The organism is Ancylomarina sp. YFZ004 (assembly GCF_054254355.1).
This window is the reverse complement of the sequence record NZ_JBTCHQ010000001.1, coordinates 230,686-288,356: the sequence shown is the minus strand read 5'-3', so window position 1 is coordinate 288,356 and position 57,671 is coordinate 230,686. Positions and strand designations below refer to the sequence as shown.

Annotated in this window: 48 protein-coding genes and 1 pseudogene (2 of these 49 only partly in view); 14 read left to right on the top strand and 35 right to left on the bottom strand. The window is 35.6% G+C overall.

Annotated elements, in window-relative coordinates; genetic code table 11:
* From ACXR6G_RS01220 to ACXR6G_RS01180, 9 genes and pseudogenes are all read right to left on the bottom strand, one after another.
* A protein-coding gene (locus ACXR6G_RS01220) for an amidohydrolase (RefSeq protein WP_458359573.1) crosses the window boundary here: on the bottom strand, window positions 1–574 show its 5' portion. The gene continues 563 nt to the left of window position 1, outside the view; 574 of the gene's 1,137 nt are visible here — the first part of the coding sequence; the start codon lies at window positions 572–574; its stop codon lies beyond the left edge, outside the window.
* Between the two features lie 195 nt (window positions 575–769).
* Window positions 770–2,194, bottom strand: a complete 1,425-nt coding sequence (locus tag ACXR6G_RS01215; RefSeq protein WP_458359572.1) for a sodium:solute symporter family protein — start codon at window positions 2,192–2,194, stop codon at window positions 770–772.
* Between the two features lie 290 nt (window positions 2,195–2,484).
* The gene (locus ACXR6G_RS01210; RefSeq protein ID WP_458359571.1) at window positions 2,485–2,751 is read right to left on the bottom strand and encodes a transporter suffix domain-containing protein; all 267 of its coding nucleotides are present in this window, start codon (window positions 2,749–2,751) and stop codon (window positions 2,485–2,487) included.
* Between the two features lie 500 nt (window positions 2,752–3,251).
* Window positions 3,252–6,077, bottom strand: coding sequence for a cache domain-containing protein (locus tag ACXR6G_RS01205; RefSeq protein WP_458359570.1), 2,826 nt, complete (start codon window positions 6,075–6,077; stop codon window positions 3,252–3,254).
* A gap of 435 nt (window positions 6,078–6,512) precedes the next feature.
* On the bottom strand, window positions 6,513–7,007 hold the full coding sequence (locus ACXR6G_RS01200; RefSeq protein WP_458359569.1) for a hypothetical protein: 495 nt from the start codon (window positions 7,005–7,007) through the stop codon (window positions 6,513–6,515).
* A 345-nt stretch (window positions 7,008–7,352) separates the two neighbouring features.
* Window positions 7,353–7,928 (bottom strand): YdeI/OmpD-associated family protein, encoded by a 576-nt coding sequence (locus tag ACXR6G_RS01195; RefSeq protein WP_458359568.1) that lies wholly within the window; start codon window positions 7,926–7,928, stop codon window positions 7,353–7,355.
* 469 nt (window positions 7,929–8,397) lie between these two features.
* Window positions 8,398–8,880, bottom strand: a complete 483-nt coding sequence (locus ACXR6G_RS01190) for a DDE-type integrase/transposase/recombinase (RefSeq protein WP_458359957.1) — start codon at window positions 8,878–8,880, stop codon at window positions 8,398–8,400.
* Window positions 8,857–9,048: pseudogene (locus ACXR6G_RS01185) on the bottom strand (hypothetical protein); the annotation flags it as partial. The gene ACXR6G_RS01190 and the pseudogene ACXR6G_RS01185, both read right to left, overlap by 24 nt.
* 492 nt (window positions 9,049–9,540) lie before the next feature.
* Window positions 9,541–10,269, bottom strand: a complete 729-nt coding sequence (locus ACXR6G_RS01180) for a tRNA-uridine aminocarboxypropyltransferase (protein WP_458359567.1) — start codon at window positions 10,267–10,269, stop codon at window positions 9,541–9,543.
* A 335-nt stretch (window positions 10,270–10,604) separates the two neighbouring features.
* Between ACXR6G_RS01180 and ACXR6G_RS01175 the strand changes: the two genes are divergently transcribed.
* A complete protein-coding gene (locus ACXR6G_RS01175) occupies window positions 10,605–11,036 on the top strand; it encodes a hypothetical protein (protein WP_458359566.1) in 432 nt (143 codons plus the stop codon).
* A gap of 316 nt (window positions 11,037–11,352) precedes the next feature.
* On the opposite strand, the gene ACXR6G_RS01170 is transcribed toward ACXR6G_RS01175, so the two are convergent.
* On the bottom strand, window positions 11,353–12,045 hold the full coding sequence (locus tag ACXR6G_RS01170) for a phospholipase D family protein (protein WP_458359565.1): 693 nt from the start codon (window positions 12,043–12,045) through the stop codon (window positions 11,353–11,355).
* A gap of 281 nt (window positions 12,046–12,326) precedes the next feature.
* A complete protein-coding gene (locus ACXR6G_RS01165) occupies window positions 12,327–12,776 on the bottom strand; it encodes a hypothetical protein (protein WP_458359564.1) in 450 nt (149 codons plus the stop codon).
* A gap of 392 nt (window positions 12,777–13,168) precedes the next feature.
* On the opposite strand from ACXR6G_RS01165, the gene ACXR6G_RS01160 reads away from it, so the two are divergent.
* The 5 genes from ACXR6G_RS01160 (at window position 13,169) to ACXR6G_RS01140 (ending at window position 19,930) form a co-directional block, all read left to right on the top strand.
* Window positions 13,169–15,745, top strand: coding sequence for a sensor histidine kinase (locus ACXR6G_RS01160; RefSeq protein WP_458359563.1), 2,577 nt, complete (start codon window positions 13,169–13,171; stop codon window positions 15,743–15,745).
* Between the two features lie 30 nt (window positions 15,746–15,775).
* Window positions 15,776–16,417 (top strand): response regulator, encoded by a 642-nt coding sequence (locus ACXR6G_RS01155; protein ID WP_458359562.1) that lies wholly within the window; start codon window positions 15,776–15,778, stop codon window positions 16,415–16,417.
* Between the two features lie 318 nt (window positions 16,418–16,735).
* Window positions 16,736–18,187 carry a carbon starvation CstA family protein gene (locus ACXR6G_RS01150; RefSeq protein WP_458359561.1) on the top strand — a complete coding sequence of 484 codons (1,452 nt, stop codon included), beginning with the start codon at window positions 16,736–16,738 and terminating at the stop codon, window positions 18,185–18,187.
* Between the two features lie 32 nt (window positions 18,188–18,219).
* Window positions 18,220–19,464, top strand: a complete 1,245-nt coding sequence (locus ACXR6G_RS01145; RefSeq protein ID WP_458359560.1) for a hypothetical protein — start codon at window positions 18,220–18,222, stop codon at window positions 19,462–19,464.
* A 169-nt stretch (window positions 19,465–19,633) separates the two neighbouring features.
* Window positions 19,634–19,930 carry a hypothetical protein gene (locus ACXR6G_RS01140; protein WP_458359559.1) on the top strand — a complete coding sequence of 99 codons (297 nt, stop codon included), beginning with the start codon at window positions 19,634–19,636 and terminating at the stop codon, window positions 19,928–19,930.
* Window positions 19,931–20,599: 669 nt separating this feature from the next.
* On the opposite strand, the gene ACXR6G_RS01135 is transcribed toward ACXR6G_RS01140, so the two are convergent.
* The 10 genes from ACXR6G_RS01135 to rpsF form a co-directional block, all read right to left on the bottom strand.
* Entirely contained in the window at window positions 20,600–20,791 is a 192-nt protein-coding gene (locus ACXR6G_RS01135; RefSeq protein WP_458359558.1) for a hypothetical protein, read from the bottom strand.
* Window positions 20,792–20,981: 190 nt separating this feature from the next.
* Complete coding sequence (locus ACXR6G_RS01130) at window positions 20,982–22,694, bottom strand: dipeptidase (RefSeq protein ID WP_458359557.1); 1,713 nt, start codon at window positions 22,692–22,694, stop codon at window positions 20,982–20,984.
* 320 nt (window positions 22,695–23,014) lie between these two features.
* A complete protein-coding gene (locus ACXR6G_RS01125) occupies window positions 23,015–23,422 on the bottom strand; it encodes a DUF3244 domain-containing protein (RefSeq protein ID WP_458359556.1) in 408 nt (135 codons plus the stop codon).
* 443 nt (window positions 23,423–23,865) lie between these two features.
* The gene (locus tag ACXR6G_RS01120) at window positions 23,866–24,651 is read right to left on the bottom strand and encodes a LytR/AlgR family response regulator transcription factor (protein ID WP_458359555.1); all 786 of its coding nucleotides are present in this window, start codon (window positions 24,649–24,651) and stop codon (window positions 23,866–23,868) included.
* Window positions 24,652–24,680: 29 nt separating this feature from the next.
* Window positions 24,681–25,724: a histidine kinase gene (locus ACXR6G_RS01115; RefSeq protein ID WP_458359554.1), complete on the bottom strand. Its 1,044-nt coding sequence runs from the start codon at window positions 25,722–25,724 to the stop codon at window positions 24,681–24,683.
* Window positions 25,725–25,780: 56 nt separating this feature from the next.
* Complete coding sequence (locus ACXR6G_RS01110; protein ID WP_458359553.1) at window positions 25,781–26,830, bottom strand: sensor histidine kinase; 1,050 nt, start codon at window positions 26,828–26,830, stop codon at window positions 25,781–25,783.
* A gap of 144 nt (window positions 26,831–26,974) precedes the next feature.
* Complete coding sequence (locus tag ACXR6G_RS01105) at window positions 26,975–28,417, bottom strand: hypothetical protein (RefSeq protein ID WP_458359552.1); 1,443 nt, start codon at window positions 28,415–28,417, stop codon at window positions 26,975–26,977.
* 350 nt (window positions 28,418–28,767) lie between these two features.
* Window positions 28,768–29,211 carry a 50S ribosomal protein L9 gene (gene rplI, locus ACXR6G_RS01100; protein WP_458359551.1) on the bottom strand — a complete coding sequence of 148 codons (444 nt, stop codon included), beginning with the start codon at window positions 29,209–29,211 and terminating at the stop codon, window positions 28,768–28,770.
* Window positions 29,212–29,235: 24 nt separating this feature from the next.
* Window positions 29,236–29,505, bottom strand: coding sequence for a 30S ribosomal protein S18 (rpsR, locus tag ACXR6G_RS01095; protein WP_125030571.1), 270 nt, complete (start codon window positions 29,503–29,505; stop codon window positions 29,236–29,238).
* 2 nt (window positions 29,506–29,507) lie between these two features.
* Window positions 29,508–29,858, bottom strand: a complete 351-nt coding sequence (gene rpsF, locus ACXR6G_RS01090) for a 30S ribosomal protein S6 (protein ID WP_458359550.1) — start codon at window positions 29,856–29,858, stop codon at window positions 29,508–29,510.
* Window positions 29,859–30,188: 330 nt separating this feature from the next.
* Between rpsF and ACXR6G_RS01085 the strand changes: the two genes are divergently transcribed.
* Window positions 30,189–31,313, top strand: coding sequence for a universal stress protein (locus ACXR6G_RS01085; protein WP_458359549.1), 1,125 nt, complete (start codon window positions 30,189–30,191; stop codon window positions 31,311–31,313).
* A gap of 82 nt (window positions 31,314–31,395) precedes the next feature.
* Here the strand turns inward: ACXR6G_RS01085 and cysK are convergent, their stop codons facing one another.
* From cysK to modA, 5 genes are all read right to left on the bottom strand, one after another.
* A complete protein-coding gene (cysK, locus tag ACXR6G_RS01080) occupies window positions 31,396–32,307 on the bottom strand; it encodes a cysteine synthase A (protein ID WP_458359548.1) in 912 nt (303 codons plus the stop codon).
* Window positions 32,308–32,342: 35 nt separating this feature from the next.
* Window positions 32,343–33,182 carry a serine O-acetyltransferase EpsC gene (gene epsC, locus ACXR6G_RS01075; RefSeq protein ID WP_458359547.1) on the bottom strand — a complete coding sequence of 280 codons (840 nt, stop codon included), beginning with the start codon at window positions 33,180–33,182 and terminating at the stop codon, window positions 32,343–32,345.
* A gap of 378 nt (window positions 33,183–33,560) precedes the next feature.
* Complete coding sequence (gene modC, locus ACXR6G_RS01070) at window positions 33,561–34,649, bottom strand: molybdenum ABC transporter ATP-binding protein (protein WP_458359546.1); 1,089 nt, start codon at window positions 34,647–34,649, stop codon at window positions 33,561–33,563.
* On the bottom strand, window positions 34,646–35,350 hold the full coding sequence (gene modB, locus ACXR6G_RS01065; RefSeq protein WP_458359545.1) for a molybdate ABC transporter permease subunit: 705 nt from the start codon (window positions 35,348–35,350) through the stop codon (window positions 34,646–34,648). Before modB ends, modC begins: the two co-directional genes overlap by 4 nt.
* Window positions 35,343–36,029, bottom strand: coding sequence for a molybdate ABC transporter substrate-binding protein (gene modA / locus ACXR6G_RS01060; RefSeq protein WP_458359544.1), 687 nt, complete (start codon window positions 36,027–36,029; stop codon window positions 35,343–35,345). The genes modB and modA overlap by 8 nt, the downstream gene beginning before the upstream one ends.
* A 629-nt stretch (window positions 36,030–36,658) precedes the next feature.
* On the opposite strand from modA, the gene ACXR6G_RS01055 reads away from it, so the two are divergent.
* Window positions 36,659–37,327: a hypothetical protein gene (locus tag ACXR6G_RS01055; protein WP_458359543.1), complete on the top strand. Its 669-nt coding sequence runs from the start codon at window positions 36,659–36,661 to the stop codon at window positions 37,325–37,327.
* Between the two features lie 179 nt (window positions 37,328–37,506).
* Entirely contained in the window at window positions 37,507–38,148 is a 642-nt protein-coding gene (locus ACXR6G_RS01050) for a ferric reductase-like transmembrane domain-containing protein (RefSeq protein ID WP_458359542.1), read from the top strand.
* A gap of 67 nt (window positions 38,149–38,215) precedes the next feature.
* Here the strand turns inward: ACXR6G_RS01050 and ACXR6G_RS01045 are convergent, their stop codons facing one another.
* From ACXR6G_RS01045 to ACXR6G_RS01030, 4 genes are all read right to left on the bottom strand, one after another.
* Window positions 38,216–40,696, bottom strand: coding sequence for a TonB-dependent receptor domain-containing protein (locus tag ACXR6G_RS01045; RefSeq protein ID WP_458359541.1), 2,481 nt, complete (start codon window positions 40,694–40,696; stop codon window positions 38,216–38,218).
* Window positions 40,697–41,019: 323 nt separating this feature from the next.
* A complete protein-coding gene (locus ACXR6G_RS01040) occupies window positions 41,020–41,649 on the bottom strand; it encodes a LysE family translocator (protein WP_458359540.1) in 630 nt (209 codons plus the stop codon).
* Between the two features lie 34 nt (window positions 41,650–41,683).
* Window positions 41,684–42,232, bottom strand: a complete 549-nt coding sequence (locus tag ACXR6G_RS01035; RefSeq protein WP_458359539.1) for a PepSY-associated TM helix domain-containing protein — start codon at window positions 42,230–42,232, stop codon at window positions 41,684–41,686.
* 62 nt (window positions 42,233–42,294) lie between these two features.
* Complete coding sequence (locus ACXR6G_RS01030) at window positions 42,295–43,125, bottom strand: helix-turn-helix domain-containing protein (protein WP_458359956.1); 831 nt, start codon at window positions 43,123–43,125, stop codon at window positions 42,295–42,297.
* Between the two features lie 270 nt (window positions 43,126–43,395).
* On the opposite strand from ACXR6G_RS01030, the gene ovoA reads away from it, so the two are divergent.
* Window positions 43,396–45,534, top strand: coding sequence for a 5-histidylcysteine sulfoxide synthase (gene ovoA, locus ACXR6G_RS01025; protein ID WP_458359538.1), 2,139 nt, complete (start codon window positions 43,396–43,398; stop codon window positions 45,532–45,534).
* 42 nt (window positions 45,535–45,576) lie between these two features.
* Here ovoA and ACXR6G_RS01020 read toward each other — a convergent pair whose 3' ends face one another.
* On the bottom strand, window positions 45,577–46,935 hold the full coding sequence (locus ACXR6G_RS01020) for an MATE family efflux transporter (protein ID WP_458359537.1): 1,359 nt from the start codon (window positions 46,933–46,935) through the stop codon (window positions 45,577–45,579).
* A gap of 155 nt (window positions 46,936–47,090) precedes the next feature.
* Between ACXR6G_RS01020 and ACXR6G_RS01015 the strand changes: the two genes are divergently transcribed.
* From ACXR6G_RS01015 to ACXR6G_RS01000, 4 genes are all read left to right on the top strand, one after another.
* On the top strand, window positions 47,091–47,588 hold the full coding sequence (locus tag ACXR6G_RS01015; RefSeq protein WP_458359536.1) for a GtrA family protein: 498 nt from the start codon (window positions 47,091–47,093) through the stop codon (window positions 47,586–47,588).
* Window positions 47,589–47,780: 192 nt separating this feature from the next.
* Window positions 47,781–48,914 (top strand): saccharopine dehydrogenase C-terminal domain-containing protein, encoded by a 1,134-nt coding sequence (locus tag ACXR6G_RS01010; RefSeq protein ID WP_458359535.1) that lies wholly within the window; start codon window positions 47,781–47,783, stop codon window positions 48,912–48,914.
* Between the two features lie 231 nt (window positions 48,915–49,145).
* Window positions 49,146–49,607 (top strand): hypothetical protein, encoded by a 462-nt coding sequence (locus ACXR6G_RS01005; protein ID WP_458359534.1) that lies wholly within the window; start codon window positions 49,146–49,148, stop codon window positions 49,605–49,607.
* Window positions 49,608–49,643: 36 nt separating this feature from the next.
* Window positions 49,644–53,393, top strand: coding sequence for a T9SS type A sorting domain-containing protein (locus ACXR6G_RS01000; protein WP_458359533.1), 3,750 nt, complete (start codon window positions 49,644–49,646; stop codon window positions 53,391–53,393).
* A 208-nt stretch (window positions 53,394–53,601) separates the two neighbouring features.
* Here ACXR6G_RS01000 and ACXR6G_RS00995 read toward each other — a convergent pair whose 3' ends face one another.
* From ACXR6G_RS00995 to ACXR6G_RS00980, 4 genes are all read right to left on the bottom strand, one after another.
* Window positions 53,602–56,076 (bottom strand): FAD-dependent oxidoreductase, encoded by a 2,475-nt coding sequence (locus ACXR6G_RS00995; RefSeq protein WP_458359532.1) that lies wholly within the window; start codon window positions 56,074–56,076, stop codon window positions 53,602–53,604.
* Window positions 56,077–56,300: 224 nt separating this feature from the next.
* Entirely contained in the window at window positions 56,301–56,732 is a 432-nt protein-coding gene (locus ACXR6G_RS00990) for an acyl-CoA thioesterase (protein ID WP_458359531.1), read from the bottom strand.
* Entirely contained in the window at window positions 56,729–57,625 is an 897-nt protein-coding gene (locus ACXR6G_RS00985; protein WP_458359530.1) for a nucleotide-binding protein, read from the bottom strand. The genes ACXR6G_RS00990 and ACXR6G_RS00985 overlap by 4 nt, the downstream gene beginning before the upstream one ends.
* Window positions 57,619–57,671: the final stretch of an ATP-binding protein gene (locus tag ACXR6G_RS00980; RefSeq protein WP_458359529.1), read on the bottom strand. The gene runs 823 nt beyond the window's last position; only the last 53 of its 876 coding nucleotides appear in the window; its start codon lies off the right edge, out of view; the stop codon is at window positions 57,619–57,621. Before ACXR6G_RS00980 ends, ACXR6G_RS00985 begins: the two co-directional genes overlap by 7 nt.

Below are 57,671 nucleotides of genomic sequence, written 5' to 3'. Positions count from 1 at the left end.
CAGGTTCGGCCGCATGAGCTGTTTTACCAAAAAGTTTAATGGTCATTCCTTTTGATGCAGCGGAAAAACTTCCGCTCTTTATCACGATATTGTGTTTTTTTATACCAGGAATATTATGAAGCGCAAAAATATAGTCTGGCTGAATAGCTACGAAAGCAGCATCTTCAATCACATCTTTCGCTCCTTGCTCGACTTCCTCGGCGGGTTGAAACAGTAAAACTATCTTTCCGTATTTGGGCGTTTCATTTGCTAGCTTTTGAGCTAAACCAGCTAAAATGGCCATATGACCATCGTGCCCACAAACGTGCGATACATTTTTATTGGTAGAAGCATAGGGGAGTGATGATTTTTCCAATATAGGCAGGGCATCCAATTCGGCTCTGAATACAATCGTTTTACCGGCTTCTTTACCTTTAAAAATAAAGGCTTTCCCTGTTTTACTCAGATTAATAATTTCATCTGGCAACAAGGTCTTTATGAAATCTTCAATCCTCTCTGAAGTTTTGTATTCATTATTTGAAACTTCAGGATATTGATGAAGTTCATGCCTCAACTTAATAATTTTTCTTATCATTTCGTTGCTCTTTTATAGATGAAACTTACTGAATAATAAACAAATACTGAAGCTATAATCTAGTTCCAGGATAAATCCCTACACGCTATCAATAAGCGATATCTGAAAACATGCCATTATCAAAATCTACCCTTGAAGATTGCCAAATAAGAAGTCGATCAAATTTTCTAGAAATATTTTTTTTAATTAAGAGAATCAATATATCTGTTTTTTTTGTCGTATTTGAACAAAAATAAAAATGATAGCCGAAAATGTTATACCAAAGAAATTCGCATCTAAACCAAGGGGCAATTGTATTTTAGATAATATGAGAAACAGAGTAGTTCCTCCACCCAAAAGCATTGAATATAGTGCTGCTTTCGAGGAAGGATTTTTCAAGAACATAGTACCCAAAATCGGTACAAATAATCCTGAGACCATAAAAGCATAAGAATACAGCATCAATTCAAGTACATTTTCCATCATTGTAGCCAGAATGATGGCAAGTATTCCAATAGTCAATGTAGCAAATTGTGAATATCTTATACCCTTGGGGTTTTTACTGGAGAGCTTTAAAATATCTGTCGTGAAATTACCTGACGCTGCCATCAAACAACTATCAGCCGTTGACATAATTGCTGAGAAATAAGATGACATAAGCAGTCCCATCAGTCCAATGGGGAAAATATGCGTTAAGAGTAAGGGCAGGCCAATTTCTTCGTCAATAGGGCTACCAGGTGGATATCCAATTTCAGTAAACATGCCTTGTTCAAAAGCCACTCTGCCTAACAATCCTAAAGCAATTCCCATAAAAGCCATGACCGGCCATTCAAACAAACCAGCCAGAAACCAAGCTTTTTTTGCTGATTTTTCATCTTTTGAGGCATAAATTCTTTGATACAGGGTCATGCCTACAAACCAAATTGGAACGATCGTAATGAGCCAGTTAACAAATTGCACAAAACTAATATTGGTAAGACTTAAAAAGCTGTCGGGTAAATAAGTTCGTATAGCTTCCCAACCTCCAACTTTAATGAAACCTAAGGGTATACCTATTAATATTAGGCCAGCCATAAGTATAATCCATTGTACGGTATCGGTGTATATCACAGCTTTAAGTCCGCCAAGCACGGTGTATCCAATTACAATGATTCCCATTAATAAAACGGCATCTATAATCGTTATTGAAGGAAATGTTGCAGCAGCTAATTTAGCACCGGCTAATACTTGAGAACTTGTAAATCCAATATAACCAATCAACGAAATAATACCAGCTATAAGAGCTACTTTCCCGTTGTAATAATGATTTAGCACTTCTGGAAAACTTAAAAAGTTGTGTTTTTTAGCTAAAGGATATATTCTAGGAATGAGAAAAATGGCACTAAGCCATGCACCAACTAAGCCGGTAAAAAGCATCCAACTGCCCGACAAACCAATTAAAAAGCCTAATCCACCTAATCCAATTGAAAATCCTCCCCCCACATCGGTTGCAACAACCGATAAGCCTATATGAACCGAAGTCATTTTTCGACCTCCCACATAATAGTCCTCTTGTGATTTATTACGTTTTAGAAAATAGATACCAACACCAAGCATTGAAAGCATGTATAATACAAATATTGAAATGTCAATTATGTGCATAAAGTATTTATTTTCAATTAAATTAAGAATAATAAAACATTTTGTCCATTGTCATGTTTATTATTGAAATAGCAAATTTTCCCAAAATGGTAGCTAACGATTTGCGGGTATGATGTGTGCTGCCACTTTTAATTTGTATTTTCTTGATTACAGCATAATTCAACCGAATTAGGCTCTTACATGGAAGCCAATAAACCAAGTGTGCATCATGAAACGTCGTTAGCGAGCGTATTTATTATTCTTAATGTGTCCGATTAGTAGTCTCGTACTTTCTGTAATTTTCACAAATATCATTGTGATTCCTTATTCTTATCTGTTTTTTTAAACCAATTTTTAGGCTTAAAGTATGATTTGTATTTTATGAAAAGTTCTTTCCCAACTAATATCCCTCCAACCCAAAACATTACTTCACCAATAATTAGAGATATTGTTGAGAGTGTAATTTTGGTTTTAGCTTCCATTTCAAGGAATGGAATTATAGGTATGAAAAGAAAAAATGGAATACAGAAAATAATCAAAAATATTCCTACTCTTATTTTCCAGTTCTTTTTTTTCATATTGTTTATGATTGCTAATGGTCTAGTTAAGTTTTGTGGGCGATTAAAAATGTTGTCTTAATCTACCGACCAAAGGGAGCTTACGATACGACGTGAGTATCACGCTAAGGAAGCAAACCTCATTTTCAAATCACGAACACCTTTTAAAATTTTAATTCGTGAGTAATAAATTTACATATTTTTTTATTATTGATAGACTGCGTTCTTAAATTAAGAACACATATAAATAGGAAGGACGTTTTGTTTGGCTAGCTGATGTTTCTAAATTGAACTCAACTTTCTTGCCTATCCCTATTAATGGGATGAGCAATAGAAATACGACGAAGAGCAGGATGAATTTAAGTTTTTTGTTCTTCATAATAATAAATTCCCTTATCAGTCTAACATTGCTCATTAATGGTAAGTGTATGAATAATAGTCGACTGATAGAAATCCGGCCTTCAGCCCGTTACGGGTTTTAAGCGAACTGAAACCATTGATATTACTGCAATAATGGACTTTTATTTATTTTTATTATTAAATGTTTTTTTGCCAATATGCTTGCTAATTGTCTCCAATAGCAATCTTTTATTGATTGGTTTTGTGATATAATCGTTACACCCAACTTCAAGTGCTTTTTGCTTGTCGCCACTAAGTGCATAAGCCGTTTGTGCAATTATTATAACATCTTTGTTAAACTTTCGTATTTCTCTGGTGGCTTTATAGCCATCCATTTCGGGCAATAGAACATCCATAAGCACCAAATCGATGTCGGGGTTATTGAGGCAAGCTGCCACTGCTTCTGTTCCGGTTCTTACACTGATAATTTCTTCTCCGAATGTTCGGACAACAATAGAAATAAGTTTTTTTGATGCTTCATCGTCTTCTACAATTAATATTTTCAAGCTGTTGATTGGGCTTAGTTCAAGGGGAGGCAAAATTTCATCTTTTGTGTTATTTTCTTTTTTCGTTTTGCTCTTGTATGGTAAAGTAAAATAAAAGACACTTCCTTCTCCCTGTTCTGATTTTACCCAAATTTCCCCGCCAAGCATTTCAGTATAAGCCTTTGATAGTGCAAGCCCTAAGCCGGAACCTTCAAAGACCCTTGTGTCCTCAATATCTGCTTGTTCAAAACGATTAAAAATTGCTTGCGTCCTATCTTTTGGAATACCTATTCCTGTATCTTCTACAAAAAATTCTATACAATTCTTTTTCAAGGAATAGCCAAAAGTGATTGACCCTTTTTTAGTGTATTTAATTGCATTTTTAATAAGGTTAGTTAATATCCCATGGAGTTTATGGCCGTCGGTAATTATGTTTGTCTGCTCAGGGGAAAGTGAAGGTTCTATAGATAACGATAACCCTTTCAGTTTTGCTTCAGGAGAATGGAAAGTATAAAGTTCATCCATGACACTCTGTATCGAAATCTCAGTATTTGAAACAATCACTTCTCCAGCTTCAATCCTTGAAATATCAATAATATCGTCGATTGTATTTATCAGTCTGTCGCTGCTTTTGTTAATGATAGTTGAGTACTTATCAATTTGAGCTTTGTTTAAGTTAGGGGCGTTCATAAGGTCGATAAATCCTAGGATACCATTCATCGGGGTACGTATTTCGTGGCTCATATTAGCTAAAAATGCGGATTTCAATCGGTCGCTTTCTTCTGCTTTTTCTTTTGATTCTATAAGTTCTTTCTCAATTTGCTTGCTCTTGGTGATATCATTACCAAACCCGATGATTTCCAAAATATTGTTATTATTATCTCTCTTGGTAAAAGAGTTCCATACAATATCTCTCTTTTCTCCATTTTTTCTTAATAGTTTCATTTCAATAACTTTACCTTCTGGAAATTTTTCATAAAGTCTTTCAACCTGCTTGTATGCCTTGCCCGGATATAACAGTTTCCACCAATTCTTTCCAATAATTTCCTCTTTGCTGTAACCCGTTACCTTTTCTCCCGCAGGATTAATAAATGTTGTAATACCCTCATGATTCAAACCGCAAATAATATTAGGCGTTGTATTAATAAGCTCCATAGAATAATCTCTTTCAGCTTTTAATGCCTTCCGGGATTTTCTGATAGAATCAATCATCGTATTAATTGTAGAACTGAGTACTTTTATTTCCGTTATTTTTGATGGGGAAATCAGTTTTGTCGGTAGACCATCTTTATCAACGGAACTAATTGTGTTAACAAGCTTATTTAAAGGGTTGGTAATGCTTCTGGATACAAGAAACGAAATAACAAAAGCGATTACGAGAAAAAAGATTGAAAATAGGAGTATTGTATTGGTGAGATGTGTTATTTTTTGTTCAAAATCTTCTTTATAAACAGAAGTCGCAATATACCATCCAAGAGGTTCATAATAAGTTACAAAAGCTTTTTTAGGAAATATATATTCGCCTTCGAAGCCCGGTTTATCCCAATTGTACTCCATAAAATGGTCAGGCCTAAATGCTGTCTCTTTTAATTCGTTGAAAAGGATGTTACCTGTTGCAGGATTGATTAAATGGCTCATGCTGTCCCCTGTGGAATTGGGATGTACAAGTACAAAAGTTTCTTCATTAAAAATGAAGAAATAACCGCTTTCACCAATTCTCTGTTTGATAATTACTTTATTCAAATCTTCAATTACAGCATTAACTCTATCCTGCACTTCTTTTTCAATATCATCGTAATAAACACCATTTCCAATAATCCAATTCCAGGGTTTAAACAGTTTTACATATGAAATTTTGGGTTGTAATTTTGTCTGACCTCCTGGTATAGGTTTGGGCCATTGATAGTCTAAATAACCTTCACCCTTTTCAAGACATATATTAATAAATGCTTGTCCTATATTTTTTTCTTCACCAGATCCATAATTATATATTGAATCATTCATGGGATTTCCCGTTAATTCAGGAAGAAATGGATGCATCACCATCTGGGGAATACTATCAATATCATTTATCCAGGCATAGCCCACATTATTATTATAGCGTGCTTGTTTTATAGCTGTGATTGCACGTTGTTTTGCTTCAGATTCGTTTAGTTGCCCTGATTCATAAAGTTTATATGCTCTGTTGACCATTGATATTAGAACAGTTACATTATTCTTTAATTCAATTTTTCTACGTGAAAGTATAAATGCTTTATGATCAAGAATACTGTTGTGTTGTGATTCAACATGGTTTTTAGTCGCTTCTAATAAGTTAAGCGCATTTCCTTCAATTGCTTCTGATAATTCTCGCTTTGACCTGTTGGCAAAAAAAAATGTTGTAAACAATAATGATACAACAAGAACACTAGTAATGGCAATAATTATTCGTGATTTTAATGAGTTAAATTGGGTTTTATTCATGTTACTAATATTTAAATTAGGTAGTAAATATTATCTTTTCTGCCATGATTTTATAGGCTTGATCAAAAATGTCTGGAATAGCTTGTGATTCCTCAATTAGCTGTTCCTTAGTCTTTTTAATCAAATTTTCTATCTTAAAGATAATGAATTTTATTAACCTAATCTTCAACAGTGCTTTGAAAATGAATGCTAACGGTCTTGCTAAGTTTTGTGGGCTCCCGACAGCTATCGGGATTTAAGAGTTGGCCTTTAAAACCGCTAAAGAATCAAACCGCATTTTACATCTTTGCTTGTCCCGAATCAGCGGGAAACACCTTTGGAATTATTATTTTGAACAAACCAATTTTAATTGGCTATGCAAACCTAAGGGATAACTATCGGGATCAAACTGCTTATCAGCGCCCATGAAATTTAGCTGTTGTTAGCCACTGGCTTCTAGTTCTTCAGTTTTTCAAATTCAAACGATATCTTCATTTCGCCTCCAGAAACCGTGGCATTTATTTTATTCCCGTTTTTCCAATATTTTATCTTATTGGGAAAGTCTATTTCATTATTTTCACAAGTAAATTCGTTATCGTTATGACTAACTCCATTAAAAGTAGTTGATTCCGATTCTTCGGGAACTTTTACAGTCAAATTCCATTTTCCACTCGTTTGGGTTAATCGAATTTTTTCTTGTTTTATAGTGTCTCCATTTTGCATTGTAAAACCAAGCCCTGAATATTCCGTTTCCTTAATCTTTTCCCAGTTTTCAAAAGTTTCTTTGCCTTCTTCCTCGTTTAACCTTTTCCATTTTCCCAATAACCAATCAAAATTTTCGGACTTTTCTATCAAAGTTGTTGGTTTTACATCTGTTTTTTGATTCTCCTTTTTCCTTTGGTTACATGATATAATCAAAACTCCAATTAATAGTATTAATATTTTTTTCATAATTTTTGGTTTTTGCATGTGGTTAACGGAAAATGATAAGTTTCGTGGGCGATTTAAAAGAGTTGCCTTCTCTACCGACCAAAGGGAGATCACTAAACGAAGTGAGTAAACCGCTAAATAAGCAAGCCGCATTTTACATCTTTGCTTGTCCCGAATCATCGGGAAACACCTTTAAAAATCTTAATTCGTGAGTAATAAATTTGTTTATATTTTTGAGCAAACCCATTTAATTGGCTTGCTGGTCCCGACTCGTCGGGATTAATTGCACTATCCCGATAACTATCGGGATCAAACAGCTTGTCAACGCCCATGACAATTTAGCTTTTGTTGTAAGCCGTTTTTATTCTATCTAAATTGTTTTGGTTTCAAATTATTACTTGCATTTTCTACGATTTCTAAAATTCTCTTTTGTCTTGTTTCTTTTCTTTTAGCAGAAACGACCCAGTGTAATAAAATCTTTATAACAGACTTACTTAGACTACCAAAATATTCTAATGAGCCTTTGTAATTTGAAAATTCTTCTTTTAAATCTTCTGGAATTATAAGTGCTTCAACTCCATCCAAAATTGTCCAAGAACCATTTTCTTTTGCAATTTCAATGCTTTTGTAGCCTTCTTCTTCCATAAGTTGTTGGTCAATTAAGGTTTTTACTTTATCCTTATTTATCTTAGACCAATTACTTTTTGCTTTTCGTTTGCTGAAATACTGTTTGTATTTCTCACTGTCTATTGTCCTTTTGGTGCTATCAATCCAACCAAAACAAAGTGCTTCATCAACTGATTCACTCCAACTTAGGTTATGGTTCGGAGATTTTTTTTTATAAAAAATGAGCCAAACTGCATCTTTTTTATTATGGTTCAATTCGAGCCATTTTCTCCAATCTTTTTTATCATAAGGACTATAGTCTTCTATGTCTTTCATACTCTATATTGGACTTTTTATAATGTTCGTTAAGGCACATCGTTTACAAAAGTTAAAGATTAGACTTTACACTAAATTAGTCTCTAACCTTGTTGATGATTCTTTAGATCTTAATTGATTTTCATTGAAGAAACCTAAAAATACGTTTCTATAATGCACCTTCCAAATTCCATTACCTAAATCTTCAACTCCCACATATTTGCCTTTTAAAGATGCCGTTAAATATACCCAGTAATATGATTTCCATCTGATAGCACCATTTTGAGTTACTTTAAAAACTCTAAAGTTTGACGCATAATCTTTGGAATCAATTTCACTTGATGTATTTTCTCTGGAAATGGTCTCGTGAAAAAATTGTGCATAAAAGCTGGCGTTTCCATCCCCAAAGCTTCATGGTGTTACATGATTATATTCCTTTACAAAGCGGTTTAAAAGCCTTTGTTGAGCTTTTAAATCATATGCTGAAGGCTTAAACGCATGCAGCCTTTAAATCACGATGCATTCGTTCGTGCCGTCCATTTTGTTCTGGATGAGTAGGATCGGAGAACACCGGCATGATACCTTGATCAATAAACCAATACGATAACTGCGAAAACCTTTTAAGAGCTCTTATAGAGCCAAAAGGCGTCCCATTGTCTGTATGGATCTGATGCGGTATACCAAACTCTTTAAATACCCTTGTAAACTCCTTTTTAACAGACTTGTAATTTTCAGAATATAAGCCTTTAGAACTGAATACAAACCGACTTTTTGAGTCTGCTATCGTTAAAGGATGACAGTATTTTTTGTTGCCCATTTTGAATTTGCCTTTAAAATCAGCGCTCCACACTTCATTGCACTCTACTGGGTTGAATATTGGATACACAGGTTTTACCCTTTTAGCACGTTTACGAGGCTCTATAAGTCCATTTCTGCCCAGAATATTGTTGATTGTAGTTACAGAAGGAATCATTTCTTCTGGGAACTGTGACTTAAGAAGTGTAGCAAACTTTCGTACTCCCCAGTTTTTGTGATCCTTTCTTAAACCAATTATGGCTTCTTCTATTTCAACAGGTGTCCTGTTTGGCTGACTAAAAGGTGCTCTCGAACTTTCAACAATAGCCGCAGGGCCAAATTCTTTATATCTGTTAACTTATTTTATAGCCTGCAGTTCTTGATATACCAAACGCTTTACAAAGGGCTGAAAAAGAATAATTATTTGATTCCCATAACGTAATAAATTTACTTTTTTTGTCCATAGCTGATGTGTTTATCCAAGGCATAGCAATTCGTTTTGGTTATGCCTTTTTTTATCAAAAAAAGGTCAACTATGTGCCTTGACCGTACCAGATTGGTGCTAACGATGATAGTATGCATCGTCTCTGTGAGGCACGAACAGATATGATGTTATTACTTATTGTTAGAGCTCCTTTTTTATTCGCTACCATTCTCTCCACTATTCTGTAATATCTTCGTTTCGTGTATGATATACTATTAACTCACTTGATATAATAATCAATTCTGATAATTGTTCCCTTTGATCAGTTTCATTAAGTTTAGATCCGCACTTGGTGTTTAATACGTTTAATTTTATAACAGCACCTTTAACAACTAACATTCACAAAAAAGCCATCTAACTTTCTTGTTTAAAAATAATAGTTCTTTGCGATTTCTTCTTATACCTGTCCATAGGAATAATCTCTCTTTTCGTACTTGGACGATAGCTTGTAACAGTTGGGTTTAGGATATATTCGACTTGACACTCAATCATTTTTTCAAAAGGAATAAGAAAATCCTTCGTCTTGCATTGTTCAAAGTCACCTTCCTTAAGTAAATTTAAGACAGTATAGACTGACTCAATAGTACTAAGGCAAAGAGGTTCTGGCTGTTGCTTGATAATAAATTTTGATTTTATTTCATTATCAAAACTCACTCTTTTTAGTTTTTGCAAGTTCTTACTTAGTTTAAGCATTTTACGGGCGCAGGGCCATGTGGCATCTAGAATGAAGATGTGTGGATTAATCCCCATAAAAGAATTTATTTCTGAACTTTTTCTTGTCGATAAGTTGAAAGTGTCTTTTCCTGGATAAAGTAAAAAAGAACTACTTTTTTCTTGATTCAGTATTTCATTTACACGATTGTTATTGGTAAAATCGACACCAACTATAATTTCTGAATTTTCAAGTTGAAGCTTAGTCATATGTCCCGTTCCGTTTTTTTCTTTTTTGTACTCCTTCGGGTGCATAAGAATAATAAAACGAGTCTTAGTCTGGAAAGGACTTATGTGTTTACAAATACATGTGCTTGAAGGCCTCATGCATTTGTAACATTTAATTCTTGGATTTTTTATTTCTACTTGCAAGGTGTATATCTCTTAATTTTTCTAATTGGCTATAACGTGTTTAATATGGCTAGACGGGTAATAGAACGAGAAAATCTCACAATTTACCACTTAGCCAACCTTTGTAAATATATTAAAACTTGGCGTTGTTGCAAGTAATTATTTGTACTCAAAGTCACACTGAATAGCCCGTTTAGCAATATTTGTTGTTCTACGCAGTTTTTATTTCCGTATTGTTATTATTCCGTTTATTTTGTCAGTCGGATTTGTTTTTTGTAATTTCTAGTTCTCATTATTTTTTGTATTCTCAAGTATACCAACTCTTTATATTTATAAAGTAATTAAAATCTGATATTATGAAAAAAACAACTTTATTCTGTACGTTAATTTTAACATGCTTTGCTGCTACTGTATTTGGTCAAGCTAGAAGTGAATTAAATTTTGGACTGATAGGTGCTAATTACGAAATCCCAGTACATGAATATATTACAATTGCCCCTGGTGCATCGACTAATTTTGACCTTGACTGGTTAACATTGAATGTAAAAGCAAATTACTATTTAGATAATTTACTTGACTTAAAAGATGAGGCTTGGGATGTTTATGGTGGTGCTGGTGCTGGTTATGCAATTTACAACGGAAGTGGTGATAAAGATAGTGCTTTTGATATAGCTCTTCATGTTGGTGGAAGATGGTTTTGGAATGATAAATGGGGCGTTTATTTGGAACTTGGCGGAGGAAGCACTCAAGGCGCAACAGGTGGTCTTGGATTGACACTCAAATTATAAAGGAATAATATTACTAAAGTCTACTAAAGTCTACTAAAGTCGCCTTTAGTAGACTTTATTTAAAGTTTGAAGTTTATTAATTAGTTTATTGCTTCGGTCAAATTGTGTAGAATGGTGAACTGTATGTATCGTGGGGCTTAGAAAATCACTTATCTTCATAACCATTGCTGAGCCACATCGTAGATTTTACTGTGAACTTTCTCTCGGCACTGTCAAATCTACGATTTGGCGTGCTGCTAGGAACTACTAAAGCAGGTGTGAGAGCTTAAACGCCCCATGATATATGCCAGATTGTTGTGGGTAGTCTTTCCAATTTTTAATCTGCATATTTAACTAGTTCTTTCTTTAGAGTAGAGAAACGCTCTTTTCCTAAATCAGTAACTCTTAACACTGCACTTTTATCTTGGTATAATTCAGAATTGTCAAAATCAACGATTTCTCTTGCTTTCCCAGATATGTATTCATACTCACTCTGTTGCCAGCTTTTATTTGACTTAAATTTGTATTTCTGACATAAATCAACAAATAATTGTCCCATTGAATAGTCCTCGATGTTTTCGATGATTTTAGTGAAGTTAAGGTTTTTGTCTGAATGGTCTGATTCTAAGATGAGTCTTATTTCTTTCAGCGTATCGACATACTCATCGTTGTCACTATTTGCTTCAATTTTTACACCTATTTCGTGATTGTTTATTTGTGAGTATTCATAAAGGTTCATTGATGCAATTAGAGCAAAATTCTCACTTGCATAAATCTTTGAATGTAGATTCTTTATTGGATATATATTTACGTTGTCAAATGATTTTAACCATTCCAACTCTTCCCTTTTAAGTTCATTGAAGCGATGTAAGATATAAACATAATTAACTATTTTAAATGCATCTGATAATCGCACTTTAAGCCGTTGATTAAGTTTTATGTATGGTGTAACTATTACTAAATATCTTTCTGCATTATTTAGAATGTTTTCAATCTCAAATGAAATTTCAGTTGTTCCTATTACTTTCACTTTTTCTATTTTTAATTTTATAAATTATTATCACATTACTTCTATTTGGATGTTTTTAAATCTAATAAGGAAAATAATGTGTACTGCTGTTTCTTTAGATGTATGCACAGGGAGATAGTTTACAGTTGTCTTATCAATGCGCCAAAGAAGCAAGCCGAGTGAAATTGTTTATATTTTAGCAAACCCATTTAATTGGCTTGCTGGTGTTTATTAATTGTACTAAACTTTCGAACTGCTCATCAGCGCCCATGAAATTTAGCTTTTGTTAGGCAATCGTTACTTTACCAATCATAAGCATCTGGTATATATTTCACCGTATCTACTTTTGGTACTGTATCATGAAGCAGCATGATAGGAACATAGTATTTTCTTTTTCTAACATCCATTCTCGCAGGTGCATTCAATTCCTCATTTGAAAATCGAAACAAAACTTTTGCGATACCCAATTCTGGATAATAGCGAATGATTTCTCCCATTTTTTTAGCCCTAATACTACTAGTTCCAATTTTTCCACATTCATTTGCAAAATCGATAAAACTACTCTCTCCAAGATTCATATACATATCATTAAGTTTGGAAGCCTTATGTTTTTCTATTGAAACATAGGATTGTTTATGCACAAATGATCTATAATCCTGGAAATAGCAATATTTTTTTTCTTTCGGCTGACATGAAATAAAAAACATGACTAAGCAAACTAAGCTTATCAATTTGTAACGATTGAATTTCATTTTCATTTTTTTAATAATGTTGCCTAACAAGTGTGTAAGTCGCCATGCGATTTACATCACTTATATGTTGTCTCTTGTAAGTTGTTGTTATCGTGTCACTTGTTCTGAAATTTAAAGCTTAAATGGCTTTTGTCTTTTGCAAAATGATCTCATTAAGAAACAGATCCTCAGTAGACAGCTTATCAAATTTATTAAACCAAAATTATAAACAAAATATTATTAGAAGGTAAAGTAAGAATGTGAGTGTAGAATAGAAAGTTTCTAATTAAAAGAATCTCTTTGATTAGCTCCTGACTGGAGCTTAGCTATGTGTTATTTGCTTTTAATTAGGGGCTTTCGTAAATTACGCAAGTCGAAAATTGTTGTGTTTATATATTTTATAACAATTAATCATGACTAAAGGCAGCTGTCCTATGAAATTTCAACATCACCTTTTATTACTCTTGTGTTTGTTTCTTCTTGTGAATCCGGTAGGTGCAAGAAAGAAGAAAGTTCTGGTCCTGCATTCCTATCATCAGGGTTTAAACTGGACGGATAATATTACCCGCGGTATGCAATCCATCTTTAATCAGTACGATAATTTGGAGGTGCAATTTGAATATATGGACTCCAAACGAAATTCTGATCCGGCCTATTTAGAGGAGTTTGCCAAATTTTATGAACTAAAACATCATAACATCCCTTTTGAGGTGATTATTGCATCGGATAATAATGCCCTTGAATTTGCACGAAGGTATCAGAATATCTATTTTAAAAATATACCCGTAGTTTTTGCTTCAATCGATCAATTCGAAGATAGTTTGATTGAGGGTATGAGCAATGTGACAGGTGTTACTGAGTTTATCGATTTTAAAAGAACCATACAGGAAGCGCTCCGTTTGCACCCCAAAGCAAAGAATCTGGTGGTGATTAACGACAATCAAACAACCTCTGCTATTATCAATAGGAATCACATCAAGTCTTTTTGGCCCGATATTAAAACGGATATTAATCTGATTTTTCTGGAGAATCTATCTATTGACGAGCTTTTAAATAAGGTAGAAGAATTGGATGAATCAAATATTATTCTTCTTCTAAATTTTAGTAAAGATAAGGAGGGTAATTATATTTCATATCAGGAGAATATTGAAATTATTCGGGAGGCTACTCAACTGCCCATTTATAGTTCCTGGGTATTTTATTTGGACGAGGGGATTGTGGGCGGCATGCTAACAAGTGGTTTCGACCAAGGTAAGCTCTCAGCTCAAATTGCTTTAAGGGTGATTAATGGTGAAGATATTAATCATATTCCTCATGTAACCACAGGCTACAATAGTCTGATTTTCGATTACAATCAGATGCAGCGATTTGGTATTAAAGCCGATCAATTGCCAGATGGGAGTCGTATTATTAACTTACCACTGACTTTCTTTGAAAAAAATAAAACCTATCTGCTGCTGACATTCGTTTTTCTGCTTCTAATTGTCTTAATTATTTTTTATGCCCGACACATACGAAAACGGAACGAAAACAGATTACTTGCTATTAATAAGGACTTAAAAGTGAATAGAACCCGTTTACTGAGGATGTTGGATTCAAATTCGGATGGGGTATGGGAACACAATTTTATTTCGGAGCGACTGACTTTTAGTAAACAAATATGGTTGAATTTGGGATACGATCCCGATCGGGTTAAAAATACATTGGAATTTGTATATGCTCATATTCACCCCGATGATCAGGCTAAAGTAGAAGGCAAGCGATTAGATTATTTTAAGGGGAATACGGAAACTTTTGAAGTTGTGTTTCGCCTCTGTAATGCAAATCAGGAGTGGAAGTGGTATAAGGGGAAAGGTAAGATTCTGGATAGGGATGATGATAACGCGCCCATAAATATGGTAGGTACATTGACTGATATCACGCAACGAAAATTAGCCGAAGAACAAATACAGGAAGATGAGAAACAGATTAGGGCTTCAGAAAAACGTTGGAGATCGCTGATTGAACAGGCTGCTGATGAGATTTTGATTCATGATTTTAGTAGGAAAATTATTGATGCCAATTCATCGGCTTGTCAGAGTCTTGACTATTCTCATAATGACTTGATGCAAATGAATTTTGCTGATCTTGATTGTAAATATACAAGTTCAAACCTTGAGGCGTATTGGAATATGCTGAGCCCGCAGAAAAGTTCACTGAGTATGGAATCCATTCAAAAACGGTCTGATGGTTCCACTTTTCCTGTTGAGATAAATTTAAGTCTTATCGACTTGGAGGGAGATCAATTGATATTGGCCGTAGTGAGAGACATTAGCAAGCGACAGGAAACGGAACGTAAAATCTTGAATGCTGTTATAGAAACCGAGGAAACCGAACGCAAGCGCTTTGCCAAGGACCTGCACGATTCAATTGGACCTTTGCTTTCCAGTATAAATCTTTATCTTTCGGCCCTTAAGCAGACTGATGAGAAGGAGAAGAAGGAGAGTATTATTAAGGTGTCGCGCGAGGCCGTTAATGAAGCATTGGTCAGTATAAAGGAGATTTCAAATAACCTTAGTCCTCACATTTTAAGTGATTTCGGACTTGAGAAAGCCATAAACTCCTTTACCCAAAAATTACAGGTTTCGGAGCGAATTAATATTAGTTTCCATGCTGAAAATCTGAATGAGCGACTTAATGAACAGGTTGAAGTGGTGATTTACAGAGTGGTGACAGAGTTGATCCATAATACGATAAAGCATGCTAAGGCCGAGAATATTGAAATTAATATCTCACGTGAAGAAGATGAGCTCAAGTTGATTTATATAGATGACGGTATTGGTTTTGACATTAGAAAACTGGAATCAGACAAGGCCAATGGGATGGGACTCTATAATATATTGAGTCGTGTTCGCTCTTTAAATGGGATTCATAAAATGAAGAGTAACCTTGTGAATGGTGGCATGATGGCCGTTATTTCAGTCAAGTTGGAACCTAAAGAAAATTTATAGATTGTATAGAAATACCCTAAATAGAAGAAAATGAAAGAGTACAGGCTAGCCATAGTTGACGATCATAAAATGTTCCGCAGTGGATTACGTTTTCTGCTTAATGATATTCCCGAGATGAAAGTTGTGGGGGAGGCTTCCAATGGCTTGGAATTTCTTGATTTGGCAGCCAATGAGATTATTGATATTGTCTTAATGGATATTAATATGCCCGAGATGAATGGACTGGAAGCAACCTGTGAAGCATTTAAGCTTTATCCCAAGCTTAAAATTATTGTCCTCTCTATGCATGGAGAAGAGGAGTATTACGACCAGATGGTTGATGCTGGTGTTCAGGGCTTTCTTTTGAAGAACTCTGGTGTTGAAGAATTGAATGCTGCTTTGCAGGCTGTGATCAACGGTGGCACTTATTTCTCTCAAGAATTATTGGTTGGTATTCTGGATAAAAAGAAACAAAAGCAATTTCAGACAGAGGTGGTTAAACTAACTCAACGTGAGCTGGAAGTTTTGAAATTGATTTGCGAAGGCTTTTGTAATACAGATATTGCCGAGAAACTTTTTATTAGTCATCGCACGGTTGATCGTCACCGTTCTAACCTTTTGAGTAAAACAGGATGTCCTAATTCAACTTCCTTGGTGATGTATGCCGTGAAAAATAAGATTATTGAGGTGTGATTCTTCAATAATTCAGATTAGAATTTATTCCCTCTGAGAAAGCTGTGATTTTTCACATATTTTAAGGTTTTTTAGTCTACGCAAACGTTTTCTGCTGTGTAGATGAATTCAAAATAAGACGCGTAACATCCCCTTAGTTAGCTATTTAATGATTTATGCGTCAAAAACATGGGTAAATATACCCATGTCGAATTGGGTGTATTTTGTCTTATAAATAGGTTTTTTCCACCTTTTATACTCTCGCCAAATCGGCTTGTTTTGTTTGTAGTGATTCGATTCACTTTATAAAGAGCTATTTACAAACTAAACAACACGAGTATGATAACTTTCATTTTAAGTATCGTTGCCCTTATTCTAGGGTATTTGATCTACGGAAAATTTGTTGAAAAACAATTCGGAGTCGATCCTGATCGAGTTACTCCAGCTATTGCAAAAGAAGATGGAGTCGATTTCGTTCCTATGAACTGGAGAAAGATCTTCCTGATTCAATTCTTGAATATTGCCGGTTTAGGACCAATTTTTGGTGCTATTGCGGGTGCTCTTTGGGGGCCAATTGCTTTTATATGGATTGTTGTTGGTTGTATATTTGCCGGTGGCGTTCACGATTACTTTTCTGGAATGCTTTCTGTACGACATGGTGGAGCTAGTATTCCTGAGGTTGTTGGAAAATATTTAGGTACAGGCTTCAAGAAATTCATGCGTGTATTCTCTGTTATTCTATTAGTACTTGTAGGCGTTGTATTTATAAAAGGGCCTGCTGCCATTCTAACCGGATTAACAGGTGTGAATGTTTCTATATTAATTGGTGGTATTTTCTTATACTATCTATTAGCTACCATGATTCCAATTGATAAGTTGATTGGTAAGATATACCCAATTTTTGGTATTTCTCTTTTGGTTATGGCTTTCGGTATTGCTGGTGCGTTAATCTTAGGAGATCATAGCATTCCTGAATTAACAGCAACCAACTTCTCTAATATGCATGCTAACCCTTCTAAGTTTGTTGTCTTCCCTATGCTATTTATTACGATTGCTTGTGGTGCCATATCTGGTTTTCACGCTACTCAATCGCCGCTAATGGCTCGTTGTATGACCAATGAGAAGCAGGGGAGAAAGATTTTTTACGGTACTATGATTTCAGAAGGTATTGTAGCTATGATTTGGGCAGCTGCTGCCATGACTTTCTTTGGTGGTGTTCGTGAATTAGGCGAAACCATGGGACAATCTGGACACAATGCCGCATGGGTTGTGAATGAAATCTGCGGTAGTCTATTGGGTAAAGTTGGTGGTGTGTTAGCAATCTTTGGTGTTGTTGCAGCTCCAATTACATCTGGTGATACAGCTTTCCGTTCTGCTCGTTTAACTATTGCAGACGCTTTTGGATATTCACAAAAGAAATTGATTCAGCGATTGGCTATTACTCTTCCTTTATTTGTAATCGGGTTTTTATTAACTCAAGTCAACTTCGCCATTATCTGGAGATATTTTGGATGGGCTAATCAAACTCTTGCCACTATCGTATTGTGGACTGCTGCTATGTATATGGTGACTAAATTTCGTAGCCATTGGTTCGCAACTATTCCTGCTACGTTTATGACTGCTGTTGTTACCACTTACATTCTTATTGCACCAGAAGGTTTCCACTTATCACAAACTATTGCTTACTCAGCGGGTATTATAACTAGTATAGCAACCCTCTCGATCTTTTTATATGCGGCTAAACAGAAAATGAAATCTGTATTGAAAGAAGCAAAAGTAAGTGTGAAATAATTAAACCTAAACATCTATAAAACCCATAAATAATGAAGAATAGATATCTTATATGCATGATGGCATTGATTCTAACAGGAATTTCAGCCAAAGCACAGGAAAATAAAGTAAAAGTTAAGCTAAGTGGTTTCGTTGCAGCAGAAAGCTATTTCGATACACGCAAAACAGTCAACTCTCGTGATGGTGCTATCCTTTTGTATCCTGCCAATAAATCCTTTGATTCAGAAGGCAATGATTTGAACGATCGCTCAGAGTTTTTCATGACAACAGTACAATCTCGTTTGCGAGCTACTGTTTCTGGGTTCGAAGCTTTTGGAGCACAAGGATCTGCAGTAATTGAAGGGGATTTTGTTGGAACATCAAATGATAAAACCGGTTTGTTCCGTCTTCGTCATGCCTTTATTAAATTGGATTGGGAAAAAGATCAACTGATTGCTGGTAAATTCTGGCACCCTATGTTTGTGCCTTCGGCTTTTCCACGTGTTCTACACTGGGGAGCAGGTCTTCCTTTCGGATTATTGAACCGTGCGCCACAGTTGCGTTATACTCGTAAGCTGAATGGAAATACGACTTTGAGTTTTGCAGCCTTATCAGAAATGGATTTCAAAAGTACGGGACCTGATGGTGCCAATGCCAAATATGCTCAACAATCTAGCATTCCTGAATTTACGGCACAAGTAAAGACTAATTTAAGCAAAGGGGTAGAAGCTGGATTTACTGCAGGTTATAAATCAATTATGCCACTTACAGTTAATATGAATGGCGTTAAAACAGAGGAGAAATTAGGGAGTTACTATTTCAATACCTGGTTAGGTGTTACTGGTAAGAAGTTGAAGTGGAACCTGCAAGGAATCTACGGTCAGAACATGTATAACTTTGTGATGATTGGTGGCTACGGTGTGAAAAATGTGAAAGCCAATGGCGATTACGAATACACCAATATTTCTACGATGAACTTGACCTCTGATTTGTTTACAACAACAGGAAATATACGTTATGGTTTAAACCTTGGTTATTCTAAGAACTTAGGTGCCGAAGATGATTTGGCTACAGGTTCGGATGATAGCTTGGTCGGCTTGTATAGTCGTGGATCGAATATCGATTACCTGTACCAGATTGCACCTAGAATAGAATTTCTATCTGGAAAAATGAAATTTGGTGGTGAAATCATCTACACTGGAGCTGCCTATGGTACGACTCAAATAGATGGAACTGTTGCTGATACTGACCTTGTTAGTAGTACGAGATTACTCTTACATGTAAAATACGCTTTCTAGACATCTGAATCACAAATAAAAACAAGAGCTATCAGGCGATATTTATGAGTATAGCTTTGTTTTTTTTAGGTAAATAGAAAGAACAGGCCCGTCGTTCTGATGGGTCTGTTTTGTTTTATATCTTTGTGAGTAAGTATCCATTGACATTTCATTTTAAATTCTATTTAGTATGAAGAGTATTGAACTAATCCGCTTGGCTTTAGACCTACCTATTAATTGGGAGGTCATGGATATTAAATTCTTAGGTGAAGATTCTAAATCTCTCCATATCACGACCAGCTATACCAAAAAGAATGCATTCATTAATGAAGATGGATCAGAAATTGAGATCTGTGGTTTTATAGATCGTAGTTTTCGTTATAAAAACCTCTTTCAAATGACTTGCTACATCCATTGTTCTGTCCCCCAGATTCGTGATGAGAATGGTAAAATTATGCAAGTCGAAACCCCCTGGTCTCATCATTAGGCTAGATTCATATTGATGTAAGTCTAATTGCAAAGACTGGTTCACCCAATGATATCTCAATATATTGGCTCTATGTCGAATACAGTGAGTAACTATTGTATACCATGAAGTGGTTAAATTTGAATAACCGCACTTGAAAAGTGCGGTAGTAATAGTGTTAGTCATCATCCCTGTAAGGGGTGAATTAATTATCTCTGCCTTAGGCAGAATTATGCGACTCGATATTAACCACTCGCTTCGCAGGTAGTTATTCAATTTCAGCCCTTGGGGGCTTTGTTATCTGGCTTGCCTAAGGTGGTTCGCTTTTCTTATACTAGCACCTATGCATTATTTCTCCATATTTTTCTCCTTCCCTGAATTTGCCTCATTTTGAATACAGAAAATTATTTCACCCTTTCAGGGCTTGAAAAAATACAATTTCCATATATAAAGGGATTCGCCCTTTGCTTATTTATGACGCCCCTTTGGGACTTTGTTATCTGGCAGGCCTAAGTGGTTCACTTTTTTGTGATCCAGATTCCTCATCTGCGCTTATCCGCGTAATCTCCGGGAATACCATTTAGTCATACCCAGACATTTTCAGCTTGCTTATAGTCAGAGCATGACAGATTGAGCAAAAAAAAAGGAAGCCGAAGCTTCCTTTTTATATTCTAATGGTTGAATTCTCGATTAATGAGAAGCACCTTTTACTTTAAGTTGGTCACCAGTGTCTTTCACAACAGCTTTTTTCCACTTATCGCTATAACCTGGTTGCTTCATTGTAGGGTTCTGCTTGTCACCATCCTTAGTTTTGATGTTACCATCCATAAACTTAGCAAATAGGTAAGCGTAGAAGTCTCCATTCGTTTGTAAGGTTGTCACCCTGGTTATAAGAAAATGTCATGAGTTATGAACTCGATTGCAGCAGCCTCGTCAGCTTTAAACATGCCTTCAGCAGCCATATCGATAATCTTATTGAATTTCTGGTATCCTTATTTATTGAAGTAGGATAGGGACAAAAAAAAAGGAAGCCGAAGCCTCCTTTTTTATATTCTAATGGTTGAATTCTCGATTAATGAGAAGCACCTTTTACTTTTAGTTGGTCACCAGTGTCTTTCACAACAGCTTTTTTCCACTTATCGCTATAACCTGGTTGTTTCATTGTAGGATTCTGCTTGTTACCATCCTTAGTTTTGATGTTACCATCCATAAACTTAGCAAATAGGTAACCGTAGAAGTCTCTCCACTCGTTTGTAAGGTTGTCACCTTGGTTACAAGAGAAGTCAGTCAAGAATTCGATTGCAGCAGCCTCGTCAGCTTTAAACATGCCTTCTGCAGCCATATCGATAATCTTAGTGAATTTCTGGTATTTAGCTTCAAGCTCAACTTGCTTCTTTCTAATCTCAGGGTGAATTTCTGAGTAACGAGTATAAGCAAAGTTAGTTACCTGGTTGAATACCCAGAATGCAGACTTGCTAGTGAAATCCATCATTTTACCATTACCAACAGCAAATGTTTTAGGAACACGAGTCGATCCGCAATACATAGGGAAATATACTGTAGAAGCAGCATCATCAACACCAAACCAGTTGATTCCACCTACAGCATCAGGTAACCAGTTACGAGACTGAGCTACAAAAGAGAAACCTGTTTGCTGAGTTGCAGTAGCACGCTCGTTGCAATAAGTTACACCGTCAACTTTCCAAGTTAATGGTCTCCAACGGTAAGGGTTACCATAAGGACCTGCACCCATATCTTTCGACATATCAAGTTCAGTGCCTTCAAGGTGATCTCTCATTGCATCTTTAACTTCCGAAAGTTCAATTTTATGATCTGGCTTAATCCAAAGAGGCATACGGTTGCTTGCATATCCTTTTTTGTCAAGCTTCACATTACCTTTTGCGTAATCGAAGTGCTTAGCCATATCCTTGTTTACACGGTTGAAGAAAGTCCAAACACGCATTTCGCAGTAACGAGCACCACCGAAATCAACAGGACCATACGAATCCGAGAAGCTGAAGTTTTTGTTCTTACCATCTTTAGGGTAAAGACCTTTTTCTTTAGCGAAAGAAATCACATCCTTAGCGTAAACAGTCGTTACTTCAGGATTAAAAATTTTGTCAATCTTATCAGAAGAAATCGATGTTTTTCCTTCCAATGGGAAAGTTGTGATACGTGCGTGATTCGCGTGTCCACTAACATAACCGTTAGGAATCATACGAGCCGCCCATACAGCACCTTTTTCGCCATTACCTTTTCCAATCAATTCAAGAATCCAAATTTCGTTAGCATCAGAGATTGAGAAAGACTCACCTGAACTATAGTATCCGTAAGTTTCAACTAATTCAGTCATTACTTTTACAGCCTCACGAGCATTTTTAGAACGCTGAAGAGCTAAATAAATAAGACTACCGTAATCGATTAGACCACCTTCTTGTGAACCCAACTGATCAACGCCACCCCAAGTGGTTTCGCCAATAGCTAACTGGAATTCATTCATGTTTCCAACGACAGAATATGTATGAGGAACCTGAGGAATTTGACCTAAGTATTTTCCAGTGTCCCACTCGTAAACGTCAATCATAGTGCCTTCTGCCCAATCAGCAGCAGGACGGAAGTAAAGCTCACCATATAAAACGTGTGAGTCAGCAGCATAGGTAATCATGTTAGAACCATCAGCACTTGCACCTCTTGTAACTAGGTAATTGGTACATGCACTGGCAGTTGAAGCTGTAAAAATGGCTAACAACATGAACAGTGATGCGAAAATTGATAACTTTTTCATTCGAATTGTTTTTTACTGGTCTAAAGACAGTTAATATTTGTTTTGCGTTATAATTGTTTGTTGGTGTTCGATCATTTAAGAATCTACATATTTCAAAAACGGAACGAAGCTGTACAAAAATAGCAAAAAAAGGGAGATTAGAAAGCGATAATCGCTCTATTGAAAAGTGTTGTTTAACTCAACTATTGTAGGGGGTTCAACTAAAATATTAAAGGAGGGGGGAGACAAGTAAACAAAAAAATAAGTGTATCTCTTATTGTTGAGGGATACACTTATATAAATATTGGTGTTTTATACAAACACCGCAGTGGTCGGAATCTTTACTTTTTGTTGGCATCGTTCGAGCTTTTAATTCTATTCTCGGCTAGTTGCATCAATTCATTTGTAACAAGGAGTTTTTTACCTGCTACCTGGAAGGTTTCTTCTACTCGTGAGTTTTTACCAACTAAAACTAGAGCGTAATTACCATCAGATAAATGAGATAGGTCGAAAAGCTTTTGCTCGTTGGTTTCTGCTTCTACAGTTTCGCTGTAAAATACATGTCCATTCTCGTCGTAAATTTTCAACTTAAGATCTGTACTACTAGTATTAAATACTGATACAATAGAGTAATCGGTGTTCAAATACTGGTTGATACGAATGTTTCCTGTAGCAAAGGCAGCATTTAAACTTAATGTGAATAGGGCAACTAAGGCCAATCCTTTCAATTTCAATTTTAGATTTTTCATCTGTTTAAAAATTTTGGTTAATAATTATTTGTTTCTGCCAAACGCTTTAAGTGGTTTCGTTTGACATTGTAAATCTATGAAGTATTCTTAGAAAAGATCTAGATAAAATGATCAGAGAGGGCTGTTTTTGCAATTATTTTCAATACAAACGGTTTCGGGAAGTCCCGAAAATGTTTGCGTTGGAGAAGTTTATTAAAGAAAATTATCATTAATAGCACATATTTGAATGTTTGTCAATTATGATAACGTTTTCGTAAATGGGGAAAAAGGGATCAAAACGTCAATTTCTCGAATATTGCTTTAGGAAGGCGGATTTTTTGAAAGAAATAGAAGCCGATTTTTTGATGAAAGCACCTTCTATTTAATCAGAGTATGGACCAAACAAAAAATGCAAGCATTCTCAGATAGAGTGATGCTTGCATTTTTATTTAGAATATTGTGGATTACAATTCTCGTTGATTGCCGCTAAACCAATCTTTAAAGTCATTCACTTTTTCTCGTGATACAATCAATTCCTTATCTGTTTCCTGTTTGAGTTTAACTTTTAGTCGAGAGTTGGAATGGATATTAACGCCAGATATGGCATTGATGTTGACGATAAAAGATCGTCCAATACGGAAAAATTCATCAGGGTTTAAGAGTTCTTGCAGCTCTTCCATTTTGTAGTCGATAATATAATGCTTGCCTTCTTTAAGAAGAATAAAGGCATCACGGCCCTCGCTATAAAATAGATCTATTTCGTTACAGGTGAAAGAACGTAGTTTTTCACCTACTTTAATCATGAAACGTGTTTTATAGTTTTTCTGAATTTTTGACAATACCTGACTTAGATTTTCGAAACTTCTTAGATTTGGCTCTGTAGAGAGTGAGGCTCGCATATTTTCTAACTTCTTCATGCTGGTAAATAAGTCGTCAAAACTAATAGGCTTTAGTAAGTAATCGATGCTGTTTAGTTTGAAAGCATTCAGAGCATATTCGTTATAAGCTGTTGTGAATATAATAGGCGTATGTACTTGAACACGATTGAAAATCTCGAAACTTAAACCATCAACCAAATGAATATCAAGAAAGATAAGGTCGATTTTATTATCTGGATTACCTAACCAAATACTCGACTCGCTAACAGAATCGAAACGTTCAATAATTTCAATTTTGGAATCGTATTTCTTGATTAAGCGTTCAAGTTTTTCTGCTGCTAAAACTTCGTCTTCAATAATTATGACTTTCATGTGTCTATAATTTGTTTTATTGTTTTTGTTTAATGGTTCTCCAATTCAATTTTGGGAATTTTGACCATGCTGATTTTATCATCTTCAATACAAGTAGCTTTAAAGTTACTATAAAAACTAATACTATGATTAATACTTTCTAATAGTGCTTTAGGTTTTATTGCTCTTTTTAATTTGGCTGACGATTTAAATTTGAAACAAATATATGAGTCGTCATCCTCAATTATAATGTTCAGTTTTGTGTTGGAATTAACCAGTTGTGTTTGCTCAATCAGGCTAATAGCTTGAAGAACAGTGTTGGGAACAATCATGATTTCTTTTGTATCTGTATTTAAATCCCATTCTAAACTTAGGTTACCTGCATATAAATAGTTCTGTATTTCAAGATAATGTTCAATTTTTTTGATTTCATCTTCAAGACTGATAACTTCTGAATAACGATTGCCCAGAATTCTACGGTAGAATAAAGCTAAGTAATCGATATGCTTTTCAGCTAGATCTACATTTTCCTTACGGATTAAACTGATAATCCCTTCTAGAGCATTATATAAAAAATCAGGATTGATTTTATTTCTAAATACCTCAAGCTCATACTGGATATTTTTTTGATTAACTTCTTCCTTTTGAAGTAGAAGCGTGTTTTGTTTATCGAGAAAGCTAATACTGATATAAAAAAGGTGGAAGAGAATCCCGACCAGAATAAAAACAATAAGTAAGGATATTAGCTGTGAGCCAAAACTGCTAATTCCTATATAATAGTTGAAGTACAACCATAAACAAACTGAAACTTCAGTGATTGTAATGATAAAACTACCTATGAATAGAAAACCTGTTTTTAACCATTGGGTAGAAATGAGTCGTTTCGATTTTTCAAATGAATTGATCCAAACCCGATAAGTCTCGAATAATATATAGTTGACTAGTATAAGAAAGACCAATTCATCTGGCTGAAAATTATTGATGATTTCAGATAATCGGTCGAATACCAATAGAATGAGCACGTATACAAAGAGCCCAGCTACTAAGGGGGCGAATATTCGATATAGTGATTGATTGAGATATTTGGTTTTCATTACCTTATTTATGTGGCTAATTCAGTTGTAATATTCTTAAAAGCAGCTTAGTTCCTCTAATTCATGTGTCGATTATTTTTGGTAATCAAAGGTAAGCTTACTGTAAAAAAGTCTGTTTTTTTTAGTTTGATATTCTCGCTTGTGAAAAAGGCATATCGCTTCTTTATATTTTCAATTCCAATTTGAAATGACTCAGCTTGTTCACGTAAAGGGTTAATATTGTTGCTAACATGTAGGTAATTGTCCTCGCATTTAAGTTTGACTTCTAATGGGGAGCTTTTAGATATTAGGTTGTGTTTAATAGCATTTTCAACTAACATCTGAATACTCAATGGAGGAACAAAGCTATTTCTAACCCTATCTGGCAGATCAATACAAAGTTTGTATGAATCCTGAAATCGCATTCTTAATATATAGTTGTAGGCTTCAACAAAGGCGAGTTCCTTTTCAAGAGGAATAAGTGCTTTATCATTCTGATCAAGAATAAAGCGATAACTCTCAGCAAATTTTCGAATAAAAACCTCTGCCTTCTCAGGATCTTTATAGAGTAGAGAGGATATCGTGTTGAGTGAATTGAAAAGAAAGTGTGGGTTCAGTTGAGATTTTAAGGCTTTAAACTGCAAATTCATCTGATTGTTAATCATCTCAACAGATTGGATCTCTTCTTTTTTTAGATAGTTGAAAGAATAAATCATGAAATCGAGAATGGTATATATAAAAACGAAGATGAAAAGAATAAGCAAGGCTTTTAAGAATTCGTCTTTATATTCCAACCAAAACTTTTCATAGGTCATTTTGGTACCCAATATCATATCGAAAAACTCGAGGTAGCAAACGATAAGAATGCATCCTGTCATAAAAAGAGCCAAACACTGTAGAAGAAAACGTAAGCTATGTTTCTTTTTCCAACTAACAAAGCTGTTGAGAAGTTTACCAATTCCCAAAGCTGAAAAACCGGCTAATAGACCAAAAGTCGCAGAAGTCAAATAAGGTAGGAATTCCTTTTGAAGAGAAGGCAATTCTCCAATCTGACTATAATAGCTTAGCATAAAGCTAAGTATTCCGAAAACAGGGCTTATGATGATAAAACGCAAATATTGCGACATAGTATAGAAAAGATTTGGAATACTTGAAGTTACAAATTGAGATTTAATTAAAGGCTAATTATAAAGAGAAACTTCATGACTTTACAATAAGTGATAGTAAAGTCATCAGATTTCAGATGATTAGACAAGTGTAACTATGAATATCTAGTTTCTTTTATGAGAATATATAGCCTTCATGATTTTGCCATAATCATATTCAGAATCAATTTTTTGAGTTGCATCAATTAAGGCGTTTTGAATTTTTTCATTATCTAAGTCAAGCTTTCTTGTAGCTTCAAGAAGAAAAGAGGCGTACTCATAATCAGAACTGATGTGACTCGCTTTTTCGATAAGTGTTATCTGTTGTTTCGTACTTAAGCCATCTTTGTTCAGCATCATTTTATACAATTGACTTAATTCATACGAGGATGAGATTTTTTCAGAAGCTTCTATCAAAAAGTCAAAGTTTTCTTCACCTAGCTTATCATACTCCATAAATTCCATTAATATTTCCTTATATGAATAGTCCGAAGAAATATCATCCATCATTTCTTTGAATTTATCTTTGTTCTGAGGTGTTATCATCTCATGCTTAATCATATTTTTCATGATTTGAGTGTGCTCGTAATCAGAAGAGATTCCTCGGCTCAGTTCAATTATTTTATCGATATTATCGAGATCAAATAACTCCTCGTTTATAACCGTTTTGATGATAATTCCTTTTTCATAATCAGAATCGATACCCTTTAAGTTGTTTAGGATAAGATCCAGTTTTATGGTCGAATTTTTTCCTTCTGAGATAGCCAGCTTTATCAAATTCGATTTTTCGAAATCTGAATCAATATTATTCATTGCTGAAATGAAGAGTTCGAAGCTTGCCTCGTTTAATTTATTATTCTTGAAAACAGATTTTAAAATTTGAGATACTTCATGGTCAGAAGAAACCTGGTTAAGACTATTAAAAAATTCCAATGAAAGTGTGCTGTCATCAATAAAAACTGAATTGTGCTTTTTAAGGATTTGAGAGAGCTCATAATCAGAGTCGATATTAGCAGGGAACTCCTTTAAAAGCTTTCCTTTTTCTTTTTTTGTCAATTCATTATTGTCCAAAAGGTAATGAACCATACGTGATTTGAAATAGTCACTATCAGTTGCTTCTAGTTCTGAAAGGAATGCATTAAGGCCTCCTTTTTTATAAAATTTATTAACACGGTTCTCTAAATCTAAACCTGAATTGCGTACCACTTGTGGTAGTACTTCTTGCATCCATTCACGACCTTTAGGTTCAAATTTAATTTGTTTCTTTCCTTCAAAATAGAGTTTGTCGAGTTGACCTTCATGTGATCGAAAATATAGCTTACGCTTCATTCCGAAGCTTACCATGCTAATTTTTAGGTAACCATCATCGCTAATGTCTATAACATCAGTGTAGTCCTCATTAAACTCAATCTCTCCATGAGATGAAACTTTAATGTTTTCAGCTTTCCAATTAGATCTTTCACGACTTGTGACTTCCTTATCCAAGCTTATTGGGCTTGCTTGTACTTGATTCATCAATGAAGGCAGAACCAATGCAAGTAGGATTGTGATTTTAAATAGAGCTTTCATATGCTTTTGATTTTATGATTTCCAATATCAGATTTGTGATTCTTTAGAAACTATTCATTGTAATTGATAGTTCAGCTATTACAATTATTAATTGTTGTCTTTAGCTAGATCACTTTTTCTAAGTACAATATTCAGGAAAACTAAGAAGAATAAAAAAGTGAATGACGTCAATTGTCGAATATCTGTCATGAATTGTAAAGAATGGAACATTCTTTTGAAAAAGCCTCTTGGAAATAAGGACGTGTGGGGGGTAACTAAAAAACCACTCCCGGAAAAAGGAGTGGTTTTAAATGTTTGTTTGAAAAGATTTAAGTTGTGTCTTAACTTAAATTAATTGAGCTGAACTCAGATTACTCTGAAACAACTTCGAAAGCGATATCTACTTTCACTTCTTTATGAAGTTTTATTGAAGCAGTATACTTACCGATTTCTTTAACAGCATCTTTAATTGCAATAACTTTTCTGTCAATTTCGAATCCTTGAGCTGCAAGAGCTTCAGAAATTTGAATATTGTTTACAGAACCGAAAATCTTACCTGTAGTACTAGTTTTAGCACCTAAAGTAATCGTAACAGCTTCAAGTTTTTTAGCAAGCTCAAGAGCTTCGTTTTTGATTTTCTCCTGCTTATGAGCACTTTGTCTCATATTTTCAGCGTGCATTTTTCTAGCAGACTCAGTCGCTAAAATTGCTACACCTGTAGGAATCAAGTAATTTCTTCCGTAACCATTCTTAACAGTTACGATATCGTTTTTATACCCTAAAGTATGGATATCTTGTTTTAAGATGATTTCCATTTCGTTTCCTCCTTCTTTAAAAGATTATTTCATCATGTCAGTTACGTAAGGTAGAAGAGCTATGTGACGAGCACGTTTAACTGCAGTAGCTACCTTGCGTTGATATTTTAAAGAAGTACCAGTAATACGACGTGGTAAAATCTTTCCTTGTTCGTTTAAGAACTTCTTCAAAAACTCAGGATCTTTATAATCGATGAATTTGATTTTGTTCTTCTTGAAACGACAGTACTTTTTCTTTTTGATCTCAACCGTTGGGGGAGTCAAATATCTGATTTCTGATTGATTTTGTGCCATGACTATTTGTCCTCTTTAGATGCTTTAAGGTTTCCTTTTCTTTTAATAGAATACTCGTATGCGTATTTATCAAGTCTGAAAGTTAAGAAACGGATGATTTTTTCATCGCGTCTGTAGTTAAGTTCCAATTTCTCGATAGTATCGCCTGGAGCTTCAAATTGAAGCAAGTGGTAAAAGCCAGTGCTTTTCTTTTGAATAGGATAAGCTAATTTGCGTAGGCCCCAACTCTCCTCATTTGTCATCTTACCACCATTCTCGATGATAAGAGCCTTGAATTTTTCTGCCGCCTCCTTTACCTGAGCTTCAGATAAAACGGGAGTTACAATGAAAACGGTCTCGTAATGATTCAACATAATTTAAAATTGTTTAATTAATAAACTAGTTACTAATAGTTTTACTAAGCCGCAAAAGTAATCAATCTTTTTTAATATTCAAACCCCTTTAAAGCTTAAGTTTTGTCACCTGTTTTTTTCTTTTTCAAGTTTTAGGTTTTTTTTTTGAGTCTAACTTATTTTTCATTAAATTGTATAGTGAACTTAATAATGTAAAAATCAAATCTTTTATTTTTGTTGAAATTTGGTTTTCACTACTAACACACTGTTTGTTAGATTACTAATAGTTCCATTATTCTAAGTCGTAATGGTAATAGGATTTGAGTATAAACCCTTTATAAATCGAAACGCATGAAAGACAGGATTATAACTTTAGCAACTTACAGCTATTCTAGGGCTCATTTACTGCAAGGCTGTTTGGAATCACAGGGTATTGAGTGTTTCTTAAAAAATATCAACTTACTACAATCAGCCATTGGCGGTGGCGTAAAGGTTCGAATTCGTGAAGAGGATTTAATTAAAGCCTTAATTGTAATCGAAGATTTCAAATTAAGCTATATTGAGAAAGATGAGGATAAAGTTGTGCATGGTTCTGTGATGGAATTAAACCGTATCATGGTTCCTGTTGACTTTTCAGATTCATCGCCTCGTATTTGTGATTATGCCTACAACTTAGCAGTGAAATTTCATGCAGATATCCTGTTGTTTCATACCTTTTTTGCTTCTGCTATCGAAACGATTCCTTTCTCAGACAGCTATACTTATAATGCCACTGTCGTTGAAGTTTTAGCCGAAGTTGAAAAGAATGCCAAAATGAAGATTAATGAATTAAAGGATTATTTATCTGCTAGGATTGAAAAGGACAAAGTGGAGGGTGTTGAGGTAGATGTAGCTTTGTCGGGAGGTATTGCTAGTTCCGAAATTATTAGCATGACTCGAGATTATAAGCCAGATTTATTAGTAATGGGATCTCGTGGTGAGACTGCTGGAACATCTAATTTGCTTGGCTCAGTAGTTTCTTCAATAATTGACAATGTTGAAGTCCCTATGTTGATTTTATCTGATAGAGGTGAGAATCCTGATTTGGATGGGATAAAAGAAGTGATGTATGCAACTGATTTTGATAAAGCTGACTTTAAAGCTATTGCTACATTGAAATATATTACAGAACCGTTCTTTATGAATATTCACTGTGTTCATTTTGAGAAGGATGAAGATGACCATCCTCTTGAAGAGCATCGTATGGGTATTTTACGTAAGTATCTAAAACGATCGCTGGGTGATGATACCGTGAAGTGTCAGATTTTTAAAATTGAAGACAAAATGAAGGGTATTGAATCCTATGTTCAGGATCATAATATTGGTATGATTGCTATTAAGGCTAGAAAACACAACTTACTTGAACGCTTATTTTTCGGTCAGATGTCACGTAAGCTTTTTGTAAAAACACATATGCCAATTTTAATTTTTCATTAATAATCAAAGAAGCTTTATTACCGGCTTCAAAGCTAAAAGCTATCGAAGATCTTTTTCTTCGATAGCTTTTGTTTTTTCAATTTTAGAATAAGCCTTCTGTAGAAAGATAGCGTTCTCCAGTGTCATAATTAAAAGTCAGAATCCTTGCATCTGAGCCAAATTCATCCTTTTTCTTGGCAACGGCAGCAAGAGACGCGCCTGTTGATATGCCTGCTAAGATGCCTTCTTCCTTAGCCAAAGATCTAACCATTGAGAAAGCCTCTTCTTGACTTACTTTTATAACGCCATCAAGAACAGATTCATTGAGGTTCGTAGGAATAAAACCAGCACCAATTCCTTGAAGAGGGTGTGGGCCAGGAGCTCCACCACTAATGACAGGAGAAGCTTCAGGCTCAACTGCGAATACTTTTAAATTTGGAAATTTAGCTTTAAGAATTTCACCAACTCCTGTAATGTGTCCACCAGTTCCAACTCCAGTTACCAGATAGTCGATACCATCTGGGAAATCAGCAATGATTTCTTGAGCTGTTGTTTGTCTATGTATTTCAACATTAGCTTCATTGTCAAATTGTGATGGCATCCAACTATTTGCATTGGCTTTGATAAGCTCTTCTGCTTTCGATATAGCGCCTTTCATTCCTAGTTCACGTGGTGTTAATACAAATTCAGCACCATAAGCTGACATTAACTTTCTACGTTCAACTGACATGGATTCGGGCATGACAAGAATCAATTTATATCCTTTTACAGCAGACACCATTGCTAAACCAACTCCTGTATTTCCAGAAGTAGGCTCAATGATAATTGCACCTTCCTTAATAATGCCATCTTTTTCAGCTTGTTCAATCATCGATAGAGCAATTCTATCTTTAATACTACCTCCGGGATTATTACGTTCTAACTTCATCCAAGTATTAGTCTTTTGACCTAGGATTTTGTTGATTTTTACGATAGGAGTTTGTCCAATGTTCTCTAAAATATTATCTAATTTCATATGTTTATATATTTATAAGTTTGTGTTTTATAATTCTATATTTGAAAGTCAATGATATTGTTTTCGTTGATACTTGACCTGACTTTAATTTTATGACTGTGATATGCCAATGAATTGGAGTCGACACTTGACGTTAGCCAAACATTACCACCAATTACACTATTTCGACCAATAATGGTATCTCCTCCAAGGATTGTTGCATTCGAATATATAATGACATTATCTTCAACAGTTGGGTGACGTTTCTTTTTAGCCAAACTCTTTTTTACTTGCAATGCTCCAAGTGTAACACCTTGATAGATTTTCACATTGTTTTTTATAATGGCTGTTTCACCAATAACGACACCTGTACCATGATCAATAAAAAAAGATTCTCCAATTCGAGCTCCCGGATGAATGTCAATTCCAGTTTTTGAATGGGCATATTCACTCATAAGCCTAGGAATAATAGGAATATTGGCTAGATAAAGTTCATGACTCAATCGATAAACCATGATGGCAAAAAAACCAGGATAGGAGACGATAACTTCACCTAGGTTTCTGGCAGCAGGATCGAAATCCTGGATGGCTTGTGCATCCAATAAAAGAGCCTTGTACACCTTTGGTAGATTTAGCATAAACTGTTTTGATAAATCATCAATTGGCTTATTCAGTTCTCCTTTTATTGGGAGGAGCAGCAGTTTTAAATGCGTTTCTAATTGTACTAAAAGAGCCTCTTGAGCGCAGTGACTTTTCGAACGACGTGCGCTGATTGGGAATAAGGTGTTCATCCCTTCTTCAACAAAGATTTGAGTTAAGTCTCTACTTGGAAGATCTAGTTCGTTGATTTCGCGGGAAGCTTGAAGTTCTTCCATAACTTTTGTTAGATAATTCATTCTTGAATGATTATAAAATATAAATTGGAAAGGAGAATTTGAGGTGCAGGCAAGCTGCCCATTTAAATTGAGAGTCTATAGAAAGAATACGGTTCTACAGAACTAACAACAAGGGGTACAACAACAGCAACAACAATTCCTGTTACTGGTTGAAAAAGATGTGTTTGATTTGAAAGAAGTCAAAAATGTAGGTGCAGTCATATTCAACTCAAAAGAAATTTGAGATTTAGAAAATGATGCGATATGACTATTATACTCTTTCATAAGGAAATAAATACTGAGACAAATCTAAGGAATATTTATGTATAAAATACTTCTTTGTCCGAATTGTTTTTCAAACTGTTATTAAATTCAGTTTGAAATAGAGCGAATCTAAAATTAGATATTCACTTTAAGGGCCATCGATTTAAACAGACACCACACAGTTTCACCTTCTGTTAGTTTTAGTTTTTGGCGAGAAGTTTCAGTAATCGTTACAAGGAGTTTGAATCCTACATCAACAAGGCAGTATGTTTGGTTACCATGCTTGATAATCTGAAGGATTATTCCTTCCAGTTGGTTTCGAATTGAGACATCTTCTACTTGATGTAAGGCAATAGCAATGTCCTCAGGTCGAAGAGATACATTAATCTCATCATCTAATTCGAAGTGTTGTAATTGCTTGTTTCTTTTAATGCTTATTTGCCCTTTATTCGTTTTTTTACTGAGTTCAAAAAAATGAGTGTCGATATGTTCAATTTTAAAAGGAATCATATTCGTTAAACCTGATTCTTCCATGATATCAAGGAGTAGATCTTTTTCGACTAATTCAAAATAATTACCATGTGCTAGAATCTGTCCATCTTTAACAAGCAATAGTTTTTGACTCAAACTCAATAAATCAGGTAAGTCATGACTGACAACCAGGATAGGTAGCCCTAGTTTCTGATTGATTTTAACGAGAAATGGAATGATCTGTCGACGTAATGATGTGTCGAGAGCAGAAAAAGGTTCATCCATTAGCAATAGGCGAGGTGAGGATAGTAAGCTTCGTCCAATGGCTACTCGCTGTTTTTCACCACCAGACAACTGTCTAGGTAATTTATTTAAGAGTGATTCGATTTCTAGCAATTCAACGATCTCATTAAGTTTAAATTGTTGCTGACTAGCTTTGATGTATTTTGTTGCGAAAAGTAGATTCTGACGGACATTCATATGAGGGAAAAGGCGGCCTTCCTGAAAAACATAGCCTATTCTTCTTTTATGAGTTGCTGTGAATTGTTTTGTTTTGCTATTGTCAAGTATATCATCGCCAATTGCAATTTGTCCTTCATCTAATTTTTCCAATCCGGCTATCAGTTGTAAAAGGCTTGATTTTCCAGCTCCTGAAGCACCAAAAACACCTGTGATTCCATCTGAGAAATCAGCTTGCATGTCCAGATTAAAATTATCTCTAGACCATTTTATATCGATAGAAAGTGCTGTCATGCTTTATGTTTGCGATGATGTAGATTTTTAACTAATAACTCGGATCCAGCCATGGCTAAGAATGAAAATAGGACCGCTATGATCAGAAGGCGAAAGGCAGCTGTTTCCTGACCAGGAACCTGAATGGCAGAATATAAAGCTAAAGGTAATGTTTGAGTTTCACCAGCAATATTACCTGCAAAGATAATCGTTGCACCAAATTCTCCCAATGAGCGAGCAAAAGCTAATATAAAGCCAGAGATAATGCCTGGAAGTGCCAATGGTAATGTGATTCTAAAAAAGCTTTGCCAACGATCTGCGCCTAATGTTTTAGCAGCTTCTTCGTAAGCAGGATCAATCATTTCAATGGACAATCGCATGCTGCGTACACTCAAGGGAAAAGCTACAATTGTAGATGCTATAAGTGCTGCATAATAAGAGAAGGCGATTTTAATTCCAAACAAGTCGTTAAGTAATTGTCCTAAAAATCCATTACGGCCTAATAGTAGAAGTAGAATGAAACCTGTTGCCACGGGAGGGAGTACCAAAGGTAAATTGATAAAACCCTCCAATAGAAATTTAGCTCTGAATTGTCGTCTGGCTAAAAACCAACCCGTAAATATGGCAAAGGGCAAACAAAGCAAAGCACTCCAAAAAGCAACTTGGAGTGAAAGAGAAATGGCTTCCCATTCTATATTCGTTAATTCTAAGTAATTAGTCATGGACAATAAATGCATAGTCTTTCCAAATTCTTTTAGATTCAGGTAGCTTCAGAAAATTCTGGAAGTCTTGAACTTTAGAATTGGGGTTTGTGCGATGAGCTGAATAGATGAGGATAGGAGAAGAGTCTGACTCTTCGAACTCATATATACAGCGAATTTTTTTCGATTTTTTAGTATCCGAAAGATAAACAATTCCTAGTTCAACTTCGCCCATCTCAACCATAAGTAGTGTTTCTCTTGCATTTTTACAAGGTAATATTCTAGATTTGAGAACTTGCCATAGTTTATGGTGTTCGAGAATTTCTTTGGCATATTTTCCAGCTGGAACATGGTTTGGATCACCTATAGCTAATCGACCATCAAATAGAGACGATATTTGTTCCGGTCTAAAGTTCTCTAAATCACTTAGTGTACTCGATTCGGGCACAATTAAGGCCATTTTGTTTTGAGCCAAGTTGAGTTTTGATGAAGCTAGCAGTAGTTTCTTGTCTGAAATATAATCGATCCAGTCAATATTTGCAGAGAAAAAAAAATCAACCTCAGCACCTTGTTCTATTTGTCGTGCAAGTATGCCTGAGGAAGCAAAATTCAAGCTTAATTTTATTCCTGTGTTCTTTTCGTAAACCTCAGCTGTTTTGCTTAAAACATCTTTTAGGCTTGCCGCAGCAAAAATATTCAATTTATCTGCTTTGTTCGAAGGTTTGCAGGAGCTTAATAGTTGACTAAAAGAAAGACAAAAACATATGAGTAGGATAGGTATAGGCTTCATATACCAAATATAGCTTATTATATGATAATAACAATTTGGATGAATTATTCAGTAGCTTAAGATTGAATTCATAAAATAATAGCTCAAAATATTATATTTTCTATATGAAATTAAGTTTTCAATATTTCTAAAATTTATTATTGTGATTTATTATCATATTTTGACGAATGGTGCTTTTTTTATTGTGTATTTATATTTGTGACTTCATTATTGGAATCTAAATTGTCATTTGGGTATTTTGATATTGATTTTTTTGTAGTTTTTATTTTCTTATCCTTTTTCTTATTAACATGTTTGTATTCTTGCTTGTTTATTAGCGTTATATGGTGTTTAGATAGGTTTTTGTTATCATATTTAGTTCTTCTCGTATCAACTGGGTTTGCGTTAGGATGAAGGGGGTTTATTTATAGTTTATATTTTATTTTGTATCTTATAGGATAATTGCAGTTTTTGATGAAAAAAAGATTTTTGATTAGATGAAGAATCGACATATTTTTATTTTCTTTGTGCATACAACTTTTCCATTTTAAAGATTCCTGATGAAAACAATAAAACTTTTTTCGACCCTAGCCTTAATTCTATGTTTTTCATTTGCACTTACAGCTCAAATAAATGAAACTGGGCAAACTCAAACAAAACAAGAGGTGACGCCTCAAAAGAAACAGACTGTTGTTAAGCCTCGTGCCTATATTAAAGATGCTCCTATAAAAGAGCAATTTGAATTTATTATGGATAAATCTTTCCGATGGAAGACTTATAAATCAATTCCGATTGCATGGTTGAATAAGTTTGAGTCAGGTTTTGTGGATAGTTTGAATGCCATACGCAAGGATTATCTTGCTTCTGAGAAGTTAGTTGGAGAGAGAAATAGAACGATTAAATCTTTGGAATTGGAATTAAAAGAGAACAAAGATGCTTTAACAACTATAAAGGGTGAAAAGGATAGCATGTTCCTATTGGGTATTCAAATGTCGAAGGCAAGCTATAGTTTATTTATCTGGAGTTTAGTAGGAGGTTTGTTGTTGTTGACAGGTTTCTTCTTTTTATTATTTAAAAGAAGTAATTCAGTTACCAAAGAAACTCAAGTTAGATTGGATGAGGTTAGAGAAGAGTTTGATACGCATAGAAAAACTGCTCTTGTGCGTGAGCAAAAGTTAGCAAGAAAGTTACAAGATGAAATAAATAAGAATCGCAATTTGGGAATGTAATAATTCTTAAGAAATATAAATGAGCCTTGATCTTTAGATTGAGGCTCTTTTTTTATACCAACATTTAGGTATTTTCCAGTGCTTATGCCATAAATCAGACTTTTTTGTTTTTTTTTGTAATACAAGCCAGCTTCATACAAGAATAAACTTGCGATTCATTTTTATTAATAGAATTTTCAATGCCTTCAAAAAAACACTACATAGTAATATTACCCATTGTGCTTATTGTCGTATTTGTTCTATGGGAATTTTCTCAATTTGTAGAAATTGATTTTTCAGAAAAGGCTGAGAATATGCTCAGTTTTGTTGATGTGGAGTTATCGGAGGAAGATGCTGATAAACTTGACCGTGATTTTATTCCAGGTATAGAATATGTGACTAGTTTGACGGGTTTATGGGCAATTAGATTTCTTCTTGCAGCATTCTTAATGTCACCCATTAGTCTTATTATTGGGCGAAGCTTCCCTCTCTTTTTTCGTCAATCCATTGGTATTACAACAGGTTTTTTCACGACACTACATGTATTGGTTTTTATTTTTTCAGAAGGTATTTTGCAAATCTTTGTAAGGCCCGAACTTATTTTTGGTTTTATGGCTTTCATTATCATTCTAAGCTTGACGATTACATCGAGCAAGAGGGCCATGAAATTACTTAAACGTAAATGGAAGAGTTTACATAGAGGCGTTTATTGGGCTGTATTACTCGTGATGCTTCATTTGATTATTCTTGATCAGTCGTGGATGGTTTATGGAATTCTGTTTGGTTTAGGCTTTGTTTTTAGAATTACGATATTGAAACGATTTATAAAGAAGAGTTTATAAAAACTTTCACACAAAAAAAAGAGGCATTCCCAGGAACACCTCTTTAGTATAATTATTTGAATTGAGATTACATTTCAAATTCTTCCATGTCACCACCTTGACCTCTGGCTCCACGTTTCTTTTTGTAGTTGTTAATCTTATAACTCAAATTTAGTTTAATACTTGGCCATTGCATATCGAATTTGCTGTAGTTATAAAAATCAGGTCCTTCGCTAATATTCTCATGTTTTGCAGTATTCAATATGTTTCGAACTTGTAGCGTTGCTGACAATTTACGTTGCATAAACTCTTTCTTAAGTCCCAAATTAGCTGTGATAAAACCTTTACGCTCACCCTGTGCTTTTTTACTGGCTGAGTGATACATTACATTTACTTGAAAGCGAGTCGTTTTATTAAACATGAAAGTTGAATTGTTTCTAAGGCTCCAGTTTAAGCTTTCTGTTGAGAAATCTTGAACAGTAGCTTTCTTTTCGCTATCGTAAGTTGTGTAATCTCCTTTTTCTTTATAATGATAAATATTTCCAATCAGATCATTTTTAAACCATTTAGCAAAGCTTAAATTTATCATGGTTTCTACTCCTAAGGAGTAATCTGTTCCGACATTTTCAGTTGTTGATAACATGACGTTTTCCTGATAAACCGAACGGATGCGCTCCATCACATTGTGAGTGACACGGTAATAAGTTTCAAATGAGATAGATTGTTCGCCAATACGTTTTTGATACCCTAATTCGTATGAATCGATATACTCAGGCTTTAATCCAGGGTTACCTTTTCGAACATTATAAGCATCACTCCAGGTGATAAATGGTTCAAGGCTCCAACCTCTAGGGCGATGAATGCGTCGGGTGTAGCTGGCCATTAATTGATTCCCTTCCTTTAGATCAACTTGTGTGTGAATGGTAGGAAAGAAATCCCAACGGTTGATTGTAAAGCTTTCGGCTTCACCTTTGAATTTAATTTCTCTATCAGTATACTCACTTCTTAATCCAAGTTGATAACCAAACTTACCTGCTTGATCAGCATATAGGGCATAAACGCCGTGTACATTTTTTTTATAATCAACTTCGTGTCCAAATTCAGGCTGTAAAACGTAGCCACTTCCATCTATATAGTCAGATTGTGTTGTAATATCTTCACTCTGGCGAAGCTTCGCTTGATATCCTGCTTCAAATTTACTTTTACCTCTTAATGGAAGAGTGTAATCAGCACGGAGATCCAGGTGAGAACCAGGTCCTTTTTCTGTAGCTTCTTTACCGTCTACAATACTTCCGTTTTGTTTACGCTCTGTCTTCGATTTTTCATCACCATCACGATAAGAATAGTTAACCTGCGTTAATAACTGGTGACCTTTTCCTTTAAACTTACGTAAGTAGCTGAAGTTGGCATTATAGAATTCCATCTCACGATTCCAATTGTCAGTACTTTTATAATGTTCCTCTGGACTTGGGGCTCCTCCATCTATAGTGAAATAATCAGTATAGTCAAGCTTTGATCCCATATCCATATCTCTGCCACCATAACGTAAGCCCAGGGTTACTAAATTTTGGTCATTTATCTCATAATCGAAGCCGGTACGAAACCCATAACCCACGCGCTCTCTGTCTGTTTCACCATTAGAGAGAAAGTAGTTTGTTGTGCTAACGTCTGTGTCTTTATCAACACTTGTTATTCGGTTTTCACTTTCACGATCACCAGAGAAGTTACGATTGCTATAATCCATCCCGAAATGGAAATTGATTTTATTTTTGCGTAGGTTGACCAAAAAGTCCGCGCCTCTGTTGTTAAACGTACCAATGTTTAGGTTTACAACACCACTGGTTCCTTTTAACTTGCCTTTTTTAGTAATAATATTTATAATACCTGACGAACCTTCAGGATCGTATTTAGCAGAGGGATTTGTAATAATTTCAATATTCTCAATCACACTAGCTGGCATCTGAGTTAGAATGTCGGCAGCTTCCAAAATAGAAGGACGACCGTCAACCAAAACCGTAAAGCTACTGCTGCCACGTAGGCTGACATTACCTTCTATATCAACATTGATTGAGGGTACACTTTCGAGCACATCAACAGCATTACCACTTGCAGTTGTCAATTGTCTGCTAACAGGTATAACTTTTTTATCAATCTGATATTGAATTGGCAGTCGTTCTGCGCTAACAGTAACTTCCCCTAAAGCCTCGCTAGCTTGTGACAATAAAACCTCTTTTAGGTTGGCAACTTTATGACCTCTACTGATTGGAATGTTGCGTATGGTTTTCTTGTTGTAGCCTATGAATGAAATTTCAGCGTAGTATTTACCTAGTTTTAATTGTTTCAATTCGAATTCACCTTTAGCATTGGTAATAGTACCATTCACTAGACTTGAATCAGCCATTCTAAAAACTGAAACAGTGGCGTATTCAACAGCCGTTTTTAAATCCTTATCTTTTACAATACCCTTAATTGTACCACTCAGTGCCCCAGTTGAGTTTGGTACAGGCTTCATAGCCTGAGTCAGGCTAATTAGCATTGCAAAAATTAATAATAATAGTGTTTTCTTCATGTTTTAAGTCCTTGTTTTAATATGAACTGCTAAACAGCTCTAGTTAGTAGGTTGTGTTTTTATATAATAAAATCCAATATGTGGGATTTATCAAATAGAAATCTGTGTTTAGACGCTAAGAATGTGAAAAGGTTTAGTCACATATTTACTTTCGAACCCAAAATTATCATATAAAATTGTTTTTTATTCTATTGAGCTCTGTTTTGATCATTTTTAACAAGTATTTAACTAATCAACTTTTGTGCTGAAAATGAATTGTATCGAAAGACTAATTTTCTCATAATTTTAGATGAGTTGAAGGATTGGACTTTAATCCCATTAAATTATTTTTCCGAAAGGATTAATGTTAATGCTAGAACTGAAAGAACAATAACTTTTCCCCATTTTGTAATTTTCCAGAACTTCGGATTATCAACTTGCTTGTTAAGTTTGCCTGATGAAACAGCAATTAAGCTAAAAATAAGCCAAGATTGCAGCATGAATATAATGCCCAGAATTATCATCTGAATTGTGATGTTAAACCCTTTAGTGCTTATGAATTGGGGTAGGAATGCAATAAAGAACAAGGAAACTTTGGGGTTTAGAACATTCATTAGAAATCCTTTTCTTATCAATGAGAATACTTTAACCTGTTGGTTTGAGCTTTCTGTTTCAATATGTATTAAAGGTTTATTTTCCTTTAAAGATTGATAGGCTAGAAAAAACAGATAGCCTGCGCCCATATATTTAATTAAAGAAAAGATGAATTCAGATTGTTGAATAATAATTGATAAGCCAGTGGCAGCGGCAAGAGTGTGAATTAGAACTCCAAATGAAAGTCCTGTTGAAATGGCAATACCATTTCTTTGACCTTTGGTTAAACTTTCAGTTAAAACAAAAATATTGTCGGGACCAGGCATTAAGGATAATAGAATGGAGGCTCCTAAAAATGATAGGATTAATTGTAATTCCATAGCGATAAAGTTTAGAGTTAATTGTATGAATTGATTACATGAAGAATAGAATAATCACAGGGAATAGAAGTCCACTAACTGTTAGTATCCAACCTCTTTTCTTGAAGCTATACTTCCCTTTTGATAATAGAATTCCAGTAATGGATATGAGGATTAGAGCCAATGCAAATATATCTGAAAACCAAACCCACCACTTATTCATCAATTTGTGTAGAATGGACATATGCCCCAACACTGGGATGGTTTCTATATATTCTATTTCTCCTTTTCCTGTGAGTAGATCAATGTTTGCGAATGCATCCTCGAAATATACACGTGCCTCATTTTTATTCATCCTAACTCCACGAAACTTATTATTAGTAATTGAAGGGGAGATGTTCTTGATATAACTTTCTGGAGAGATGGACAGGCTATCTATATTTTCAAGCTGTATGGGTTCATTCCTGACTACATAGGTTTGTGCGTTGAAAATATCTCTGTGATTTAGTGCTATACCTGAAATGGAAAAGCACAAAATTAGGCCGACATAGAAATAGCCAAAATCTCGATGTAATAGTCGGTACCAGTACTGTTTTGATCTCATAATATCTTTTGGGAGCAAAGATAGATTTGAGAACAGAAGCGAGGTTTAGCAAATTCTACAGATTATTTGTGAATTTCTAAAGATTTGGATAAATCACTGGGATTGCAGGCGAGTTGCTTGTATACAAATCGGCTGTATGAGCTTTGGCTGTCAAAATGCAGGCGATGACTTATTTCTTTATGAGATAACTGCTCAATAATAATCAATCGCTTTATTTCAACAGTCAACAAGTCGTGAAGTATTTGTAAAGGTGTTTTACCAAGATCTTTTCTAATACTGGCACTGAGTTTCGTATTCGAAACATGAAGCATGTTTGCATACGCCCCAATATTACGCAAGTTTGAAAACTGATTTTCAGCTAGTTTAAGGAATTGTAGTGTTAGACTATCTTTTTTAGAATCGATATTTTCGTTTTCAAGAATACCTAGAATTTGATAAATAGTGAATGAAAAAAAATGACGTAGCTTTTCATCTTTTAAACTTTCAGTTGATGCTCCCAGTTTCTTTAGATATCGAAAAGAATAAATTAAACTATCGAAGTCATCATCTGTAAGTTTGATTATAGGGTTTGATTTAAAAGCAAATAGAAAATCGGCGGAAATGGATGGGATAGCTGTACTCAAGTATTCAGGTGTAAACTGTAAAAGAATTCCATTTTCACTTTTGAGGCGTTTTAATAGATGCACTTGGTTTGGAGCCACAATGTAGATTGTTTTTGCTTCTATCTTATAGGTGTTGAAATCAATGAGTTGTTGACCTCCTTTACCAAGCTCAAATAAGAAGATTTCGTAATATTTATGTCTGTGGATTTTATAGAAATCATACGATGTTTTGTGATCAATATCCGTTATGGATAAATCCGTCGTTTTATTTATTAATGGGTGAATCTCCATAGTTTTCAATAAAATCTGTATTAAAACACTTTGTTTCGAGGGCTGGTTTTTTTAAGTATATTGCTGTAAATCGCAATCAAACTTAGTGAAAAGAACGCATACTAATAAACCTACTATTTCAAATTGTTAGTTTGGGTGCTTGCATTTTTCGTATTTTACAAGAGCAGATCAAGCTTTTATTAGCCTTCATAAATTAAATATCGTGATAGCTGACTTGCAATAAAATTATTAACTTCATTACGTTAATAAAAAAGTGAAATAATAGCCAATATGATGCAGCGAACAATTGATATGGAGTCATATAAAAACATACTTGTGACCAAAACACCAATTTTAAATGAAGGTAAGCCTGAAGCCAAAAGGGAAGAGATATTACAATATTTTTTGACTAGTTGGGAGCTTGATGACAGGTTATATGATTCATTGAAAAATGAGGAGGCATTTTATATGCGTGCCGATCCTCTCCGCCATCCACTTATTTTTTATATAGGGCATACAGCCACTTTTTTTATAAACAAGTTGTTATTAGCAGGTCTGATTACCGACAGGATTAATCCCAAATTTGAATCGATATTTGCTGTTGGAGTAGACGAAATGTCTTGGGATGATTTGAATGAGAAGCATTACGATTGGCCAAGTATAAATGAAGTTCGTGAATATAGAGAACAGGCGAAAGCCATGTTGGTGAACTTGATTGCTGAGCTTCCTTTGAGTATGCCTATTAATTGGGAGAATCCATTTTGGGTGATTATAATGGGTATCGAGCATCAAAGAATCCATATAGAAACCTCATCGGTATTGATTCGTCAGTTGCCAATAGATCAGGTGCAAGCAAATCCACTTTTTATGATTTGTGAAGATTCAAGTGTTGCGCCTACTAATGACCTTTTGAAAGTTAAATCGGGTCAAGTGGATCTTGGGAAAACTAAGGAAGATGCTTTATATGGTTGGGACAATGAATTTGGTCAACTAAGTACAGAGATTAAAGCCTTTTCGGCTTCGAAATATTTGGTGTCCAATCAGGAATTCATAGCTTTTGTAGAAGCTGATGGCTATAAATGTCAGGAATGGTGGACTGAAGAGGGGTGGGACTGGGTGCAGTTTAAAAATTGTGAGTATCCAATCTTTTGGATAAAAAAAGGAGAGGATTGGAAATTGCGCTGCATGTTACAGGAGATTGATCTGCCATGGAATTGGCCAGCTGAAGTGAATTATCTTGAAGCGAAGGCCTTTTGCAATTGGAAATCAGCCAAAACTGGAAAGAAATTAAGAATGCCTACCGAGGGGGAATATTACTTGTTGCGCAATTCGCTTGATATAGCCGATCAGCCCTATTGGGAAAAAGCTCCAGGGAATATAAATTTGGAGCATTACGCTTCATCTTGTCCGGTTGATGAGTTCGAATTCAATGGCTTTTACGATGTGATTGGTAATGTGTGGCAATGGACCGAAATGCCTATTTCAGCCTTAGATGGTTTTGAGATTCACCCTTTTTACGATGATTTTTCTACGCCGACATTCGATGCCAGACATAACTTGATTAAAGGTGGTTCTTGGATATCAACAGGTAATTTGGCCATAAAGGATTCGCGTTATGCTTTCCGTCGTCACTTCTTTCAGCATGCAGGTTTTCGCTATATCGAGTCAGAAGATGAGGTGGCAATTGAGGACGATTGTTATGAGAGTGATGAACTGGTGGCTCAATATTGCGAGTTTCAGTATGGACAGACCTATTTTGGTGTAGAAAATTATTCTAAAGCTTGTCTTAATTTATTGCAGGAGCACCTTAAATCAATTAATAAGGGAGCGGCATTGGATTTGGGTTGTGCAACGGGACGAACCAGTTTTGAGCTGGCTAGATATTTCGATAAGGTTACAGGTTTGGATTTTTCCGCTCGTTTTATCCGAATTGGTACTCAGCTAAAGGAAAGTGGTAAACTAAATTATAGTCGAATTGAAGAAGGTAAACTAGATACTTATCAGGAGATAAAGTTGTCGGACTATGGACTGGATGCGTATAGTGATAAGGTCGATTTTTTCCAAGGGGATGCTTGTAACTTAAAGCCTTTCTTTAAAGGATTCGACTTGCTAATTGCCAGTAATCTGATTGATCGTTTATACGATCCTATTAAGTTTTTAAAAGACGTTCATAATAGAATTAATGTGGGTGGTTTGCTTGTTTTGACATCGCCATATACTTGGCTCGAAGAATTTACCGACCTTAAGAATTGGGTAGGAGGCTATCGAAAAGATGGTGAGCCTTACACAACATTTGATGGATTGAAAGAGCAATTGTCTGAGCATTTCGAGCTTGTTGAAGAACCTAAAGATTTGCCATTCGTTATTCGTGAAACAGCTCGTAAATATCAACATACCATCGCTCAAATGAGCATATGGCGTAAGAAGTAAATCTGCTTGGAATGGGAAGTCTTTATAATTAATTCTATTGATCTATTGGATTTTCCCATTCAAGTTTTTCAGTTCCCGAATAATAAAATAGCCAGCAATAAGAGCAGATCCTACATCAGCAATTGGGCTGGCAAACCAAACACCTTTTAATCCCAGGTAGTTGGGTAGGATAAATAATATCGGGATTAATAATATGACTTGTCGCATGAGGGTAAGTAGGATTGAGGTGCCAGCTTTACCTATCGATTGGAAATAATTCCCAACAATTACCTGAAACCCAATAATGGGAAGTGCAATTAGAAACGTTCTAAGACCTTGTGTTCCCACTTTCAATAATTCCTCGTTCGAACTATTAAAGGTAAGTATGATCATTTCGGGAAAGAGTTGGACTATAAGCCATCCCACAATAGCAATTCCTGTTGCGGCTTTCATGCAAATGATAAGGGTGTCTTTTACCCGCTTGTAATTATTTGCGCCATAATTGAAGCCATAGATAGGCTGTGCTGCCATATTAATCGCAACAATCGTCATGACGATTAGCATGGCAACCGAATTGATGATACCCATGGCAGCTATGGCTATATCGCTACTGAATTTTATCAGTTGTATGTTGTATAAGCCCTGTACAAAACTACCCGCAATCTGCATGGAAAATGGAGCAAATCCAATCGTGATTATATAGAGAATGATTTGCCCGTTTAATTTAAAGTTTTCCTTACGTAGTTTGATTACCGAAGATGAACTTATGAAATGACGGATTACCCATACACATAGGATGAATTGAGATATAATGGTTGCCCAAGCAGCACCAGCAACACCCATGTCAAACCAGAAGATTAAAATAGGATCGAGTACAATATTTGTACCTGCACTAATCAGCATGGAATACATGGCTATTTTAGCATTGCCCTCGGAACGAATCAGGTTGTTCATGGAAAAACCAACCACACTAAAAACAGCTCCCAAGAGAATAATGTTCAGATATTCATTGGCAAATGCCATTGTATCGTTCTCTACACCAAATAAACGAAGCAGTGGATCTTTAATGCTAAACCCAATAATGCTAATAATTGCCGAAACGATTAGCATTAGAATAAATGAATTGCCAAGTACCTTTTCTGCACGGGGAAAATTTTTCATCCCCATGTTAATCGAAATACGAACGCCAGCACCTATGCCTATCAACATGCCAAAAGCCATAAGAATAAGCATAATCGGATAAACAGCACTTATGCCTGAGAGTGCTTCTGCTCCAACTCCTTGACCTATAAATATACGATCGACAACATTATATAATGAGTTAATTATTACTCCAGTAAATGCAGGAAGAAAATACTTCCACAACAAGGATGTAATCTTGGAATTCTCTAGTTCGTAAACGTTTTGTGAATTTTTGTCCATAGGCTTGATAATGGGCAAAAGTATAAATATTGTGAGTCTTAGTTTATTTTAAAGGCAAAAAGTCTATGAAATGATGTGAAACAAAGAGGAAAAGACCATGAAACGGGCAATAACAGTGTTTATTCTTTTGTATATTTGTCTTCCAAATTATAGAAATGAAGTTATTTTACGCACTTATAAGATTTATTGAGAAGCTTATTCTGTGGTTTTACCCACCTTTCAAGCGGTTTATGCCAGAGCAAACATTTAAGTATGCGGCAACTGGGGGGGCAAATACAGCCTTGGATATTTTCCTATTCTTTATATTCTACAATTTCATCCTGAATAAAGAGCTTGTTGATTTTGGATTTATTGCCATATCACCCCATATCGCTGCTTTTATCATGTCATTTATTGTAACATTTCCTATTGGATTTATACTCGCTAAATACATCAGCTTTCCAGGTTCATTTCTACGTAAGCGCATTCAGTTCTTTAGATATGGATTAAGTGTAATGGGGAGCGTTCTTCTGAACTACATTTTCCTAAAACTCTTTGTGGAATACTTTGGCTGGTACCCAACGCCATCGAAAATGGCAACCACCCTTATTGTGATATTGTTTAGCTATACCGCACAAAAGTATTTCACATTCAAAGTAGAGATTAAAGACTAAAGCTTGCATTAATATTCTTTGATATTTTGCAGCAGAATCTTTAAGGACTGGTGTTACCATTAATCAATAACTTAGTTTATTAAAAAATATTTTTTTTTACTTTCTTGATATTTAAGATCTTTGTAAGAACTTGATTAGCAAATAGCTTGTGCTATTTTTGATCCTATTCTTAAATCCTAAATGTCATTTTCTATGAGCAATGTAATTGTATTGGGTGCAGGTATGGTGGGTAGTGCTATGGCAATAGATATGGCAAAAACTCATAAGGTTACACTTACCGATATAAATCAGTCCGTATTGAATCGTACCAAAAGCAAAAATAGCGACTTGATAATTAAGGAGCTGGATGTATGTGATAAAGAAGAGCTACAAAATACCATAAAACCATTCGATTTGGTGATATGTGCCGTGCCTGGATTTCTAGGATTTAACACCTTAATAGCCATTATAGAGGCAGGTGTGAATGTAGTCGATATTTCATTTTTACCTGAAAATGCATTAGAATTAGATAGGCTAGCTAAAGAGAAAAATGTAACGGTGATTGTTGATTGTGGTGTAGCTCCCGGAATGGGGAACCTGATTTTAGGTCGCTACAACGAGAAAATGAAGCTAAGCGACTTTGTCTGTTTAGTTGGAGGCTTACCTAAAGAAAAAAAATGGCCTTTTTGCTATAAGGCCCCTTTCTCACCAATTGATGTGATTGAGGAATATACCCGTCCTGCCAGATATGTGGAACATGGAGAGCTTGTTGTACGTGAACCATTAACGGATTGTGAGTATGTCGTGTTTGATAAGGTAGGGACCTTGGAATCCTTTAATACCGATGGATTGAGATCAATCATTTACACTATGCCTCATATTCCGAATATGAAAGAAAAGACTTTGCGTTACCCAGGGCATGTTGAGTATGTGAAAGTCTTGAAAGAAAGTGGTTTTTTTAGCGAGGTAAAGATTGAAGTTAATGGAAACCAGATTTCTCCTTTAGATTTTACCAGTAAAATTCTTATCGATGAATGGAAACTGGGCGAATTTGAAGAAGAATTAACGGTAATGAGAGTGACGTTAAAAGGGGAAAATGCCAAGGGCGAAAAAGAAGAGATTATATATAGTTTGCATGACGAATATTGCAAGGATACCCTTACATCATCTATGGCACGCACTACAGGTTATACGGCAACAGCCGCTGCCAATCTATATCTAGAAGGCTTGTTTACCGAAAAAGGGGTTTTTCCACCTGAACTGCTAGGTAAGCACGAAAGGTGCTTTGACTATGTCTTAAACTATTTAGAAGAAAGAAAAGTTCATTATAAAAAAACGCGTACTTAATTTAATGTTCAAATGTTTAATCTTCTTAATGGGTTCGATTTTCTCTCTGGATATTATACTATCTTATGGAAAAAAATGCCATTTTTTAACTAGTAGGTAATGTATAGTCACTTGATTTGTTTAACAAAAATAAATTTTAGTTGTCATTAAAAGTTAATATATTTATTGGCTTTAAATCTGTATGATAGTCAGGTTTTGCAAGTGTCATATAAATATTAAGAAATATAACCCATGATCAAGCAGTATTCTAAGTCCATTAAAAATATTCTGGTTCAGTTATTCATTTTAGGCCTCTTTTTTGGTTGTGTACCAACTAATAAATTAAGTCAGCATGAAATTTTGAAATCAAAGAAGACCTACCAACAAATCGCTCAGCAAAAATTTGGAGATAAAGTTGACTTTGAATTAAATTCAGATGAGAATTATGCATTGTGTGAAAAAATAATTTCTGAACCTAGACTCAACCCCAATCAACTTATCGAGTTCTTTGTATACGATATACAAAAGGGAGAAATTATTTTTGAGGACAAAATAGCCAATGCTAAAATATCCTGGTATAATAATACTCAATTGTTGATAACAAGACAGAAAGGATACATTACAAATCCGAATGATACAGGGAAATGGACTTACATTTTCGACCTCCAATCAAAGAAAAAACTACCCCAAACAATACAAACTAAAGATTTTTAACCAACTAACTAACCAATCAACTAACTCTTAGGGTTTATGAAGAAATTTTATCTCTTGCTTACTGTGGGATTGCTGGGTCTATCAGCGATTATTATCAGTAATTACATCCGACCTACTGAAAAGGAATTCTCCAGTGATAATTTCACACCTGAAGAATTCTGGCAAAAGCAATATCAAGAAAAAAAGGCTAAAAGAAAAGTGGGCTACAGCAAAGCCAACAAGCCAGATATGTACAGCAAGTACTTTAAAGACATCACAACCAGAATTGGAGAAAGCGAATCTGCTTATAAAATGAACTACAAAACATTGGAGCTACAAAAGGCCCGTGAAAATGGCCCAAGATTAAAAAGCACCAAAGCAAGCCTGGATTTCGTTCAGCGCGGTCCTGCCAACGTTGGGGGGCGTACCCGTGCCATTGTTGTTGATCCTGATGTAAGCGACAAGAACACTTGGTTCACAGGAAGTGCCAGTGGAGGAATCTGGAAAACGACTGATGGAGCAGAAAGCTGGATCAATCTTTCCAGCGACCTTACTAACTTGTCTGTAAATGCCCTAAAGATGGCTCCATCCGACCATAATATCCTTTATGCTGGAACCGGAGAGAGCTTTCCTGGCGGTACCCATATGATTGGAAACGGTATCTGGAAATCGGAGGATCATGGCGATAGTTGGATCCAAATGGCGAGTACTGCTACTGATGATAAATTTAGTTCCGTAAACCGCCTTTGGGTGAACCCAATTAATGCAGACATTGTTATTGCCGCCACAGAATACGGCATTTTCAAAACTACAGATGGTGGTACAGTCTGGGCACAGGTTTATGAAAGTGATCCTAAGATCAATGGGGTTGAAGTTTTGGCAGCATATCCCGATGAAGAAAATATCATATATGCAGGGGAAAACTCGAAAGGAGTTCTCCGCACGCTTGATGGAGGAAATACTTGGAAACTAGCATCTAATGGCTTGGCCGCAGGTGGTAGATACGAAATTGCAGTATCTCCCGTAAACAAAGATGTCGTTTTTGCAAGCATAAATGTTTCGGACAAAGAATCCTACGTTTGCATTTCAAAAAACAGTGCCACAGATTGGCATCTCTATGAGGATGGAGACGATAATGCAGACAACGAGAATTTTCTTGGAGGACAGGGAGGCTATGATAATGCAATTACAGCACATCCTTTCAACGAAAATGAAGTATTTGTAGCGGGTGTAAATATGTGGAAAATTGCTTTCAATGAGACAGCTACAGAAAAAGAGGCTGTGAAGGATGCATATACCGAAAACACTGATTTTCTTTCTTTCATCGGTTTCGGAGGCAGCCATTTAGGTGGAGGTTTAAGCACAGCTAAAGGAACAGGACTGGTTGCTACCGACTGGACATCAGTGGAAATTCTTTTTGGAAAAGGTCTTTCCCAAAAAGCCCACCGATTTACCGTACCGGATAAAGCGACTTCTGGTGTTGCCGCGTCAGATTATACTTACGTAGACTATGTTGAGGTACCTTTCCAGGTTTGGGATACAAAAAACAACAGGCAGTTGATGGTTTCATTCCGAGATCAGGAAAAAGATGGAGCTTTCAACCTGTATACTCGTACAAGTGATGATTATGGTGATTTGGGGAGAGAATACATCTATGTTAATGCCGTGGAGTACAATTCTGATGCAGCTGATGCAGGCATTGCTGTTTCAGGAGGGCACATACATAAAGCCATGTATATGATTTGGCCTACATTAACCTCAGGAGCCACGTGGGATGATGAAAATTTACCGACTTCCAAAATTGTTGTGGAACACGGTACCCTTGAAGTTTTTGGAGGCACAACAACAAGTGTTGCAGATGCCTATGGTGAATATGGAGGAGGTAACAATTACGATCAGGGTGCTGGTTTCGGAAAAACCAAGATTCCTGGAGTGCACCCTGACCATCATAATATTACAATTATCCCATTGGAAGATGGTAATTTTAGAGTTATCAATGGTAATGACGGAGGGATTGGAGTTTCAGAGGATAATGGCGTAACATTTAACCAAAAGGCTAACAACTACATTACCACTCAATTTTACGGAGTAGCTAAAAACCCAGAAGCCAACGAATACATAGGTGGCATGCAGGACAATGGAACTTGGCAGTCGGCAGCAAGTGAAAATGCTTCCTCCAAAACCAACTATTACTTCCGTTTAGGGGGAGACGGTTTCGAATGCCTGTGGCATGGAACAGATTCTAAAAAGCTATTGGGAAGTATTTATTACAATGCAATCTACAGAACCTCAAATGGAGGACAATCCTGGTCGGGTGTTAAAGGCATAGCTAAAGATGATGGCCCTTTCATCACTCATCTTTCAGCTTCAAAAATGCACCCCGATGTTGTATTCGCTGTAGGAAATATAGGCGTTTACAAATCAACAGACTTTGGTTCTAACTGGACGCTGAAAAATATTGAAAGCAATTGGTCTAACGGGACCGCCTATAGTGTGCACAATGTGGAAGTATCCCTAAGCGATCCAAAAATTGTATGGGCGGGAGCATCAAATAGCGGGAGTTTCAATATGCATGTTTCGCAAGATGAAGGAGAGACTTACACTGAAGTGAATGAATATGCTGAAAGAAACATGAATGCCTATATAAGTGGAATTGCTACTCATCCTACGGAACCCAATACGGCTTACCTTCTTTTTTCAACTGGTAAAGCACCTAAAATTATAAGGACAACTGATTTGGGACAAAACTGGGAAGACATTTCAGGTTTTGGAACGAATACAAAAAGTAATAATGGTTTCCCAGATGTGGTTACCCAATGCCTTTTGGTAATGCCACACAGTCCCAAAACCATTTGGGCCGGAACCGAAATAGGTATGTTTGAATCCATTGACAATGGAGAATCATGGCATGTTCTAAGTGGTAATTTACCTCCAGTTTCTATTTACGATATGCATCTTGTAGGTGACCAGGTGGTAATTGCCACTCATGGTAGGGGAGTTTGGAGTGTAAACATTCCTGACATTAACAGTATTCCTGTGGTCTCAGAATTTAAAGAGATTAAAGATCACGTCATCAAATTGGATGTGGATGTTAAGGCTGCTTACGACTATATGGAAATTTATATTAATGACAAGCTGAACGAAACCATCCAAACCCCAGCTTTGGGCTCTTTTAGTCATGAATTAACTATTGAGGAAGCCGGGGAATATAATTCTTACGTGATTGCTTACATTGGGCAAAATCAAATGAAATCGAATTTAGGAGAGCTCGTTGTGAAGGATAAAATGCCTATTGTTAATGGGTTTGAGATTATCAAATATTATAAATTAAATCTGCAACTAGAGATTCCGGTTGAATACGATAAGTTTGAAATATATATAAATGATGAAGTTTATAATACCTATAATAATCCTGCTGTAGGAAGTGCCAATTATGATATAACTGTAGAGGAAACTGGAATCTATAGTGCTTATATTATTGGGTATATGTTTGATTCTTCTTTCAAATCCAACTCAAAAGATGTGGAAATAATTCCTACTGGGATTGAAACCATTGAGGAAGAGATAAACGAGATGACGATTTATCCTAATCCTTGCCGCGGCGTATTTAAACTTCAACTAGGCAATTCCACTCAAGACTTTACTTTGGAGATTTTCGATCTCAGTGGGAAGAAAGTGTATTCCCAAAAAGATAAAAATACAGTGGATAACACAATTCGAATTGAGTCGTTGAAAACTGGTTTCTATATTGTTCGCGTAACAATGGATGGTAAAGTGATGTCAAGTAAAATTCAAGTTATAAAATAGATTACGAATATTGATTCTCTGATATCAGGAAATCTTTAATGACAAAACCCCCTCAAATGTGAGACATTTGAGGGGGCTTTTTTATTATTTGTTAGATCTTGATATAATGATGCTTTTTCTATCATATTTTATAAGGCTAGTTAACTCAAATAAAAAATGGACCACCTTTCGGCAGTCCATCTTTGGAATTATAGCGTTATTGTTTTTTTTAGATAAACAAGTTTACGTTTGATTGCTCAGCCTGTTCAAGGTAAGTGGCTACACCACCAATTTGAACACCATCAAGTAGTTCGGCTGCATCAACACCCATCACGTCCATAGACATTTGGCAAGCGATCATCTCAACGCCATTTTCCATGGCAGTTTGTAATAAATCTTCCAAAGAGTCAACTTTTTTCGAAAGCATTCTCTTTTTCATCATTTTGGATCCCATACCCATCATGTTCATTTTCGAGAGCTTAAGATCACCAGCGTCGCTGGCCATCATCTTACTAAACATTTTGCCCATCAGGTCTTTCTGAACCTTAGGTTTGTCAGTTTTTTTAATGATGTTTAGTCCCCAGAAGGTAAAGAATAGGGTTACTTTGCTGCCTGTAGCAGCTGCACCATTGGCAATAACGAGTGATGCTAAAGCACGATCCAATTCATCGGAAAACACCACCATGGTCTTGTTTTTCGGTAAATTCATACTTGTCACAGGACAGCCTTCAATCTGCTTTTGTTTCTCGATAATTGCTGTTATAATTCCTTTTTCAGAATCACAAGAAATAAGCTTATTTCCCGTCATATTACACCATGAAGCAACATCCTTACTAAATCCTGCATCGGTTACTTTTTGACGTAAACGCTGACCATCTTCAAGCTTATCAATTTCTTTTTTCAGTTTGATAATCGGACCTGGACATTGCAAGCCACAGGCATCAATATCAATAGTTTTAATCTCTTTTACCTCGGCATCTTTATCTTTCCCGCGATAGATGTGACCATCTTTAGCGATATAACTCGATCCGAAAATATCCTCGTTACTTTGTTTGCAGGTAGCGTGCTCGTAAGTTTTATAACCACCACTTAGGTTTACAACATTATTAAAACCTCTCTGCATTAGAATTCTTGCAGCAAAGTAGCCACGTAGTCCAACACCACAATAAATGATAATCTTTTTGTCCTTAGGAATTTCGTCAAGACGCTCACGAATTTTATCTACTTCGATGTTTATAGCGCCTTCAATTTTTCCTAGCTCAAATTCATCTGGTGTTCTCACATCCAAAATGAAGTTGTTTGGTGCATGTAGTTGGTGTAACTCATCCCAATGAATGATATTGACCAAACCTTCGATAATGTTACCAGCAGTAAAACCTGCTTGGTTCACAGGATCTTTGGCAGATGAATAAGGAGGGGCATAGGCATGCTCAATCTCTTGAAGATCGTAAATGCTTCCGTTATTTTTAAGTACGGTTGCGATCAAATCAATACGCTTATCAACACCTACATAACCAATAATCTGTCCACCGAAAAGTTTTCCCGTTTCCGGATCGAACATGATTTTGATGGTAGTAGGCATAGCACCTGGGTAGTAACCTGCATTCGATGCACCATGCGTAATATTCGAAATATACTTGATGCCTTCTTTCTTAAGAACCTTTTCTGCAAGTCCGGTTGATGCTACGGTAATATCAAACACTTTCGCGATAGCAGTTGCAATAGATCCTTTATATTTCTTAGTATGTCCGTTTACCAAGTTATCAGCAAGCATACGTGCTTGTTTGTTGGCAGGACCAGCAAGATAAGCATTGGTATATTTTCCTGTAATTGGATGAGGGAATGCCATGGCATCGCCAAGTGCATAAACGTGCTCGTTACTGGTTTGTAGGTATTCGTTTACCTTGATACCACCATTTGGAGCCAATTCGATACCTGCTTCTTTAATCAGTCTGGTTTCAGGACGTACACCAATCGATAGAATCACCATATCAGCATCGATCTTACGACCCGACTGCAAGTGAATATTTAATTTATCACCTTCGCGATTGAATTCAGATACACCATCTTTTAGGTAAAACTCAACATTTTTGGTTTTTAGGTGCATATGTACCTCAGCAGCCATCTCATAGTCAAGAGGTGTCATCACCTGATCAGCCATCTCAACAATGGTAACCATCATACCCATATGATGAAGGTTTTCTGCCATTTCAAGACCAATGAATCCCGCACCTACGACTACCGCTTTCTTAGGTTTTTTCTCATCGTAAAATGATTTGATCTTATCGGTGTCTCTTACATTACGAACGGTAAAAATGGCATCGTCTTTAATGCCTGGAATAGGAGGTTTGATAGGCTCAGCACCAGGTGAAACGATTAGTTTATCGTACGTTTCTGTATAGGTCGTTTTATTTAATAGGTCGCTAACTTCTACTGATTTGTTATCAGTATCAATACTGATAACTTCATTTTTAACACGAACTTCAACATTTAATCGAGCTTTAAAACTCTCTGGAGTTTGCAATAACAGCTTTTCTCTTTCAGTAATTACACCACCTACATAGTAGGGCAAACCGCAATTTGCATAAGAGATATGTTCACCTCTTTCGAACATGATGATTTCTGCTGATTCGTCTATTCTTCTAAGACGTGCAGCGGTTGTTGCACCACCAGCTACACCTCCAACTATTAAATATTTTGTCATGGTATTATATTTTGTACTACTCTGTTGTATATATCTAGATATCCATATGTATGGAGTGCAAATGTAATATATCATTCGATTTTGACAGCATGAAATGAGGAATTTGTAATATGTTGTACAATATGTTTATGAACATATGTTCAGATGTGCAGTTCTGTATGCTAGTATTGATAGGGTTTTATACTTGCTGAAGTGGAAGAGTGCTCAAAAACAGATGTTTGCAATTAGAGGAGGGAGTGACTATAGTTTGGCTTAAAGCTAGCTTGAAGCTTATTTGCAATGAAATCGGGGATTATTTTAGGATTCCGAGATCTTTTATCTACAAAAACAACTGTTGAATTGGCTTTACTTAGAATGTGCCCTTCTTCATTGGTAATCAGGAATTCAAAATAGAAACGGGTTTTGGGCATTTCTTTTACTGTAGTTGTAATACTGATGAGTTCATCGTAGTGAGCTGGCTTTTTGTAATCGATATTGAAAGATATGACAGGCATCATGATATCCTTGTCTTCGAGAAACTTGTCATTCAAATCAAACTTTCGCAAAAGTTCTGTTCTTGCCTGATGACAATAACTCACATAGTTGGCATGATAGACGTAGCCCATCTGATCGACTTCACCATAGCGAGGCCTTAATTGCATTTTATCTTGTATCATATAGCTTGATGTAAATCGACTGAGTGTGTACTTAACTGTATCCTATGCCAAAGCTTTTTTAACTCCAAGGAAATTTCTGACTCTGGCTGATATTCTACAATTGTTTGTTTGTTAATCATGGCCTTAACCATGGCTTTGTCAAAGGGTAGTTTAGTCAGTAGTGGGACTTGATTAACTTTTAAATAATTCTCAATAATTCGACTCAGCTCAAGGTTTAGATCATACTTGTTGATAACAGCAAATACTGGAATCTTAAACGACTTAATTAGTTTGAGCAGACGATCGGCATCGTGTAGGCTTGACTTGCTTGGTTCTATCACTATAAGAGCCAGATCGGTTCCTGTTAGGGATGATATAGCTGCACAACCAATGCCTGGAGGGCCATCATTAATGATATATTCTTTGTGAGAGATAAGCGATATCTCTTTTGCTTTTTTACGTACTTGGCTCACTAATTTGCCAGAATTTTCTTCTCCAGGTCCCATATTAGCATGTACCATAGTACCGAATCGGGTATCAGATACAAACCAATGGTTATTGGTGTATTGTTCGGATTGAATAGCTTGTTCAGAACAGATACGTTCACACAAACGGCATCCTTCGCACTGAAAGGGATTAATGGAGAGTTTATTGTTGGTTTCGTGTATGGCATCGAATCGGCAATGGCTTACACATAGACCACACATGCTGCATTTGCTAGAATCTAATTTTGCTTTCCAACCACTTGAAAAAGTATGCGTTTCTTTAATATTAGGTTCTAAAATCAAATGCAAATCGGCTGCATCTACATCGTTATCGCAAAGGACCACATTTGTAGCTAATCCTGCCAATGCTGCGCTTATGCTCGTTTTCCCAGTTCCACCTTTTCCACTTAATACGGTAATCTCTAACATAAGTTCATCCTCCTCTTTAAACCATTGGTAATATGATGGTATGTAT

Coding starts and splice junctions, on each gene's coding strand:
- ACXR6G_RS01155 (WP_458359562.1), top strand. CDS start 15,776: ATGAAAGAGTACAGGCTAGCCATAGTTGACGATCATAAAATGTTCCGC.
- ACXR6G_RS01190 (WP_458359957.1), bottom strand. CDS start 8,880: ATGATTCCTTCTGTAACTACAATCAACAATATTCTGGGCAGAAATGGA.
- ACXR6G_RS01040 (WP_458359540.1), bottom strand. CDS start 41,649: ATGGAATTACAATTAATCCTATCATTTTTAGGAGCCTCCATTCTATTA.
- ACXR6G_RS01215 (WP_458359572.1), bottom strand. CDS start 2,194: ATGCACATAATTGACATTTCAATATTTGTATTATACATGCTTTCAATG.
- ACXR6G_RS01110 (WP_458359553.1), bottom strand. CDS start 26,830: ATGTCGCAATATTTGCGTTTTATCATCATAAGCCCTGTTTTCGGAATA.
- ACXR6G_RS01210 (WP_458359571.1), bottom strand. CDS start 2,751: ATGAAAAAAAAGAACTGGAAAATAAGAGTAGGAATATTTTTGATTATT.
- ACXR6G_RS00985 (WP_458359530.1), bottom strand. CDS start 57,625: ATGTTAGAGATTACCGTATTAAGTGGAAAAGGTGGAACTGGGAAAACG.
- rplI (WP_458359551.1), bottom strand. CDS start 29,211: ATGGAAATCATCTTAAAACAAGATATCCATACTTTAGGGTATAAAAAC.
- ACXR6G_RS01175 (WP_458359566.1), top strand. CDS start 10,605: ATGAAAAAAACAACTTTATTCTGTACGTTAATTTTAACATGCTTTGCT.
- ACXR6G_RS01000 (WP_458359533.1), top strand. CDS start 49,644: ATGAAGAAATTTTATCTCTTGCTTACTGTGGGATTGCTGGGTCTATCA.
- ACXR6G_RS01205 (WP_458359570.1), bottom strand. CDS start 6,077: ATGAATAAAACCCAATTTAACTCATTAAAATCACGAATAATTATTGCC.
- ACXR6G_RS01085 (WP_458359549.1), top strand. CDS start 30,189: ATGAAAGACAGGATTATAACTTTAGCAACTTACAGCTATTCTAGGGCT.
- ACXR6G_RS01020 (WP_458359537.1), bottom strand. CDS start 46,935: ATGGACAAAAATTCACAAAACGTTTACGAACTAGAGAATTCCAAGATT.
- ACXR6G_RS01105 (WP_458359552.1), bottom strand. CDS start 28,417: ATGAAAGCTCTATTTAAAATCACAATCCTACTTGCATTGGTTCTGCCT.
- ACXR6G_RS01195 (WP_458359568.1), bottom strand. CDS start 7,928: ATGAAAGACATAGAAGACTATAGTCCTTATGATAAAAAAGATTGGAGA.
- modB (WP_458359545.1), bottom strand. CDS start 35,350: ATGACTAATTACTTAGAATTAACGAATATAGAATGGGAAGCCATTTCT.
- ACXR6G_RS01200 (WP_458359569.1), bottom strand. CDS start 7,007: ATGAAAAAAATATTAATACTATTAATTGGAGTTTTGATTATATCATGT.
- ACXR6G_RS01120 (WP_458359555.1), bottom strand. CDS start 24,651: ATGAAAGTCATAATTATTGAAGACGAAGTTTTAGCAGCAGAAAAACTT.
- epsC (WP_458359547.1), bottom strand. CDS start 33,182: ATGAATTATCTAACAAAAGTTATGGAAGAACTTCAAGCTTCCCGCGAA.
- ACXR6G_RS01055 (WP_458359543.1), top strand. CDS start 36,659: ATGAAAACAATAAAACTTTTTTCGACCCTAGCCTTAATTCTATGTTTT.
- ACXR6G_RS01160 (WP_458359563.1), top strand. CDS start 13,169: ATGACTAAAGGCAGCTGTCCTATGAAATTTCAACATCACCTTTTATTA.
- ACXR6G_RS01150 (WP_458359561.1), top strand. CDS start 16,736: ATGATAACTTTCATTTTAAGTATCGTTGCCCTTATTCTAGGGTATTTG.
- ACXR6G_RS01030 (WP_458359956.1), bottom strand. CDS start 43,125: ATGGAGATTCACCCATTAATAAATAAAACGACGGATTTATCCATAACG.
- ACXR6G_RS01015 (WP_458359536.1), top strand. CDS start 47,091: ATGAAGTTATTTTACGCACTTATAAGATTTATTGAGAAGCTTATTCTG.
- modC (WP_458359546.1), bottom strand. CDS start 34,649: ATGACAGCACTTTCTATCGATATAAAATGGTCTAGAGATAATTTTAAT.
- ACXR6G_RS00995 (WP_458359532.1), bottom strand. CDS start 56,076: ATGACAAAATATTTAATAGTTGGAGGTGTAGCTGGTGGTGCAACAACC.
- ACXR6G_RS01140 (WP_458359559.1), top strand. CDS start 19,634: ATGAAGAGTATTGAACTAATCCGCTTGGCTTTAGACCTACCTATTAAT.
- ACXR6G_RS01165 (WP_458359564.1), bottom strand. CDS start 12,776: ATGAAATTCAATCGTTACAAATTGATAAGCTTAGTTTGCTTAGTCATG.
- rpsF (WP_458359550.1), bottom strand. CDS start 29,858: ATGTTGAATCATTACGAGACCGTTTTCATTGTAACTCCCGTTTTATCT.
- ACXR6G_RS01125 (WP_458359556.1), bottom strand. CDS start 23,422: ATGAAAAATCTAAAATTGAAATTGAAAGGATTGGCCTTAGTTGCCCTA.
- ACXR6G_RS01145 (WP_458359560.1), top strand. CDS start 18,220: ATGAAGAATAGATATCTTATATGCATGATGGCATTGATTCTAACAGGA.
- rpsR (WP_125030571.1), bottom strand. CDS start 29,505: ATGGCACAAAATCAATCAGAAATCAGATATTTGACTCCCCCAACGGTT.
- ACXR6G_RS01050 (WP_458359542.1), top strand. CDS start 37,507: ATGCCTTCAAAAAAACACTACATAGTAATATTACCCATTGTGCTTATT.
- ACXR6G_RS00990 (WP_458359531.1), bottom strand. CDS start 56,732: ATGATACAAGATAAAATGCAATTAAGGCCTCGCTATGGTGAAGTCGAT.
- ACXR6G_RS01005 (WP_458359534.1), top strand. CDS start 49,146: ATGATCAAGCAGTATTCTAAGTCCATTAAAAATATTCTGGTTCAGTTA.
- ACXR6G_RS01045 (WP_458359541.1), bottom strand. CDS start 40,696: ATGAAGAAAACACTATTATTATTAATTTTTGCAATGCTAATTAGCCTG.
- ACXR6G_RS01010 (WP_458359535.1), top strand. CDS start 47,781: ATGAGCAATGTAATTGTATTGGGTGCAGGTATGGTGGGTAGTGCTATG.
- ACXR6G_RS01115 (WP_458359554.1), bottom strand. CDS start 25,724: ATGAAAACCAAATATCTCAATCAATCACTATATCGAATATTCGCCCCC.
- ACXR6G_RS01130 (WP_458359557.1), bottom strand. CDS start 22,694: ATGAAAAAGTTATCAATTTTCGCATCACTGTTCATGTTGTTAGCCATT.
- ovoA (WP_458359538.1), top strand. CDS start 43,396: ATGATGCAGCGAACAATTGATATGGAGTCATATAAAAACATACTTGTG.
- cysK (WP_458359548.1), bottom strand. CDS start 32,307: ATGAAATTAGATAATATTTTAGAGAACATTGGACAAACTCCTATCGTA.
- ACXR6G_RS01035 (WP_458359539.1), bottom strand. CDS start 42,232: ATGAGATCAAAACAGTACTGGTACCGACTATTACATCGAGATTTTGGC.